The organism is Flavobacterium sp. PL11, assembly GCF_035985025.1.
GTDB lineage: Bacteria > Bacteroidota > Bacteroidia > Flavobacteriales > Flavobacteriaceae > Flavobacterium.
In genome coordinates this window covers 1-57,671 of record NZ_JAXCIA010000003.1, presented here as the reverse complement: position 1 = coordinate 57,671, position 57,671 = coordinate 1, and the positions used below count along the sequence as shown (strand labels likewise).

The window sequence follows — 57,671 nt, the reverse complement described above, 5'->3', positions numbered from 1 at the left end:
CACCAGCAGCACTGGACTGGCGTAACAACGGAGGAAATTTTGTAACTCCTGTCAAAAGTCAAGGTAGTTGTGGTTCTTGTGTAGCTTTTGGAGTAATCGCTTCAGTAGAAAGTCAAATAAAAATGCTGCGTGGCGCATCTTATGCGATTGATCTTTCAGAAGCACATTTTTTTTATTGTCATGCAAGATCAGAAGGACGTAATTGTGGTTATAATAATGACCCAAAAGGAGGATGGTGGCCCGAAAATGCAATGAAACTTTTTCAGTCACAAGGGGTTACAGAGGAAGCCTTTTATCCATATACTGCTGGAGATCAAAACTGCACTGGAAAACTAGCAGGTTGGGACAGTCGCCTTACTAAAATAGCAGGATATTCGAAAATTAATGGTATTGAAGCTATAAAAGAATATATAGCTACTAAAGGACCTGTAGAGGCTTGCTATAGCGTATATCAAGATTTTTATAACTATAGATCAGGGGTGTATAGATATACATCTGGAACACTTCTAGGAGGACACTGCGTATGTATAGTGGGGTATGATAGTGCAGGTGGATACTGGATATGTAAAAATAGTTGGGGAACAAATTTTGGTGAGTCGGGTTTCTTTAAAATTGCTTTTGGACAGTGTGGCATTGAAGGATCAGTGTATGGAGCTACTGGAATAGTAAATAACTACAATATTAGTGGCGTTAAAGTTCAAGGGTTATGGGCTACTAATGAAACTAGAAACGCTTGGGTATTTCTCAGTAATGGACAAGGCTGGAAGAAAATAGGGAATTTAAATGACACTTCCTTTATCAATATACTTACACAATTAACCTCTGCAAAAGCTACTAATTCTAATGTTAACGTAGTGATAAAAGACAGTTTGATTCAACAAGTATATGTACTCTAATTATAAATAATTTAAACAAAAAATCATGGCAAAGTCACCAGTAAAAAATCCACCAATAGCTCAAGATGAGTCCGGGGAAGCAAGTGTACCATCTTTACATTTAGAAAATTCAAGTAGTTCTGTATCAATGAATGATAGTGAAACTAAACCAACTTTAGATCCACCATTCACAAGTAGTGGTGATGCAGAAGATAGTTTTGGCGCAGGAGTTTGGAATAATGATAAGAGGATAAACGGATTGTTTTCAACTAATGAAACAAGAAACGCGTGGATAAGCGTAGTAGGCGTAGGTTGGTTGAAATTAGCTAACAGTATTGATTCAGCTAACGAGTCACTTAATATAGTGGCAAACGCCGCAAAAATCAAAAACTCACCGATCAACTATCTACTTGAAAACGGTCAAGTGACCCAAATTTACGTTTGGTAATCTTGTATCTTTGAAACATCTGAAAAGTGTTTAAGTGATTATCATTATGTAAATACTTTTCAGCTGTTTTTTATCTATTAATTTAAAAACATAAAACAATGGCTATCATAGATAAATCTTTTAGTGGAAAAAAAATAGTAGCTCATAAAGGAGATGTTATTCAAATAGACTTAGCAGAAAATGCAACAACAGGATATGTATGGAAAATAAAATCTATTGATGACAAACAGTTGCAAGTGAAAAAAAATGAAAATACGTTAGCGGGTTCTGGTATTGGTGGGGGCGGAATGCATACATTTTATATTGATGTCATTAGCGAGGGCACTAGTGAGTTGCATATTGCACTTGGAAATCCTTGGGAAAATGATACAGAGGAGACTTTTAGTATTACCATAGAAAGTTAAAATTATAAACAAAAATTTAATGGCGTTATAAAATGCTTAAAAGTAAAAAGTAAAAAGATCAATCCATACTATTTTATTTTTGGTTTTGTATTTTAGTGGTAACGCCTAATTCGTATTGTAATCATCAAAGTAATTGCAGAAATTAGAAAGTAAGTAATTAGAAGAAAATAATGCCTTTATTTTTTACCATATAAGCCGTGTAAGTTTTCAATATAATCTTTTATAAGTTTTGAATTTATAAGGCTAATGAATGGTTGATTAGCGTTAAATTAACAACATATAAGTAATTAAATTACAAAAGCTAAATACGAAAGTATTCTGTACCTATAACTTAGTTGAAAGCTTGCCAAAGATAAAACTTGAGTATTTTATTTTTTAAAATAGTTTCACTCTGACTACCAAAATTAAAATAATTATGTCTCGTGTTTAATCAAATTATGATAATTTATAACAATTGCAAGGTGTAAAAAATAAACATCAACTATTAAACAAGTAATTTCTTTATTTCTCCTTTTTACCAAACCAAATTTCATTCTATATACAGATTGTTGCTTTAGTAGATTGTATTAAAGACCTGACCGAAACATTTTAAAAATGTGCAAATAAAGTAGCAAATAGTATATTTAAATTATTTGAAATCTACTATTTAAATAGTTATTATAAAATTAAAAATCTGTACACTCTTTATAAGGCCTTAACAAAAAATAATCGTTTGTTGTCTTTAAATGTTGTTCTAAATACAATTATAAAATGTGACTTAAAAATCTTTATTTAAAACAGTTACTTATGCCAAATAAATATAAAACACCTGGCGTTTATAATGAAGAAGTTGTCAACTTTCCGCCTCTGATAATAAAGGTAGAAACAGCAATTCCGGCATTTATTGGGTATACTGAAAAAGCTAAAGAAAACATAGACAACGACCTAATTAATATCCCTAAACGAATTTCTTCACTACTAGAATTTGAGAGTAATTACGGAGCAGCTTATCCAGAAAATTCGATTTCAGTAAACATTGTAGATATGTTACTCTATGGAAGTTTGCAACGTGTCATACACGTAAATCCACCTAATAATCCTAACTCTTTTTTAATGCATTATGCATTACAAATGTATTTTGCCAATGGCGGTGGTCCGTGCTATATCATAGCAGTTGAAACTTATAAAGATGAGCACAAAAATGAAAATACAATAACTTTATTATCTTTAAATAATGGTCTTAATGTATTGAAAACCGGAGATGAACCAACATTGATTCTTTTTCCTGATGCAAAATCATTAAGTAAGGTTGATTTTTATTCGCTTTATAGCAATGCACTAATTCAATGCCATGAGATGCAAGATCGTTTTACAATCATTGATACTCGCGAATCAAAAAATAGTTTAGAAGACACAGCAACTTTAAGAAGCAACATAAATCTAGAAAAAAATTACTTACAGTATGGGGCTGTTTACTATCCACATTTAGAAACTATTTTAAATTATAAATACAACGAAAAGGATGTGATGATTAATCACCTTTCTTATACTGCTGATGTACTTATAAAATCACTCAATGATTTTAGGGCAGCTAAAGTAAGATTGCTGTCTATTATTTCAAGTCTCATAACTATTACTGATGATACAATTATGGGTTCGATAGCCGCTGTTATTACTTATATTGAAAGTCCATTCGGGTTTGACAACTTGGATATTGGCGTATTTACACTTGTTAAAAAAGCTGATTTTTCTATTTTAGTTAAAGCACTTAATAAAGATTTGAAGAATATAACAGCCCAAAAAAACTTAGTGAAAGATGCATGTACTTCTGCTATTGCATCTCTGGAAAAATCAACTATTAATAATGATAGAATTCGAGCCGCTACATCATCATTTATTACTGTATTTGAAGACACAAATAACATTGAAAGCATTAAAAAGAATATTAAGAATTTAAGCTTACAAATTAAAAATGCGCATAGTGATGCTGAAATTAAAAATCTCGTAAAAACAAATGCAGTAAATATAATAGACGAGATTCAAAAATTGTTAAACTATACTCCCATTTTAGGTTTACCTAAAGATACTTTAACAATAGCAAGAAATATTTTTGCTCCTATTCCAGCGCTTTTGGAAACTATAACAACTGAACTAGAACTTATAGATGCAATTGATGAAAGCAAAGGTATAATTAATCGAAAATCTTTAGCCGATATTGAATCCATTGACAATGCAACATATAATATCATTAAAGCGCAAATTTCAGATTTATCAGTAATTATGCCGCCTAGTAGCTCCATTGCAGGCGTATATGCTAAAATTGATAGCAATAGTGGTGTATGGAAAGCTCCTGCTAATGTGGCATTGAATTATGTAATTAAACCAACAATTACTATTACAAATATTGATCAAGAAGTTTTAAATATTGACACAATAGCAGACAAATCAATTAATGCTATCAGACATTTTGCTGGTAAAGGGATTCTTATTTGGGGAGCGCGGACTCTTGCAGGAAATGATAGTGAATGGAGATATATTTCCGTGCGAAGATTTTTTAATATGATCCAAGAATCTATTAAAAAATCACTAAAACAATTTGTTTTTGAACCAAATGATGCCAATACTTGGATTCGCGTGAGCGTTATGATAGAAGATTTCTTGGTCTTGCAATGGAGATCTGGAGCACTTACTGGTGCGAAGCCCGAACAGGCATTTTATGTAAAAGTCGGTTTGGGACAATCAATGTCAGATTTAGATGTTTTGAAAGGTAGATTGATTATAGAAATAGGAATGGCTCCACTACGACCTGCCGAATTCATTATTATAAAATTTTCTCAGAAAATGCAAGAGATTTAATAGCTAAAACAATGTTTGACAAAGCGATAGCACTAATAAGATAGTTTAAGTACGAGTTTAAAATAGAATTTAACCTTTGTCTTGATCTACCTTTTTTAAAATAAAAGTAAAAATCAAAATTAGCTATCGAGTTATATATTTTGAGCGAATTAAGAAATATAGCATAACACTATTGGTAAACCATAGCTTTAAAAAAAATTTACATTAAAACTATTAATTAATTTTTAAGTATTTTCCTTAAAATAAAATGATTTGCGCCTTAAAAACGAAGCAAATTATTTCTTGCTGGTTTTTTTCTTAACAATTCATAACTTAAAAAATTGTAATCATGCAAAAAACATTCTATCAAAAAGAGTTGCTTCTTAAAGCAACTCAACAAAGAAGAGGAGTAAATAATAATAAGAAAGAAATTGAAAAAATTCAATCTTGGCTTAGTTTATTCTCACTGCAAAACCCTAGTTCTGGGACTGCTACAGGAATTGATGGCGATTTTGGTCCAGCTACTGAAAAGGCTGTTATGAATTTTCAAAAAGCAAAATCACTGTCGCAAACCGGTGTTGTCAATCAAGCCCTATTTGATTTACTTGTTTCACCTATGAAAAAATCATTTACAGGAACAATAACTGGCAATAACCTTAGAGAATTAATTATTAATGTGGCAAAAAATCATTTGATAAATAACCCTTTTGAATTGGTCATTAATCAACAAACTAATTCAGGACCATGGGTTCGGGCCTATATGGACGGCCATGAAGGTAATACATGGTTATGGTGTATGGGTTTTGTACAAACAATTTTAGATCAAGCTGCTTCAATTCAAGGTAAAAACTTCAAAACTTTGATGCCGTTAACTTATAGTTGCGATACAGTAGGCACAACTGGACTTCAAAAAAACATCTTGACCCGATTTCAAGTAGCGCGTAGAAATCCTGCCTTGATAAAACCTGGAGATGTTTTTTTAATACAAAGAACTCTTCATGATTGGACACATACAGGCATAGTTATAAATGTTAGTGGAGATGTTATTGAAACCATAGAAGGAAATACAAACGGCTCGGGATCTGCTAATGGTAATGCGGTAGTGAACAGGATAAGAAATTACAAACAATCAAAAATTGATTTTTTCTCCATAAAGTCTCTTGTATAAAAATTAATAAATTAGGTGAAATAACAGGTTATTAGTAGTAAGAAATGTTTCATAGCTCTTACTATTTATTTAAGCAAGGTTAAAGCATATTTCCTTGAGAATTTAACTGCAATCAAGATCATGACAATGAAGTTTAAGTGTGTATTTTTCTTGGATAGTCTTCTTTACCTCAACAGAAAAAAATATGTAAAAGTGTAAAGATTTTTTATCGCTTAATTGCGTGGGATATAATTTTCAGTTATAAAATTTCTTTTTAGATTTTAGCCGTAATCTATTAGACGATAATTAAACATGGTTTTAATATTTGTTATTATTACTTATATAAATAATATATGTCCTTTTCTGCTAAAAAGTATAATGTAAGATTCACATATACACTATCACATTGCAGGTGCTTGTCAAAAACATCGTACCTAATACTTTATTATGTTAATTCTAACCAAAACTTTATCAACATTTAAAATTTTAATGGCTCTTTTATTATCTTTAAAATTAATTTTACATTTATAAAATTTATTCAGATGAAAAAAATAGCTATACTATCACTTTCTGTTTTTGCATTCCTTTCTTTCAGTTGTGATGCACAAGTCAAGCCTAATGATATTGCCATAAAAGATGATGTTAAAAATTACACTTTAGAAGTTGTAGCAGCAGATATTGCCATTCCGTGGGGAATGGACTGGTTGCCTGACGGTTCAATGCTTGTTACTGAAAAAAGTGGAGTGCTTTATCATATTAAAAATGGTGTAAAGACTGAAATTAAAAATGTACCAAAAGTTTACACTCGTGGCCAAGGTGGATTATTAGACATTGCTCTGCATCCTAATTATACTAAAAATGGATGGATTTATATCACCTACTCTTCTGAAGAAGGCGAAGGCAATGGCGGGAATACAAAACTTATTAGAGCTAAATTACAAGATGGTAGTTTAACTCAAATACAATCACTTTATAAAGCGACACCTAATACTAGTAAAGGGCAACATTTTGGATCCCGAATAGCATTTGACAATCATGGTTACTTGTATTTTTCTATAGGTGACCGTGGAGAAAATATGGTGAACCCACAAGATATAACCCGCGATGGCGGAAAAATCTACCGACTACATGATGACGGAAGCATTCCTAAAGACAATCCTTTTGTGGGGAAGGATGGCGCTAAAGAAGCTGCGTTTAGCTACGGAAATAGAAATCCTCAGGGAATGGCAAAAAATCCTGTAACAGGCGCTATTTGGGCACATGAACACGGACCAAAAGGTGGAGATGAAATTAATATTATAAAAAAAGGAACTAATTATGGATGGCCAGTAATAACCTATGGTATTGATTATGACGGATCGACAATTAGTTTAGAAACTGAAAAACCAGGAATGGAAAAACCTATATATTACTGGGTGCCATCGATTGCTCCTAGCGGAATGGCATTTGTATCCGGCGATAAATATCCTAACTGGACAGGTCATTTACTTGTAGGTTCTTTGAAGTTTCAATATCTTGAATTGGTTAAACTAAAAGGAAATGAAGTAGTGGGAAGACAAAAAATAGCAACAGACGTTGGCCGATTAAGAGACGTTAAGCAAGGACCAGATGGCTTTATTTATATGGGTGTCGAAGGAAAAGGAATCGTTAAAATTATACCAAACTAAATGCTATTGACAACAAGATTATTAATTGGTTTTACCGCAATTGCGATGACTGGGATTTCGCTTTGTAATCCATTTTCAAATGAAAAATATTTTGATTTGGAAACAAAAAATAAAACTTTAGTAAAAACACAATCACCGGGAAAGGAAATATATCTTGATTTTTGTATCCAATGCCACGGAGCTAATGGTAAAGGGGATTTAAAGAACTTCCCTTCGCTCGACGGTTCTGACTGGTTGAAAAATAAAAGAAAAGAAAGTATAGCAGCGGTCAAGTTTGGACAAAGTGGCGAAATAGTTGTTAATAATATTAAGTATAATAACGCTATGCCAGCAATGGGACTTTCAGACCAAGAAGTTGCTGATGTAATGAATTATATTATGACCTCTTGGAGTAATAAACAAACTAAAATTGTTACCGTAAGCGAAGTAGCAGCAATAAAAAAATAGATTTAATGGCGATTTAATTTATAAAACCATTAAGAACATTAAGAAATTTAATTTTGTCTTAATATTACTTAATTTTCTTAATGGTTAAAAAAGTAACCTAATGTGACAACAAAAATAGTTTGTTTTGATAATAATTACTTTTTAGAAAAGCGATTTTTTTTACTAAAAAAGATACCCCACTGATAAACCTCCATAATAATTCACAGGATTTCCAGGATAAAAATAACGCGGTGCAGCAGCTCCAAAACCAACAGCATTAGGTAAAATATTAGCCGCGTACTTAGTGTCTAAAACGTTATTAACCCCAGCATTTAGCTCTATTTTTATGTTTTTAATAACTGTAAAAACATAAGTGGTTTTTAAATCAAGTAAGGAATAGCGCTCGCTATATTTAGCGTTGGAATCATTTAATGGAATTTTGCCCATCGTTCTGAATGAGCTGTTGATACTAAAACCATTTTTTATATTCAAATCGAGTCCAAAATTAAATTGCTTTTGGGGAACACCCGTCAATTGATTTCCTGAATAATCAGCGTTGCCATCTATAAACTCCTGAAACTTAAAATTATTTACTGCTCCTGAAAAATAAGGTGTGATTGTTAGATTATTCCATAGTACACAATTATAGTTGACTAAAAATTCCAATCCGCTATGTGAACTACTGCCTGCATTGATACCAACAAATTGATCTTCGGCGGTGCGTCTTGCGACTAATAAGTTTGTTATTTGTGTGCTGTATAAAGTTATTTCTGTGTATAACTTATTTTTAAGCCAATTCCCTTTAAAACCCATTTCATAATTCCATCCTATTTCGGGTTTCAAATTAGTATTTATCTGTCCATCGGGAGTCAACGTCTCAGCAACCGAAGGTGTTGAAAATCCATTGCTCAACGATGCAAACAAGTTTTTGCCGTTGATAATTTTATAAGATAAACCCACTCTTGGAGACAAAACCGTACCAAAACTAAAAGGTTCTTTTACTCCAGTTGTTGTATTTTCAAATACATTTTTTAATGAATAATTAGTACTGTTGAGCGCTAAACCTGTTTCTAAATGCAATCTATCTGAAAGTAGAAGCACCATTTGCAAAAAGTAATTGCTGTAATTTCGATTTTGCTTCATAGCGCTAAATTTATCGCCTTGTATACTTCCTTGACTGGGTTGCGACTGATATAAATTTCTAAAAAGTGCATAGTTATAATTTTCATATTGCGTTTCAGTTCCCAAACTTAATTCCAATGGTAAATTCAGTAATCTATCCTTATAATTTACGTTTGCTCGATATCCAATTGCGATCGTTTTATCATCAATAATGTCGAAAGGTCGTGGCTCATAAGCATTTTTTAAATTAGAGAATAAACTAGTTTGTATAGACCATTTGTTGGAAAATCGATGTTCATATCCTAATCCAACCATTACTTTATCATAAGATTCAAATCCTTTAGCTGCTGCCCAATTGCTAGCAGCTCTGTCAGGATTGTTTTTTAAATCTGTTTCATTTATAGAACTTGGGATAAAAGCTTTCAATCGAGTAAAGACTCCTAAAAACGATAAATTGCCTTTAGTGCCTATTTTTTGTTTGCCATGCAAATTAAATGATTTTCTTTTGTAGGCACTATTCACTCTATATCCATCTACTTCTAGATCAGTATAACTAGTAAATAAATTCGTTTTCGCATCGCTATATCCTGCAGAAAGTCGTTGTTGTACTAATCCAAAACTTCCAAAAGTGGTTGTCAATTTTCCAAAGGATTTTAATGATGGCGTTTCTCTAGAAAATAACTGAATCACTCCTCCTAAACCAGAACCAAAACTAGTAGCATTTGGCCCTTTTATGATTTCTATCTTTTCTATAGAGGCTAAGTCAATATCGTCAAAAGTAGTTTCCCCTTCACTGGAAGTCAACGGAATCCCATCAAAATAAGCTTTAATTTTATTAGTACCGTATTGTGATCTTGCTCCTATACCACGAATGGTAATTCTATTGGTATTCAAAGCCCCTTGCTGCATAGTGACACCCGGAATTTTATTTAAAATTGGAGTAAGTATAATACCGTCACTTTTAGCAATATCAATACTGCTAATCACAGCAACAGAAGCCGCCGAGTTTTGCAATAGATTTTTAATAGGTGAACCTTGTAAAGTAATTCCAGAAAGAGCAATAGTGTCTTTCTTTATTTGACTAAAAGCTGAAGTAGAACTAATAAATAAACTGAGGCTACAAATAAAATATTTAAACAAAAGGGTAGTTTTTTTGATGAATAATTAAAAAGTTAAAATTAGTGCTTATTTATTATTTTTAATAATCAATCCGTTACTAATTAAATCTAATTGTCATGTGCTACGATACTTTTTTTATTTATAGAATTAATTGTATTAAATTTTCATACAATTGATAATCCTAATTACCCTTTTCTTTGGAAGTAAAAACCGTAAATTATATAATAAATTCATTTTAAGTAGCAAGATATATAAATCAACCACTCCTTTAAACGGTTATCTTTGTAAAACTTGTGAAAATAAAAAATGTCTACATTAACCTGTATAAACCACTTCGAAAAAAACCATTATGAATAAAATAGCATTATCAATAGCAACGATTACTATATTGTCACTAATTACCATTTCTTGTAATCGAAGCAAAGCCAATGGAATTGAAACAGAGGATAATATAATTTTAAAAGATAGTGTAAAAATAGATTCAGTTGAACAGAAAAAAACTTTAACTATTGACACTGTAGATTATAATAAAAGAATGATTGTTTTAAGCAATAACGACACAACAGGAAGATGGCCTGTAAAAACACCATATCCATTGCCTGGTGCGATCCTGCCTTATAACAGAATTATTGCTTTTTATGGAAACTTATATTCTACTAGAATGGGTGTTTTAGGAGAATATCCCCGTCAAGAAATGATTGCTAAGCTTAAAGGCGAAGTAGCTAATTGGCAAGCTGCTGACTCCACTGTTAAAGCAATTCCAGCATTACATTACATTGCGGTTACTGCTCAAGGCGCACCAGGAAAAAATAACATGCATCGCTTAAGAATGCCTTTTAAACAAATTGACACCGTGATCAGCTGGGCAAAACCTATTGATGCCTTAGTGTTTTTAGATATTCAGGTGGGACATAGTACGGTTAAAGAAGAAGTAGAGCAATTAAGATCCTATTTTGCTTTACCCAACGTGCACTTAGGAATTGATCCTGAATTTTCAATGAAAAATGGAGAGCGCCCAGGTTCAAAAATTGGATATTTTACCGCTAATGACATCAATGATGCAATTGATATTTTAGCTGATGAAGTGCGAAAAAACAATCTTCCACCAAAAGTATTAGTAGTACATCGATTTACTCAAGGAATGATTAAGAATTATAAAAACATTAAAATAGTACCAGAAGTTCAAATTGTGATACACATGGATGGTTTTGGTAGTAAAGTATTAAAAAGATCTACTTACCTAAGTTATATTTATAGAGAACCTGTCCAATTTACAGGTTTCAAATTATTTTATAAAAATGATAATTGGAACGATTGGAAAATATATCAGCCTGAAGAATTAGTAAAATTCACCCCAAAACCCTTATACATTCAATACCAGTAAATTAAATAGCGCAATATGAAATATAACCTCTTTTCAATGTATGTTGGCTTTTTATGTTTGGTAAGTTGTCAACCAGAAACTCGCAAGACTGTTCCTGAAGTTGCAGTTGAAACTATAGCTGTTCCAAAAAAGCAAATCATTGTTAAGAAAGTTATGGCCGATGCAGCAACCATTCTTGCAAAGAAAGAAGTACCCATCTTGTGCTATCATAATATAAAAGACTTCAATGCTGAATCGGGTGAAATGACAAAAGTTTATTCAGTGAAACCGCCTGAATTTGCTGCTCAAATGAAAGCATTGGCGCAAGCTGGTTATCAAACAATTTTGCCTGAACAATTATATGATTATTTAGCGTATGATATTGCATTACCTGAAAAACCCATCATGATAACTTTTGATGATACTAGAGATGAGCAATATGATATTGGCGCAGCCGAAATGAAAAAATATGGTTTTAAAGGTGTATTTTTTATAATGACAGTATCAATTAACCGACCTGGTTATATGAGTTTAGAGCAAATTAAAAATCTATCAGATCAGGGACATGTTGTTGCTGCACATACATGGGATCATCATAGAGTTACTAAATATACCGGTCAAGATTGGAATGTGCAATTAGTTAAACCAAAGGCAAAATTAGAAGACATAATTGAAAAACCATTAACTGATTTTGCCTATCCTTTCGGATTATGGAATACTGAAGCAATCGCTGAATTAAAAAAGAGTGGTCATAAAATGGCTTTTATCCTATCGACAAAAAGGGATTCAGTAGATCCGCTATATACCATTAGAAGAATTATAGTTTCTGGAACATGGTCAACGGAAAGAATGATGAACTCCATAGAAACTTCCTTTTAGCAACCATTGTACATGTAATACATAACTTTTTAATAACGTTAATTTAACATCTAAATAAATTTCTTAAAGGACTTTTGTACAAAATTAAATTCAAAATTCTATGGAGCAGATTTATGTGATAATGTTAATTGCACTAGGGATTTTAGCTATCATCGATTTAATGGTAGGTGTAAGTAACGATGCCGTTAACTTTTTAAATTCTGCTGTTGGTTCTAAGGCTGTGTCTTTCAAAACTACAATGATCGTAGCCAGTCTTGGAGTTCTTGTTGGGGCTATGTTTTCCAGTGGAATGATGGAAATTGCCCGAAGTGGTATATTTGTTCCTAGTATGTTCAGTTTTAATGATGTAATGATTATTTTCCTTGCGGTGATGATCACTGATATTTTGTTGTTGGACGTATTTAATTCTTTGGGATTACCTACTTCAACTACAGTTTCCATTATTTTTGAATTATTAGGAGCAGCTGTTTGCTTAGCGCTTTACAAAATATATAGTACTGATGATTCTTTTGATAATCTAGGAATGTATATAAATACTAAGAAAGCCTCTACAATTGTTTACAGTATTCTTCTTTCAGTGCTTTTATCCTTTTCCTTAGGTAGTTTAATTCAATATATTTCGCGATTAATATTTACTTTTCATTATGAAAAAAAGCTCAAATACTTTGGAGCCATTTTTGGAGGCGTTGCCATTTCAGCAATTACTTTTTTTATATTAATTAAAGGTTTAAAAGGAGTTTCTTTTATTTCAAAGGAACAATTTGCATGGATTGATCACCATCAATTTCTGATATTAGGAGTTAATTTTGTAATCTTTCTGATTCTTTCTCAAATATTAATCAGTTTTTTTAAAGTCAATATCTTACGTGTTATTATTCTAATTGGAACCTTTGCCTTAGCACTGGCTTTTGCTGGAAATGACTTGGTAAATTTTATTGGTGTTCCAATTGCTGCATTCAATTCGTACCAAATTTTTCAAGGAAGCGGAATCTCTGGCGATGATTTTATGATGGGTGCTCTAGCAAATGATGACATTGTAGCTCCCTTTTATTTTTTATTATTAGCTGGTGTTGTGATGGTGATTACATTATGGACTTCTAAAAAAGCTAAAAGTGTTATTGAAACGGGTGTTAATCTTTCTCGACAAGGAGATGGAGTAGAAAAATTTTCACCCAATACTGCTTCAAGATTTATTGTAAGATTAGGGGTAAACATTGGAGAAGGCATTAATTATTTTTTACCAAATAAATTACAGATAAAAATTGATGAACGTTTTAAAAGTGTTACCAAGCCAACAAAAAACACTAAAGACGAACCCGCTTTTGATATGGTTCGTGCCTCGGTAAATTTAATGGTAGCCAGTATTCTAATTTCTATTGGTACTTCTTTAAAATTACCTCTTTCAACAACTTATGTAACTTTTATGGTGGCAATGGGTAGTTCATTTGCGGATAGAGCTTGGGATAGAGAAAGTGCTGTCTATAGAATCGCAGGTGTTTTTAAAGTAATAGGTGGCTGGTTTTTCACCGCATTTGTTGCTTTTATATTAGCATTTATCATGGCCTATATTTTAAAAGTAGGTGAAGTTTTTGCCTTTGTTGGATTACTACTTTTATTGGGGATCATGCTATACAGAAGTTCTAGAAAACATAAAGTGAAAATTAAAGAAGAAGAGGAAGTTAAAAGCCTTCGCAGGGAAGACATAGGAACCGTTAATGAAATGATCACTGAGAGTTCGTCTCAAATTGCAAAAGTATTCCGTAAAACCAGTGCGTTATATTCTAATTTAATAGATAATTTAAGCTTACAAGATCTAGCAAAATTAAAACAGAACAAAAAAGACCAAAAGAAACTTGAAAAAGAGATCGATGAATTAAAAAGCAATGTTTTTTACTTTATCAAAAATTTAGATGATAATTCAGTTGAAGCCAGTAAATTCTATATTTTAATTTTAGGTTATTTACAAGATATGGTTCAGTCTATTGATTTTATTACGTCTAACAGTTATTCACACGTTAATAATAATCATAAGAAATTAAAATTCAATCAAATTAAAGGTTTGAAAACTATTGATCAACAGTTGCAACAATTGTTATATTCTTTGGAGGAAAGTTTCAAAAACGAGGATTTTTATAAAATTGATCTGGTTTTAAATGACAAACAAATTCTATTAGATACCGTTTCTAATTTAATTTCAAAACAAATTGAAACCATTAGAACTACAGAAACTAGTCCCAAAAACAGCAAACTTTATTTTGCATTGTTGTTAGAAGTAAATGATTTAGTAAAATCAATAACTAATTTATTGGAGTTATTTAAAGAGTTTAATAAATTGAATAAGAATTAATTTAAATACTTTGAATTGCATTTTAAGGACTATTGCCCACACTAGTAGCGTTTCACTACAGTTTATGTTGTCGTTTTTACATTCGATTTGTTAAGCTCAAGCGTGTCAATACTGTTACTCGAGTTTGCTAAGATGCTTCCAGCATAACAATTTGAGGAAATAAGGGTTGTGAAGAACTATACTATTCATTTTAAATTTCCCTCAATTACTATTTGTCACGCTGGAAGCGTCCCAATACCTTCGCTTTTGTTTGTTGAGATGCTTCCAGCATGACAATTGGAGGAAATAAGGGTTGTTGAAACCCAATACTGTTGTTCTCGTTTGCTAAGATGCTTCCAGAATGACAATTGGAGGAAATTATGGTTGTTGAAACCCAATACTCTTGCTCTCGTTTGTTGAGATGCTTCCAGCATGACAATTGGAGGAAATAAGGGTTGTTGAAACCCAATATTCTTGCTCTCGTTTGTTGAGATGCTTCCAGCATGACAATTGGAGGAAATTAGGGTTGTTGAAACCCAATACTCTTGCTCTCGTTTGTTGAGATGCTTCCAACATGACAATTGGAGGCAGTTGTGGTAAGGAGTTGAACGACTGTTGCTCTCGTTTGCTAAGATGCTTCCAGAATGACAATTGGAGGAAATAAGGGTTGTGAAGAACTGCACTATTCATTTTAAATTTCCCTCAATTACTATTTGTCACGCTGGAAGCGTCCCAATACCTTCGCTTTTGTTTGTTGAGATGCTTCCAGCATGACAATTGGAGGAAATTAGGGTTGTTGAAACCCAATACTGTTGTTCTCGTTTGTTGAGATGCTTCCAGCATGACAATTGGAGGCAGTTGTGGTAAGGAGTTGAACGACTGTTGCTCTCGTTTGCTAAGATGCTTCCAGCATGACAATTGGAGGAAATAAGGGTTGTGAAGAACTGCACTATTCATTTTAAATTTCCCTCAATTACTATTTGTCACGCTAGAAGCGTCCCGATACCTTCGCTTTTGTTTGTTGAGATGCTTCCAGCATGACAGTGGGAGGAAATAAGGGTTGTTGAAACCCAATACTGTTGTTCTCGTTTGTTGAGATGCTTCCAGCATGACAATTGGAGGAAATTATGGTTGTTGAAACCCAATACTGTTGTTCTCGTTTGTTGAGATGCTTCCAGCATGACAATTGGAGGAAATTAGGGTTGTTGAAACCCAATACTCTTGCTCTCGTTTGTTGAGATGCTTCCAGCATGACAATTGGAGGCAGTTGTGGTAAGGAGTTGAACGACTGTTGCTCTCGTTTGCTAAGATGCTTCCAGAATGACAATTGGAGGAAATTAGGGTTGTGAAGAACTACACTATTCATTTTAAATTTCCCTCAATTACTATTTGTCACGCTAGAAGCGTCCCAATACCTCCGCTTTTGTTTGTTGAAATGCTTCCAGCATGATAATTGGAGGCAGTTTTAATGAGCAGTTTCAATACTATTGTGTTCGTTTGTTGAGTTGCTTCCACAAAAAAAACACTATCAATTCCTAAAAATTAAAAAGTGCTTTTTTTACTAAATAACAATTATTTTATCTTCCTGATAACCATCCTTCAGGATTGTTGTAAGTTGTGTTTTGCAATATTAAAAATTTAATAATTGTTTTTCCTGTTTCACCATTGGTTCTTACCGTACCTATATTTTGTTTAATACCTACCTTATCACCTTTACTAACATTTACTGAACTTAGATTTTGATACACCGTAAAATAATCACCATGCTGTATCATTACAGCTCTATTTACGGGTGACAAAACAATAACGCTTGTTACTTCCCCACCAAATACAGCTCTTGCGCTTGCTCCTTTATCAGTTGTTATCTCAACACCACTATTGTGTACTGTAATAGTATTAAATAATGGATGTGTTTGATTTCCATAGCCCAAGGAAACATAGCCTTTTTCTACTGGATAAGGCAATCTTCCTTTATTAGATCTAAAATTATCAGCAATTATTTTTGCCTCTGGAGTTAATTCAATTTTAGAAGAGGAAACAGCAGCTTTAGAAACTGGAGCACTTGGATTCGCCTTAGCTTTTTCTAATGCCGCTTTTCTATTCGCGGCAGCAATAGCTTCCCTGATTAATTTATTAATTTGCCTGTCTACAATTCTATATTCTTGTTGTTTTTTACCAATTTCTTTTGAAATCTTAGTTTTATCTTTTTTAAGAACATTAACTAATTTCAACTGTTCTTGCTTTTCTTTTTCTAGTGATAAACGTTCCTTTTTATTTTCAGCGATCAATTTTTGCTTCGCCGTTTTTTGAATCGATAATTTATCATTAAAGTCTAATAATTTATCTGATTTAACTTTGATCTCTTCGCCTTGCATTTTTCTATAACCTGTATATTGTTTCATATACTGCGCTCTTTTATAGGCTTGTAAAAAACTTTCGGAAGATAAAATAAACATGGCTCTACTCTCAGTTGAACGGCTTTTATATGATTTTACAATCATTTTAGCATAATCTTCTTTTAGATCTACAAGTTCCTTTTTGAGTTTGTTGATTTGCATTTGATTAATATACATATCGTTACTAAGCAATTTAGTTTGCTTTTCAGTGGTGTTAATCAGTTTTTCTTTAAGTTTAATTTTAGTGCTTTGAATGATGACAACATTTACTGCTGATTTCTCTTTTTTCTTAACGCTTTGTAATAATTTTTCATTTTCTCTAATTTCTTTCTGAATTTGAGCTTTGCGTTCTTCTAACTTTTCTTGCTGTGATTCCTGACTCCATAATAAAGAAGTCATACAAATAAAAATTAGGCTTAGGAGAAATTTTGGCATCTTGAAAAAATATTTTTGCAAATTTACTTAATTATAATTCTTTTGTACCCACTTGGCACACTATAAGGAAAAGAAAGTTCTTCGTTGAAAGAAACAGAGTTATACTCTAAATTTATTTCCGTATTGCCTTTCTTTTGAAATGTATTTATAACCACGTTAGATGGTAATATAGCTTCATTATACACTTTGCTATCTGCGTAAGCAATCTTAATCATCCGCTCTTCAGCTGTCTGAGTGATTTCTTGCTTTTGAACTAAAAACTTATCAGAATCTAGAAAGAATGATTTTTTTGTGTTTTTATTCGATAGATCATCTAAACGATACGTTTGTTCAAAGATTGATTCTAAATATTTACCCTTACTTAAATCATCAATTGCCTGTCCTAGTAACATGTTTTGAATCTTATTATAATCTAAATCAGTTCCTAACCATTGACTCAAACTACTAAAATCTCCTTCAAAATACTTACTCCCTATTTTTTCATAATAATTCACAGACGTTGGCGTAATCAGCGCTTTAGCCATAGTTATTCCAAGAAAACGAATGCTAACTAAGATTTGTTCGTCTTTCTTGATTCGTATCTCAGCGGTAACATTTTGCGTTTGTTTGTCATCGGCATAACGTGCACTTGACTTAATATATAATGTCGAAAATTGATTTTTATTGTTATTATATTTCTCTATTATTTTTTTAGCTGTCATAAAACTGGCCGTTTCTACAGGCTCATTACTCGCTGCAATTGCAATAGCTTTTGTTTTACAAGAGACTACAAAAGCGGAAAGTACTACCAATAATACTATTTTTTTCATTACTTTTTTTCTTTTAATAATTGATTGGCTTTAGAGAAAAATAAGTCTTTTTTCTTAAAATCTCCAAGTCCGTTAAAGGCTTCTCCTAATTGAATGTTGAAATTAATTTCTAATTCCTTGTTCTCCACTACATAATCTATGCCCATTTCTAATATATCTTTTGCTTTTTTAAACTCCTGCAAATGATTTTTAGCTAAACCTGCGTAATAATAAAACTGAGGTTGTGTAGGATAGCTTTCCAGAAGTACAACTGCTTTTTTTGCTAAATTATCAAACTGTTTTGTTTCTGTAAGCGCTTGAAGTAAAAGTAAATTCGTTTCAACAGATTCATCTGATCTATTGTTAAGAGCGTTTTCAAAATATTTAATGGCATTCTCCCATTGTTTTTTATTATAATAAAACTTTCCTATTTCTTGAGCAACATTTACAGATTTATCATTTTCAAAATAACCAACTGCTTTCTCTAAATCAGCAGCGTATTGTGGGTTTTTATTCGAAAATATTAAAAATTCATTTAGAATACGGTGTTTGATTTTAGAATCAATTTTCGAACTTGCTAAAACCGTGTTCATAGCCTTAACGGCGTTTGCACCATCATTTTCTTCAACATAATTTTTGAATAAAGTAACTTGTGCCCACTCTGAATTTGGGATTGCTTTTTCTAATTTTTTTACAATCTCAAAAGCTTTACTCTCCTCATTATTTTTAGAATATAAAAAAATCAAGCTTATATAATTCGACTCTTTATCAGGGTATTTTTCAATTTGAGAAATTAAATTACTAATCTCAATATTTTGGAATTTCCCTTCTGATAATATTTGGTTTTTATACAATTCTCTACGATCCGTTTTTCCAATGGTTTCGTCCAGTTCTTGAATTAAGATTAGCGCTTTTTCAAATTGTTTAGATCCCATATAAAGCGACGCTAAATCTTCTTTATACTTAGGATCAAATTCTATTAATTTATTAATTATTGCAATTCCTTGCGTCAGATTTTTAGTTTGAAAAGTCACATCATACATTCCCATCCAAAACCACTTATTTTTAGGGTCTTTTTTGGCAGCTTTTTCAAATGAATTATAGGCATTACTATACTCTTTTAATGCAAAATAATTTTTACCCAATTCAAAATTTACGGTCGCATCATTAGCTTTAATTTTATCGGCTTTTTCAAGCGCGATTATAGCTTTATCATAATTCTCAATTCCTTTTTGAAGTAGCGATTCATAAAAAAGTTCTTGAAATTGATCTGTATCTAGTTTAATTTCCTCAGGCTCTATTTGTGCCCACAGCAAAGCTGAATTGCATTGCAAAACAAATATGAAACCTATATAAAACTTTCTTTTCATAATTCAGACTTCTAAGGGCCGGATGAGTATTATTCTAAAACCGAATAATCTCCTATACTAATACTTGTAAAATTGCCATCAAAACTAGCGTGATTCCCTATCATTCCATTATCTAACTGAGCATTTTTTATGTGCGAATGTGTTTGAATCAAGCTATTTTTAATAATGCTGTTTTCTACATGACATCCATCTCCTAAAGAAACATTTGGGCCAACAGTTGTATTAACTAAAGTTACATTTTTACCAATGTAACAAGGTGGCACGATAGTAGAATTTTCTAATTTCACATCATAATCTACTAAGTGTTCTCCGTCATTATGAAGGAAACCTAACATTCTAGAATTAGTTTCTACTGTTACATTTTTATTACCGCAATCCATCCATTCATCCACTTTGCCTGGAACGAATATCATTCCTTTAGCCATCATTTGCTTGATTCCATCATTGATTTGGTATTCACCGCCATGAATAATATTGTTATCTAAAACTAGTTGCAATTCATTTTTTAAAACGGCCACATCTTTAAAATAATAGATTCCAATTACAGCAAGATCAGAAACAAATTCAGCTGGTTTTTCTACCAATTCTACTATTTCATTATTGTCATTTAATTTCACCACACCAAAAGCTTCAGGATGATCAACTTGTTTAACCCAAATAACACTATCAGCATTTTTATCCAAATCAAAATCAGCACGTATTAGCGTATCAGCGTAAGCGATAACTGCTGGTCCGGATAATGAATCTTTTGCACACATAATGGCGTGACCAGTTCCCAGCGCTTCGTTTTGGTAATAAATGGTTCCTTTAGCGCCGAGTTTAGTTGCAATTGCAATTAATTCTTCTTCCACTTTTGTGCCAAAAGTTTCATGGATGATAAAGGCAACTTCCTCTATGTCTTGTTGCAAAACTCCTGCAATATCTTCGACCAAACGGTGCACGATTGGCTTACCAGCAATAGGAATTAACGGTTTAGGAATTGTTAAAGTATGTGGGCGAAGGCGTGATCCACGGCCAGCCATTGGTACAATTATTTTCATTGAATTTATTTTTAAACGCAAAGTTCACGAAGATTTTCGCAAAGTTCACAAAGATTTTTATTATTTTTTTTCAACCGTAGATTTAGCGGTTTATAACGATTTCGACAGTTATTGATTAATATAAATTTTTACCATTTAATACCGATCACGAATCACGATTCACGATTCACGATTCACGATTCACGATTCACGATTCACGATTCACGAATCACTATTTAACCCCAGTGCTTCCAAAACCACCTTCTCCTCTATCTGTTTTTGATAGTTCATGTACTTCAATCCACTCTGCGCGCTCGTGCTTACTAATAATCATTTGCGCAATGCGTTCTCCATTTCGTACTATAAAATCTTGATTGGATAAATTTACTAAAATCACAGCAATTTCCCCACGATAATCAGCGTCAATAGTTCCAGGTGAGTTGAGCACGGTAATTCCGTTCTTTGCTGCAAGGCCGCTTCGTGGTCGCACTTGTGCTTCGTAACCTATGGGCAAAGCAATAAAAAGGCCTGTTTTTATGATGGCTCTTTCTAGGGGTTTTAGTGTTATTGATTCAGTAATATTAGCTCTTAAGTCCATCCCTGCTGAAGCTATTGTTTCATAGTTAGGCAAGGCGTGAGCTGATTTGTTTATAATATTTATTGTCATTTTTTCTTGTTTTATAAATCGAAAAATACGTTTATGAATTGGTATTTATTTTTATTTCTAAGTCTTAGCCGTGATGGAAGTGAAAAGCCTTTTTTTATAAAACTGTATTTTTTCTTGTACAAAAAGAGCGACTGCAAGAAGCTCCTTTTTGTGCTTAGAAAAAAACAGTTTTAGGAAAAAGCTTGAAACGTACAGCGCGATTAGCTCCCATAAAATAGTATTTACTTTGATTTTCTTTTTAAAATAGTAGTTAATAATTCTTTTTCGTTGTAATATATGAAGTATAAAAAAATTGTTAATAGCGATATACCTACAAAATAATTTTCTCTAAAACCGTAAAAGGAAATCGATGAAAATCCAATAGAAATAAGCAAATACATTGCTATTTTATTGATGTCGTAAGGAATAGGATAATACTTATTTCCGAAATAATAAGAGATTCCCATCATGCTACCATAAGCAGCAATAGTTGCAATTGCCGATCCATAATAACTCATAGTGGGAATTAGCAAATAATTAAGCGCTAAGGTGATTACAGCTCCTATTATAGAAATGTACGCTCCGTAATGCGTTTTATCAATGAGTTTATACCACACGGAAAGGTTCGTATAAATTCCAAGAAAAAAATTAGCCAAGATGATCAAAGGCACCACTTTCATAGCTTCCCAATATGATGCGTCTTGGATCATAATCATTTTTAAGACATCAGCAAAAACAATCACTGATAGCAAAATAAAGGAACCAAAAATTACAAAATATTTAGTAATCGTAGCGTATGTTTGCGGCGCATCCTTATTATTTGCATGACTAAAAAAAAATGGTTCTATTCCTAATGTATAAGCAGTGCGGTATAATACCATAAATAAACCTAATTTATAACAAGCTGAATAAACGCCAACTTCAGCGGCAGCGATATTAGCTGGCAATAGTTTACCTAATAAAATTTTATCAAATTGTTCATTTATGGCAAATGCGATTCCAGCAATCATTATAGGCATTCCATATTTCATCATTTGCTTCCATAAATTGTAATCAAAATGCCATTTTAATTTTGCATAATTTGGTGATAGCAATATAAAAGTTAGCAAACTAGCCACAATATTAGATACAAAAATATAACCTATTTGGAAGTCAGCGATATACAAATTACTTAATAAATGATCTGGGTTTGATTGTGCTATTGCTGGTAAGGATATTAAAAAGAAGATGTTTAAAAACAAATTTACAGCTACGTTTCCAATTTTTATAATTGCGTATTGTATGGGTTGTTGATTGACCCTTAATTGAGAAAACGGCACAATTACCAATGCATCTAAAACAAGAATCCAAATAGTGTAGGTTATATATTGCTCATCTATTCCTGACCAAATGGATAATGATTTTCTAAAGAGCAATGATATAAATAAAAACCCGAGCGAAGTCCAAAATATAGAAACAGAACTCGTTTCTATCACTGATTTTTTATTGGTTTCCTTATTATAAAATCTAAAAAATGCCGTTTCCATTCCGTACGCTAGAATGACATTAAAAAAAATCATATAAGCAAATATTATAGAAACCTTTCCATATTCTGCTTTTGGGAGTAAATCTGTATATAAGGGTACCAATAAAAAGCTGAACATTCGCGGTATTACTGTTGCTAATCCGTAAATCGCAGTTTGTTTAAAAAGATTTTTATATAATCCCAAAATGGTTTTTTATTAAAATTCAAGCGACAAAAATAACCAATTCTTTCTTTTAATGGGTCAAAGAGCCTAATTGTTTTGAGATACTAAAAAAGAAGTACTATTTAATTAGTGTTTGATTTTTTTCTATAAGGTCTGTGATTTTGAAATAGTGGATTTTGTCATTTTCTCTATATTCTAAAATCGCTTCATCCGACTTTAAATCAAAATCAGTTTTTTTAATAACGGGCGCTTTATTGCCGTATTCTTTTTCAGCATCAGCATCTAAAATGAGGTCACTGATTATATTATTGTTCTTGAAATGCGCTACGAACTTGCTAGAGTTAATTTCTTCTATTTGTACTGATTGCTTATCAAAATGAACTTTGTCTAATAGTATAGTCTTAGATAGCGGTGAATTAAATTCGATATAGAGATTTGTTTTACTATTTGCAGGCTTTTCATTATCTTTTTGATAATAAACTGACTTGATTTCCTGCGGAAATTGAATTTGTAATTCATGTTTCATAGCACAGAATGTTAGGCTAAGTGTAAGCAGCGAAATTGCGATTATTGTGGAATATCTTTTCATAATAGTAACTTAGCTTAATCCTTCTTTATTTAATATTTTGACAAAATGAAATCCTTTAGGTGCGTACCCTTGATTATAATAAAATCGATGTGCTGCAAAATTTCCAGTAAATGCATCTAAAACAATCATGGTGCAGTTTAGCTCTTTGGCTTTAGCGTCAATGTAATCAGTCATCATCTTGCCAATGCCTTTCATACGAAACTTGGGATGTACAATAAAATTATCAATTTCTAAATACTTGCCTGACCATAATTTTGTCCCTGACCATAGGCCTGTAAGCCCTACACAAATCTCATTATGAAAAACCGCAACTTGCTGATATTTGTGAGGTATCATATCTGAAAGATATTGATCGTACTTATCTAAACTTAGATTAGTGTATAAATATTCCATAATATGAAATTGTGTAAGCATCTCTTGTTTTGTGGTGAGTTCTTTAATATGTAGTTGCATTTTTTAGGCTAATTGTTACGCTATAAAGGAAATAAAAAATGCCGACAAATAATAGTTAAAATACTTTTACAAAAAAATATTTTTGCTTGCAGCTTTTCATTGCTTTGGTAAGTAGTCGTAAAATTTAAATATAATGAGATACTTCATTTTGCAATTCGATTTATCGATTTATTGCAAATAATTCCTTTGCTATTAATCCACAGGAATATGCGAATATTACTGGTATAATTGGACTAAATAATCAAACAAGAACTTCACCTTTAGAATTTATACAAGACTAAAAAATAATATACTGAAAGCTAATTACTTACTTACTTACTTACACTTTATAAAAAACATCTTCTATGACAATATCTAAATCTGGAAACAAAGGACTTGTAATTTTTTCTCCCTCAACCTGAGGTTTTAAACCAATAAATATTCCGTTCACTAATGTATAAACTAAAATCAGTTTATCATTCGGTTCAACAATCCAATATTCTTTGACACCAGCTTCTTGATAGAGATTAAATTTAGTGTGTACATCATGTTTACTATTGTTTGGCGACAGAATCTCAACCATCAAATCTGGAGACCCATTGCATCCCCTTGCATCTAATTTGCTTTCGTCACAAATGATACATAAGTCAGGCTGAACGACTGTAGAGTCTTTTCTGGATGATGGAATAGGCAATCGAACATCAAAAGGTGCCTGAAAAACTCTGCAAGGTTTATTTTTATAATTAATATAAAAAATTCCTGTAAGATTATTAACAATCGTTTGATGTACCATACTGGGAGCTGGACTCATTTTCCAAATAAATCCTCTAATCAGTTCTAATCGTTCATGAAAATGCCAACGCAAATAATCTGAATACGTGTATTGTTTAGTTAAATCTAAATCAGAAAAATTTGTAATTATCGACATTATATGCGCTTTTAAAATCAAATTTAAGTAAATAACATTACTTTACTAAATAATAATAATTAAAAATGAATCAAATTTAGGAATTGTTTACAATTTATAATTAAATCATCATTTTGCAATCTCGGATTTCTTGGTTATTATCAGTGACACTGTATCTTAAAAATTATGACCAATAGTTAATTGACAATTACGGAAATAAATTACAAATTAAAAATGAAAAGAAAAAATTGTACATTTATGTGATAAAAATCAAAAATGACTCCTACAGAAATAAAACTATACTATTTTTTCAGGAAGGACTTAAAGCTAGACGATAGTCGCGCTAAAGTTTTTGCGGAGGTCTTATGTGAAAGTATAGAAAATCAAACCAACAAAACTGCAACCGAATACAAAAGCCTTCTCAAAGAAGAAATGTTAAAACTTGATATAAAAATAGCAGAAACAATAAGCGAAATGATTAAATGGTATTTTGCGTTTTTTGTAACCCTGATGTTAATGATTCTAGGCCTATACGCAACTATTTTACTAAAGTAAAAAACTATTTAAATATTTAATAAAACCAAAAAAAGACGATTGAAACAAATTTCAATCGCCTTTTTTATAAAATTTAAAAATTCTTCCTATCCTTTCAATGCCTCAGCACCACCAACGATCTCTAAGATCTCATTAGTAATAGCTGCTTGACGCGCTTTATTATATGTTAATTTCAATTGATTCCTCAATTCTGTTGCGTTATCTGTTGCTTTGTGCATAGCAGTCATACGCGCTCCGTGCTCCGAGGCAAATGAATCGCGAATACCTTTGTATAATTGTGTCTTCAATGATTTTGGAATCAATGTTAATACAATCTCTTCTTTTGATGGTTCAAAAAGATAATCTCCAGGTGTTACAGCAGCATCTGATTGAATTGGCGCAAGCGGTAAAAACTGTTCCGTTTGTACTATTTGTGTCGCAGCATTTTTAAATTGGTTGTAAATCAACTCAATTTTGTCATACTCACCTGAAACAAACTTCTGAGTTAATTCATCAGCTATTTTTGCTACGTTATCAAAAGTCAAGTCATCAAAAACCGAACTTTGATTGGCAACAACATCAAGTGTTTTACCTAAAACATCATTTCCTTTTTTACCAATAGCAAAAATATCAACTTGTTTTCCAGCATAATATATGGCACGACTTTTAGCTTCTTTAATGGCGTTAGTATTAAAAGCACCTGCTAAACCTCTGTTAGAAGTGATTACTACAAGTAGTACTTTCTTGATTTCGCGTTGTGTCGTATATTCTCCACCTGCATCACCTTCCAGCGTAGCAGAAAGATTTTGTAGCAATTCAGTCAATTTTTCGGCATAAGGACGCATTGCAGTGATTGCATCTTGTGCTTTCTTTAGCTTTGCTGCAGAAACCATTTTCATCGCTGATGTAATTTGCATCGTTGATGAAACGGAAGTAATTCTATTACGGATTTCCTTTAAATTTGCCATTATTTTTTAAGTATTAAGATTTAAGTATTAAGTATTAAGTCAAGGAAAAATCTTGATACTTGATACCTAATACTTAATACTTATTTTAGTTATATTTTGCTGATAATTCTTTTGCTACTGACTCGATTACATCTGTAATCTGCTCTGTTAGTTTTCCTGCTTTCAAAGCATCAAGAGTATCTCTATGTTTATTGTTCAAGTATTCTAAAAAGTCTTTCTCAAATTCTCTTACTTTATTCACAGGAACTTTTCTTAATAAGTTTTTTGAACCTGCATAGATAATAGCAACTTGATCTTCAACAGTATATGGATCGTTCAAACCTTGTTTCAAGATTTCAACGTTTCTTTTTCCTTTTTCAATTACGTTTAATGTAACCGCATCAAGATCAGAACCAAACTTAGCAAACGCTTCCAATTCACGAAACTGTGCTTGATCTAATTTCAATGTTCCTGCTACTTTTTTCATTGATTTAATTTGAGCATTTCCTCCAACACGAGATACCGAAATACCTACGTTGATCGCTGGACGAACTCCCGAGTTAAACAAATCTCCATCTAAGAAAATTTGACCATCCGTAATCGAAATTACGTTTGTTGGAATATAAGCGGATACGTCACCAGCTTGAGTTTCAATAATAGGTAAAGCTGTTAACGAACCACCACCTTTTACAATTGATTTCAATGAATCCGGTAAATCATTCATGTTTCTTGCAATTCCATCATCAGCAATTACTTTACAGGCACGCTCTAATAAACGGCTGTGTAAGTAAAAAACGTCTCCAGGATATGCCTCACGTCCCGGTGGTCTTCTTAATAATAAAGATACTTCGCGGTAGGCAACAGCTTGTTTAGATAAATCATCATAAACAATTAAAGCTGGACGACCTGAATCTCTAAAATATTCTCCAATGGCAGCACCTGCAAAAGGAGCATAAACTTGCATAGGAGCTGGATCAGAAGCATTAGCAGCAACAATAATGGTATATGCCATTGCGCCTTTTTCTTCTAACATTTTTGCAATTCCTGCTACCGTTGACGCTTTTTGTCCAATAGCAACATAAATACAAAATACTGGTTTCCCTGCATCGTAAAATTCTTTTTGATTTAAGATGGTATCAATACAAACAGTTGATTTACCTGTTTGACGGTCACCAATAACTAGCTCACGCTGTCCTCTTCCTACCGGAATCATTGCATCTACTGCTTTGATACCTGTTTGTAAAGGCTCAGTTACTGGCTGACGGAAGATAACTCCTGGAGCTTTTCTTTCTAATGGCATTTCGTATAAGTCTCCACCTATTGGTCCTTTTCCATCAATAGGAAAACCAAGGGTGTTTACTACACGACCTACCATTTGCTCTCCTACTTTAAGAGAAGCAATACGTTGTGTTCTTTTAGCAGTAGAACCTTCTTTGATTCCTGTTGATGGTCCTAAAAGTACCACACCCACATTGTCTTCTTCAAGATTCAAAACAATTGCCTCAAGACCATTGTCAAATTCTACTAACTCACCGTATTGAACATTTGAAAGCCCGTAAACACGAGCAATACCATCTCCAACTTGAAGTACCGTTCCTACTTCCTCTAGCGTAGCGCCAGATTCAAAACCTTCTACTTGCTTTCTTAATATTGCTGATATTTCAGCAGGTTTAATTTCCGCCATCTTAATTTTTAAATTAGACACTTTAACGTGCAATATAACTAGTTACTTAACTCTCTTTTTAATACTTGTAATCTATTGGCAACTGAAGCATTATACTCTTTATCGCCTATTCTTAAAATAAATCCTCCTATAATAGCAGGATCTATTGTATTTACTATTGTGATTTTCTTATCTGAAAATTCTTTTATCTTCGCAGAAACTTTAGCTTCAAGCGCAGCGTCCATAGCAATTGCTGTAGTTACCGTCACGATTTGAAAACCATTGTTTTCATCTGATATAAGAACGTATTGTGAAACAATATCTGCTAAAATTTCAAATCTCTTGTTTTCAAATAATAAACGGAAAAGACTTTTAGTCAATGCTGTTGTATTTGCAAAAACTTCTGTCAAGGCACTTTGTTTTACACTAACAGAAATTGTTGGATTTTGAATAAAACTACTCAACTCCTCATTACTATTTATTGTTGACGAAATTAAAGCCATATCTTTATAGACATCTGGCTCGTTTCCCGCAGAAATAGCTAAATCTAAAAATGCTTTTGCATACCGAATTGCTGCTCTAGTTCCTGACATAACTTTAGTTTAATTTTACGTCACCTAACATATTCTCAATCAATTTAGTTTGAGCTTCATTATTAGATAATTGGTCTTTCAATAATTTTTCTGCAATATTCAATGACAATATTGAAACCTGTGATTTCAATTCAGCCATTGCTGCATTTTTTTCTGCTTCAATCGCAATTTTTGCTTGCGCAATCATTCTTTCGCCTTGAATTTGTGCTTCTTTTTTAGAATCAGCAATCATTTTATCTTTCATTTCACGAGCTTCTTTAAGCATATTATCTCGCTCTAATCTCGCTTCTTGTAAAATACGCTCGTTATCAGCAGTTAAATTCTGCATCTCTCTACGCGCTGATTCGGCTGATGCCAAAGCATTGTTAATCGATTCTTCACGACCTTTTACGGCTCCCAAAATTGGTTTCCAAGCAAATTTTCTCAAAAGTAGAAAGAAAACAATGAAAATAATCGTTGTCCAAAAAATTAAACTCTCCGGTGCTGTAAGATTCATATAGGTATATTTAAAATATTTTTTTTATTTTATAAATAAAAACTTCCTGCAGCCAACCGCTACAGGAAATTTTAATTTGTAATTACTTTGCGATTAACGCAACAACTACTGCGAAAAGTGCAACACCTTCAATAAGTGCAGCAGCGATAATCATAGCAGTTTGGATTTTTCCAGCAGCTTCTGGCTGACGAGCAATGGCATCCATAGCAGATCCACCAATTTTTCCAATTCCAAGACCTGCACCAATTACTGCTAATCCAGCTCCGATTCCAGCTAATACCATAATAATAAATTTATATAGTTAATAATTAATAAAACTCAAATTAATGATGATCATGCTCTGCTACTGCTTGACCAATAAATAATGCTGATAACAACGTAAAAATATAAGCTTGCAATGCAGCAACTAACATTTCTAATACCAACATAAATAATACAAATGCTCCCGAAATAGGAGAAACCGCCAAAGTTTCAAATATAAAAATCAATGAAATTAAACTCAAGATGATGATGTGACCTGCTGTAATATTAGCAAACAAACGTATCATCAATGCAAACGGCTTTGTTAACATGCCAATAATTTCTACAGGAATCATAATTGGATACAATGCTTTTGGTACAGGCGGTGTTAAAATATGTCCCCAATATTGTTTGTTTCCACTGAAAGATGTCACAATAAAAGTGATAAAAGCCAAAACAAAAGTAAAATAGATGTTTCCAGTCAAGTTTGAGCTAAAAGGAAAAAACGGAATTAAACCAATCAAGTTGTTAATCCAAATAAAGAAAAAGATAGTTAAAAGATAGGGCATGTATTGCGCATATTTTTTCTCTCCAATATTTGGTCTCGCAATATCATCTCTTACAAATGTTACTAATGGTTCAAGAAAACCAGCAATACCCTTAGGTGCTAATTGGTTTTTCTTGTACGATCTTGCTACTACTAAAAATATCAAAAACATAACAATAGCCGACATAAACATAGAAAAGACATTCTTTGTAATCGAAAAGTTCAAAGGTCTTGCACCAAATTCAAATGCGCCATTGTCTTTTTGATCCTGTGTTAAAGTTTCAAATTTATCAGCGTAAAAAATAATTTCATTGTAGCGAACTAGCTTTTGACCATTTTGATCCACAAAATGTTCGGCTTTGTTGTCATGGTGGAATTTTTCAGAAGAGAAAATTTCTAATCCGTTGTTTGTCCACAAAATTACAGGAAGATAAAAAGTAATGGGATGTCCATTCCAATCAGCAATATGAAATTCATGAGAATCACCAATATGCGAATTAATCAATTTAGTAGCACTAAATTCTTCTGTCTCTTGAGTTGCTGCTGTCGAATTTTCGGCAACCACTTCATTTGCAGCAGAAACATTCACGGCCTCTGGATTTGCAAATCCAAAATAAGGAATACTGGCTATTACGGCAACTAATATGAACTGAGCAAGTTTATTTGAAAATACCATTCTTAAATTGTGTGTCTAATTCTACGTTTCAAAATTTTTTGCAAAGGTACATAAAATATTCACAATTGAAAACATATCATTTTGTTTTTCAGCATAAAATTATATTTTAATTCCGCTAATTATAAATAAGATTTACTGTTTATTTATTAATCGAATAGCATAAAAAGTTTCAAAAAATAGGAATAAAAAATAGGGAATAAAAAAGGCGCCAACATCAGGAATTTTGCTTAAAATTTCTGACTGAATCAAGGGAATCAAAAAAACGATAGCGCCCAACATTTTTAAAAGACTAAATCCCATAAAAGCAAATCCAGTTTTATCAGCAAAAGTTCTACTTACAAATAGTAGAAAACCATAACTTAATAATGTCAATGTAAGGTGAAAAACGTAAATACTCCATGTAGAATAAAAAAACGAAATATTTATAAAAAATAATTTAGTTATATAGTATTGTAAAAAAAATAATACAATAGAAATTGGTAAAATAGTAATTAAAAATCTGTAGAATGGTTGCATTAATTGTCTTTATTTAAATTTTTAACTTGCCTTATCACATTATATAAGGCAATAAAAACGGCAAAAAGTGATAATATAATAGTGAATATTGACGAGTCAGTGTATTTTTTATCAAGCCATATTCCTAAGTAAGTAAAACAAAAGATGATTATTCCCATTTGAAAGGGAATATTTAGCATCACAAGCCATTTATTAGTTTGTTTTAAATTGTTTTTATCTTTGTTCATTAACTGAAATTGCTTGTTTTGCACTTAAATTCATTACACAGTTTGCAGTAAAATCAGCTCCTGGCTCTATTGATAATTTACCTACGGTTACTTCACCTTTTATTATTGCCGTTGCTTTTATATTCAATAATTCTGTAACTTGAATATTACCACTAAATTTTCCTTCTATATCTGCATTATTACAAATTATATCTCCTGTTACGCTTCCTGCTGGACCTATAACTAGTTTTCCACTTGTCTTAAAATTGCCAGTCAATTCTCCATCCAGTCTAAAATCGGCTTTTGAAATAATATCGCCTTTAATACTTGTTCCTTCTACAATTCGATTGGTTTTTCCTAAAAGCTCGGTGTATGGTTTCTTTTTTTTATCAAACATATTTATAAATTTAACGCTAAGTACTCATCAAGATTTTTCTTGATTTGGATCACTTTATAATTTTCACTTGAGAGTACAATTGGGGTTTCAACTATTTTAAACTTTTTATTGTCTTTTAGAATTAATGCAATATCATTTGCATACAGTTTTGATTTGATTCCATGAATAGTTATAAAGCTTACATTAGTTGTATAGATGTCATAAGAAATATAAATTTTTTGCACATTTTCGCTATCTATAAAACTTTTAATTTTATTTTCTAATTCTTGTGTAGCCTTGTCATCACGACCACCTACTTTATATAAAATTTTCCAATTATTAGAATCAGTCATTGCAAAATCCATTTGCTCTAACTGTCCTATTTGTTCGTCAAGTATCAATTGTGCACCCTTGCCTTCGTCCGTATTAGGATAATTAGTAGCTACATCCTGTAAAGCGTTCTTGTATGCAGCCAAGCCTTTTAATTTAGCTATAGTATATGCTTTAAGCAATTCAAATTTGGATACAATGACCTCACCTGAAAATTCTAAAATCAATTGATCTATATTTGATAAAACGAGTGAAAATTGTTCCTCTTCATACAATTTAAACCATTTTGTATACACAGCCTCTGGTGAGTTTTCTTGAGACGTTGGTTTTGAATTAGTTATAATTTGCGTGTATCGTGAGTCAGGATATTGAGCAATTATCTTGTTTTTAACAGCAGTTGCTTTATTTAAATCAGTATTTTCATATAACTTATATAAATTATAAAGAGATGGAAGAATCAGTTTTTCTTCTGGATTTCTGTTTAAAACATTTTCCAGTTTGGCTATAGCCAAAAGATTTTCTTTTAATTTTTCTTTGTAAATGATACCTAGTTGATAATTAACTGAATTTCTCTCGGTGTAAATACTATCTATCGCTTTAGCACTACTGGGAAGTTGTTTTAAATAAAAGTCAATAGTATATTTTTCTAACACAGCTTCTTTTTCCTCTATATTATCTGAAATATCAGTACTAGAATTTAAAGCATTCTCAATTGTGTTCACTGTATTATTTGATGAAATTCTCCAATTGCCATCGGATGATCTATTCCCCCATATTTTTTTAAATTGCAATTTCCCAAACGCAATGGTCGTAGGATTATAAAAATAAAATAAAGTACTATTATTAGTAGCTGATGATTTAATTGGTTTATCATCAGTGGCTGATGATTTAATTGGCATTGCAGGAGGATTTGCATTAGATCCTGCGAGCGGATTTGCAAAGTTTGGATCAGAAAAATCATCAAATGTTGAAGCTGCATTATTGCGATCGATATTTTTTTGTTTAATAGCATTTTTCTCGGCTAAAACTTGTTTTGCCTCATCTTCATTTTTCAATTTTTCAATATAGTTTTCAAAGTATAGTACTCTATCAGCTGGATTTAGCTTAACTACATTCAAGATACTATCATTTTGTTTGGCTATTGCTTCATATAAAATTACCTCATCCAAATCTTTTCTTATTTTTTGGATTTTAAAAAACTCTCTAGACTTGTTATTAAGTTTTACTAAGGTGCTATCATAGTATTTAGCAGCAGCAGGATAAGCCGCTTCTTTAAAATACATGTTTCCTAGATTTCTATAGTTTGACGCTACTAAATAAGCATCTTTGGAATTGGATTTTAATGATGCATTATACAAGTCACGAGCCTCTTTATGGTTATTCTGTGTGTCAAAATAAAGGGCATAATTATAATAAATCAAGTCTTTGTAAGGACGATTTTCTCTGTCTTTAATTAATTTTTCAAAATTCTCTTCAAACAAATCAAAATCTCCATTCTGATAATCAAACAGCTCTGCTTTTTTAGCATGTGCTTGAATTACAAATTGTCGATCGGCTTTTCTATTCATATCAATAACTGATTGATAAGAAGCAATTGCGCTGTCTTTATAACCCAATTGTTGATACAGTTGTGCTAGAATAAAACGATATCTGGCTTTGTCCTGATTCACTTTAGTAAATTCTATTGCTAATTTAATTTTAGCAACAGCGCTATCTTTCTCTTCTAGATTTAAAAAAGAGGCAGTCAAAAGCGCATTTGCATCTGCAAAAACTTGATTTTTAACTTTGCGATCTTCTAATAGTTTACTAATGTTTTTGATCACCAAAGCGTCATTGCCTAAACGCATATTCGTTTTTTCGCGCCATATTTTAGCCTCATAAATCTTACTACTATTGGGATATTTGTATAAAATATAGTTAAAAGCATCGAGTGCTGGCACAAAACGCTGGTCAAAGTACCGTGCTTTTCCAAGCATTAAATAGGCTTCATCAATTTGACTATTTCTTTCTCTTCCACCAATGTTCATTGAATGTTTTTGAATAGCTTTTGTAGCTTTGGTCTCCGCCAATTCAAAATCAGCGTTACTGGGTTTAGAACTAGACAGAATTTCATCTTTTAACTGCATTTTTTCTGGCGGTAAAAGTTGCCAAAAATCATCATCATTATTGGATTTAATAGTTTGAACGCCTTTGTCAAAGCCTACTCCACCGTTATACAAAATATTGTACTTCGTGCTTAAAGCATGTGAATTCCTAGACAAAAAAGTATTCTTTTTAGTAGAGCATGCAGCGACAAATACTAAAAATAAAAGCAGGAGAAATTGTTTAATTATATTGATTTTCAATGGAAAACGTTTTTATCAATTAACTATCAAATACACTTTTTAGTATATTGACTGGTAAAAATACATTTCTTTTTGATAGCGTGAAAATTATGTGCATTTAATCCAGCAAAACAAATGTCTTTTAAACCGCAAATTCGCAGATTTTCTTAAAATAAGCAGTGTGTCATTATTAAATACTTCTTATAAAACTGTATAAGCACATTAATGATTTTACCTTACTAATTTTGTTGACTAGTTTTTGTTGCTTTGCGTAAGGGATACAGCGGAAATCCTTTTTTATTTTTGACAAAGAATAAAAAAAATTGGGAGCGAAAGCCCGACCCGAAGTTGCCAGAAGGAACGACGAAGCAACTTCGGGTCACGCCCAAATAAAAGTTGCTTTATGAAGATTAGGTTTAAACCGCAGATTCGCATATTTTTTTACAAAAACTTTTAAAAATCTGCGAATCTGTGGTCTATTAAACATTCCTCTAAACAGCAAAAAACAATTCCAATTCTTTCAGTGTTTCCTCAGAGGTTTGAATGTCCTTGACTACTTCCCCTTTGTGCATCGCGACAATTCGATCGCTTACCTCAACGGTGTGTTGCAAATCATGACTGGAAACTAGTACGGTAACTTCTGGATTGTTAGCTAGATCCTTGATGATTTTTTTTAATCGGAATTGGGTTGTTGGGTCTAGATTTGCAAAGGGTTCATCGAGAATGATCACATCAGGATTTCCTATCAGCGTGGCAATAATTCCCACTTTCTTTTGGTTTCCTTTAGATAAATCACGTAAATATTTTTTGTTTTTCAGTATCTCACCATTAAAAAATTCTTCGTGTGTTGCTAGTAAAGCATCGACATCAGCTTTGTTTTGTCCGCGTAAATCACCTATGAAATAAAAATATTCTTCGGGAGTCAAGTAGCCTATTAAGAAACTTTCGTCTAAAAAAGAAGCGGTAAAAGGTTTCCACGCTTCGCTAGTATTCACTTGGATATTGTTGTTGATAATATTTCCTGTAGATGGCTGGATTAAATCCAACAAAAGACTGAAAAAAGTCGTTTTTCCGGCTCCGTTGTTTCCAACGAGTCTAAAGCTTTCGCCTTTTTTTATTTCTAAAGAATCTATTTTTAATACGGTCGTTCCGTTATACGTTTTTGAAAGGTTGTTTACTTTGATCATTCTTTATAGCTTAGTAGTTTAAATGGTTAGTGGTAATGTGTCTTTTAATTATCCTTTTTGTTTGTAAGCGGCAATAGTGGCATATTTCTCTGTTTTGTAAACTTTTTCAATTAGTGAGAATGCTTTGTTTTTCAGCGCAAATCCTAAGATTCCTAATGTTGCTACTAAAACTAAGCCGACATCAGGACTGAAAAATTTAGAACCTAACCAATACAACAAAACAGGTAAACCTAACTGCGGAATCGAAATTAACATCGTTTTTACATTGAATGCTTTTTTGTCGCCAAAAGCCCCTTTGCCAGAACTCAAATCTATGGGTGTCTTAGTGTAAGCACCGCCAAGCAAAACTAAATGGGAATTCACGCCTATGTTATAAATAGCCCCTACAATAATTGTCAAATAAATTTGCCAACCAAAATAAAGATAAAATGACGCAATAGTTGTTGACACAATTGTAGCAATAACCATCAACCACCATTTAGAACTTAAATAGCCCTTGTAAGGAATATTTTGCGTCATCATTAACTGGTAATAAGCGCTATCCCAGCTAGGAACAAATTGTCCAAAAGTGATTAGAAATCCGCCTGAAACAAATATTCCCGCAAAAATATGCATCATTGGATTGTTATAAGCCTCAATTCCGTTTGTAAAGAAAAGAAGTCCATAAAATAGAAACATTACACTTAATCCAACGGTGGTTTTTGAACGTTTGTTTCTTTTAATTAATTTAATATCATTTTTCAAGAATGTTCCGATGGTTCCAAATTGGTTTAACCAACTTAAATTCTCCGTTCTCGCCACATCGTGTTTAGTAGAAAGCCCTGCATCGAGGTATAAATTCTTTTTGAAAAACAAAAAAGTGAAATAATATAACACTACTAAAAGTAAAGCTGGAACTGCAAATGCCCAATATGTGTTGAAAATAGCATCAAAAAATGGTGCTGAATAATCAGTGATATTAAAATAACCATAATACTGCAATCCTGCTAAAATTGCTACTAATGCTAAGAAAATGGCAAATAAATTGTCCTTATTACTTAGTATAATATTGATAAAATTATTAATATAAATTAAGGAAGTTATAGCCGTAAACCAGAGCAACACCGAAACAACATCATATCCTTCTATGATTAATACAACACTAAAAGGAATTATAAAAAACCCATGAATTAAGTTGAAAAATGATAAAACTGTTTTCCCAAGGGAGAAATGAACAATTGTACTTTTTTTGATGGGGAAAATCAACATCGGACGAATATTCAATACAGGGATTTTTTGCACCAATAACCGTATCACTAAATCCATTAAAATGTAGTAAATCATGAATTTATTTACGGTGGCAATTGGGTCTAAATTCTCCTTTTTTAGAATGTAAAAAGTCATTACTCCCAGTGCTAAGAAAATCAAGATAAAATAGGCGGCTACAAAGCCCATCAGGATTTTCAAAGCTAAGTTAGTGGCAAAAGAAGCCGATCTAGAAAATGCTTTCCATTCGAGATAAAGAAATTTTTGAATCATGGTTTGGTTATTTTGGTTGTATAGTATGTAGTTAAATTAGAGAAATGTTACAGTTTTCGAATTTATATTCAGGATATGTCGCTTCTAAATAGATACCAACTTTAGACGGAATAATTTTGAATACAATAAAAAGTATCAAACTAAATAGTACAAAAAGAAAACTAATTACTAATATCCAATAATCGTTAGTTAGGAAGCTATCACCATGATTTATTAATTGAAGTAAAAAATTAAGAGGCAGTATTATTGTTGCAGAAAAAGTGCCGTATTGATTGATAATGCTTTCAAAAAGCCATTTTTTATCATTTGATTTCTTTCTTTCCTTTCTCGTTTTTCGGTTTCTAAACATTTCATAAAATGTAAAACCTACTAACAGGATATAAAAACCAACTATAATCCACTCTTTATATAAACTTAATTTTATAAAAGTAAAAAGCAATAAAGTCATAGCTACCGTTAAGAAAATCTTTGGAACACCAAAAAAATCTTTAGAATGTTGCCAAACCAAACCGTTATATTTCTTACTAAGTGCTATTCGTCTTTTTTCCACAACATCCATAAATCCAAAAACACCAAACTTGTTGAATTCGATGTTCAGAGCTTCGTCAAAAAAGCATTTTGGATTTACTTGCCATTGCATTTCTATTGCATTGGCTAAATGATCCACTAGTTCTGATTGCAAGTCATAATACTCCACATAATGCTGCTGGGTAAAAGTAAAAAGTTGGTCTATTTGTGAGGAGGTTAGTTTCATCTATAATTATATTTTTTTTAATTTTCCTTTTTTATCCCGTTTTCTATTTAATGTAAATTTTATTAGTAAAATAACTCACCTTTTTGTCATGCTGAGGAACGAAGCATCTCCGCAATATTATTCAAACAAATAATTAAGGAAATTCAAGTCAGGATTAATTGTTTTTATAAGTGTAATTTTCTTGTCTTTTTTCCATCCTTTAATTTCTTTTGCCTTAACAATTGCTATTTGTATCCATGTAAATTTTTCGAAATACAGTAAATTTAACAACTCTGATTGTCATGCTGAGGAACGAAGCATCTCTACAATATTATGCAAACAAATAATTAAGAAAATTCAAGTCAGGATTAATTGTTTTTATAAGTGTGACTTTCTTGCCTTTTTTCCATCCTTTAATTTCTTTTTCTTTAGCAATTGCTATTTGTATCCATGTAACTTTTTCGAAATACGATGAATTTAACAACTCTATTTGTCATGCTGAGGAACGAAGCATCTCTTCCCTATTATTCAAACAACTCATTAAGAAAATTCAGGTCAGGATTAATTGTTTTTATTAGTGTGATTTTCTTGTCTTTCTTCCATCCCTTAATTTCTTTTTCTTTAGCGATTGCTATTTGTATCCATGTGAATTTTTCGAAATACGATGAATTTAACAACTCTATTTGTCATGCTGAGGAACGAAGCATCTCTTTCCTACTATTCAAACAAATGATTAAGAAAATTCAAGTCAGGATTAATTGTTTTTATAAGTGTGGTTTTCTTATCTTTTTTCCATCCTTTAATTTCTTTTTCTTTAGCGATTGCTATTTGTATCCATGTGAATTTTTCGAAATACAATAAGTAATGAACATTATATCTAGCTGTAAAAGAATTCGGATTCAGCAATTCTTTGTGCTGCTGTAATCGAATTTTTAAATTATTAGTAACGCCGGTATACAAAACTGTTTTTGCCTTATTCGTTAAAATATAAACATAATAAGTATATTACCCTTCTTGAAATTCTATCATGATTTTTGTTTTAAAGATGATTTCATAGTTTGTAGTGATGCTTCGTTCCTCAGCATGACAAAGAATATGGTTTGACTATTAAAATTCTATCATGTTTTTTGCTTTAAAGATGATTTTATAGTTTGTGGCGATGCTTCGTTCCTCAGCATGACAAAGCAATCTTTTGATAATCTTTTGATAATCTTTGTTGCTACATTATTAAAATTAATCATATAAAGTGTTTAAATATGATTTGCCACTTTTGTAAAAATGCTTCGTTCCTCAGCATGACAAAGCAATATTTTGATAATCTTTTGATAATCTTTGTTGCTACATTATTAAAATTAATCATATAAAGTGTTTAAATGTGATTTGCCAATTTTGTAGAGATGCTTCGTTCCTCAGCATGACAAAGTAGTATTAATAAGTTGTATAATTTTACTACTGTCATTCTTCGAAAAAATAGTTAAAATTCTAATTTTGGACTTGGGTTAACTAAACTCTGCATGTTTCTAATAAAATCTTCCAGTTCTGAAAGTCGGTTTACGGTTTCAGCAGTTCCTTTTTCAGTCAGTTTGTAATATTTGCGCATCCGGTTATCTACTTTTTCTATCTCTACATCTAAAATTCCTTCGGCTTCTAGTTTGTGTAGTGCAGGATATAAAGCGCCTTCGGTAATATTGAGTTCGCCTAGTGTAATCACTTTTACTTTTTGAGTGATTTCATAACCATACATCTTACCGTTTTCCTCCAGCAACTTCATGATAATGGTATTTAAACTTCCCTTATATAATTGCGAGTTTTTCATTTTTTTTAAGATTTATTAAAACAAATATACATAAGATTCTTATACATCTTAATGTTAGGTATATAAATTTTAAACAAAACAATTCATTTTGACTAAAAATAAACCACAAATTTCACAAATTAACACAAATTTTATTTTTTATTAGTTTTAACGAACACTTTAAAATAAAAATTAGTACTGTTTTTTAAATATCCTATTCGTGAATTTTCGTACAATTTGTGGCTAAAAATAACTTTAATATAATGCGTTAAAATTTTCAAAAAGTTTAATTTAAGAAAACTAATCTGTTTATTATCTTTGTCAAAAAATAATCACATGTCATCTTTTTTAAAACTAATTATAAAAGAAGTAAAACGCGAAACTAAAGACGCCGTTTCTATACTTTTTAATGTTCCTGAAGAATTAAAAGCTAATTATAAATTTCTAGCAGGTCAATACCTAAATTTGAAATTAACTCTTGATGGCGAGGAAATTCGCCGCGCTTACTCGATATGTTCATCATCTGACAGCGGCGAACTTCGCATTGCCGTTAAAGCGGTTAATGGTGGAGCATTTTCGCAGTTTGCCAATACAAAACTCAAAGCTGGAGATGCGATTGAAATAGGAACTCCTGAGGGAAAATTTACTTTTGAGCCACAAGCTGACCGACAAAAAAATTATGCCGCTTTTGCAGCTGGTAGCGGAATTACTCCTATTATGTCAATATTAAAATCAGTGTTAAAAAATGAGCCTAAAAGTTCTTTTATATTGGTTTACGGTAATAAAACTCCTGAAGACACGATCTTTCATCAAGAATTACACGATCTACAATTGCAATATATGGGTCGGTTTTTTGTACATTATGTTTTTAGTCAAGCAAAAGCAGCAGATACTTTGTTTGGAAGAATAGAGAAATCCACAGTGAATTTTGTTCTAAAAAATAAACATAAGGAATTAACATTTGACAAGTTCTACTTATGTGGTCCTGAAGAAATGATTAATCGTGTTACGGAAGTTTTAATTGAGGAAAACGTAAAGGAATCGTCAATAAAATTTGAACTTTTCTCCTCGTCAAGTACAGAAAATGCAATTGGAAAGTCGTTAAGTGGACAAACAAAAATCACTATAATGGTGGATGATGAGGAAACCACTTTTGAAATGTCGCAGAAACAAACCGTTCTTGACGCGGCACTAAAACAAGGCATAGACGCTCCATATTCTTGTCAAGGAGGAATATGCAGTAGCTGTCTCGCTCGAGTGACATCAGGAACTGCCGAAATGACTAAAAACTCTATCCTTACTGATAACGAAATAGCCAGCGGCTTGATTTTGACTTGTCAAGCGCATCCTACATCTGAGAGTATTTATATTGATTATGATGATGTTTAGAAAGTAAATATCTAATATTTAAAATTCCAAACTCCAACTTAAAAATTTGGGCTTTGGAATTTTTAATTTTATGACTAGATGAAAAAACCACGCGAAATTTTTAAAAATAGACCACATCTTCTCCTCGAAACTGAAGTAGAAGAACTCTTGAATTATTGCGAGAAATTACAAGATGAACTGGTTGATTTAAAATTTGAGCAAAACGAAAATAAGCAATTAATTATGCTTGACATGCTGAGAGAAATTGTAAAAGCGTGTGATGAAACTGAAAAACAACAAAAAGAATTTCTACGTTTTGGCTTGGAACCACCTAATTATGAAGAGTCAATTTCTAATCTTAAGCGTTTTTTGGTAGTAAGATGTAGAGAAAATGGGATTTGGTTTTAAGCCAAAAATAAAATTGTACCATTCTACAATAGTGATTCAATTTTCGAAACCACTTCTTCTGGTTTAATCGTCCTCATTACATCATCGTAACCCTCCACTTTTTTATTTCCATAAACAGATGTAGGTAATAATGGAAACTTTACACGATCAGAAACTAAAGTATGTTCTAACGGCTGATTAAAAGGAGAAAATCCTGCAAATGGATGCGTTGCTCCCCAAAGCGTGATGACTTTTACACCAAGCATAGCAGCAATATGTGCATTTCCTGAATCCATAGAGAGCATAATATCAAGATTGCTAATCAATTGTAATTCCTGCTGAAACTTGATCTTGCCTGCCATATTGATCACATTCATTTTGTTTTTTAAAAGTGATTCTAAAACTTCTATTTCCTTTTTTCCACCTCCAAAAAGCAAAATGGTATTTGTGCTATTTTTAGCTAATTTGTCAATAACTTGTTGCATTAAATCTAATGGATACACTTTAGAATCATACTGCGCAAAAGGAGCAATTCCTATTAATTTTAGATGATTATTTCCAATAATTTGAACAATTTCTTGTTCTAATATAGCTTTTTGAGGAAATAGTGTCCCGAAACTTTGGCAGGATAAATCTAAAGGAAAGTCCAACTCACCAAATACTTTACTATGTCTTTCAAACATAGTTGGTAATTGTTTGAGCACTTTATTTTCACTGCGCGTCAATTCTTTTTTTTCAATCCTGCCTTTATCCACAGCTGCGACTTTCACTCCGGTTAAAGCAAAAAGAGTACGAATAATTTGCGACCGTAATACATTATGTAAATCAGCAAAAGTGTCTATTTCAAGTTTTTTTAAATCTTTAAATAAACGCAACAATCCTAGAAAACCTTTGTGACTCTCTTTTTCATCGAAAGCAAAAAAGTTCACACTAGGAATTCCGTCAAAAAAAGGTTTAAAAAAAGGACGAGAAATTATAGTGATTTTAACTTGCGGATATTGATTCACCAAAGCTCTTAAAACAGGAACCGTCATGGCGACATCTCCCATTGCGGAAAGTCTCATGATAGCTATATGTCTGATGTTATTTGGCAATTGAAATAGTGATCGTGGGTTTTAGCCCAGATTAAAATGAAAATCCTGGAACAAAAAAAGTAAAGTTTCTGGTTTTAAAAAAGCGACCAACGGAAGCTCTTTTTAGGACCATAGAAACTATACTTTTTTTGTGAGGAATTGTAATGGAAAGCTGGAATAGCTTCAAAAACTATTTCTTATTTTGATACAAAACAGGATTTAATTCATCATCATTATACATTTTCATTTGCTTGTACACTTTCATAAATTTATCGCCATGCTCAATATCACTCAATAAATCATCGATAGCAGTAGACAAATCAGTTCTTTGTTCTAACAAAATATTCAATTTTACCTGACATTTATCTCTATGGTCTTGTGAAGCTTCAACACGTGTAGCTTCTTCTTGCATGTGAAAAATTTTCAAAGCTAAAATTGATAACCTATCAAATGCCCAAGCCGGACTTTCAGAATTGATTTTTGCATTATCTTTTACTTTAACAGTACTGTATTTTTGAAGAAAATAACTATCAATGTATTCCACCATATCGGTACGCTCTTGATTAGAAGCATCAATTCTACGTTTTAAAGTCAAAGCGGCACCTGGATCAATATTTGGATCTCTAATGATATCTTCAAAATGCCATTGAACAGTATCAATCCAATTTTTATGATACAATAAATGTTCAAACTTATCTTTTGGATAGGGATTGTTGATCAGTTGGTCTACATTATCAAATTGATGATAATCCTTGATACTCTCTTCGAAAACGGAATAAGCTAATTTTGAAAACATAATTTTATATTTTATAATTACAAAGATACTTTTTATACTTTTATGGTTTCATAATATTTTTAGAAGTTCACTATCAAAATACCCATCATGCAAATTCATAATTTATCAGATAATAACAGTATTCTCAATCACTTTTTAGCACAAATCAGAGATGTCAAAATTCATCATGACAGCATGCGTTTTAGAAGAAATATTGAACGAATAGGTGAGATAATGGCGTATGAATTGAGCAAAACATTGCGTTATAAAAATGTTGAAATACAAACGCCATTAGGAATAAAAGAAACTACAGTAATTAATGAACAATTGGTTTTATGTTCTATTTTGCGAGCCGGATTAACTTTGCATCAGGGATTTTTAAACTATTTTGACAATGCTGAGAATGGTTTTATTTCTGCTTTTAGACACCATCCTAACAACGATGATAATTTCGAAATAAAAGTTGAATATCAAGCTGTTGCAGATATTAATAATAAAAATTTATTACTACTTGATCCTATGCTCGCTACAGGCCAATCTATAGTTGCCGTTTTTAATGAATTAGTACACAGAGGAACTCCAAAAGAGATTCATATTGTCGTAGTGATAGCCACTCCTGAAGGTGTTGCACATCTTGAAAAACATTTACCTGAAAATTGTCATCTTTGGATTGCAGCTTTAGATGCTGGCCTAGATTCTAAAAATTATATTGTACCAGGACTTGGTGATGCAGGTGATTTAGCATACGGTAAAAAATTATAATTGGCTAAAAAAAGCAAACATACTACAAACAGTTAAAGCATAAATAACAATTTCTTGATTCAGTTTTAATTGTTTCATTTCAATATGACTACAAGTCATAATTGCTAAAGGTGCAAATGTAAATAGGAGTAAATCATTACTTTTATTAGGTGAAACCACATAAATTAAAACGGCTATAAAAAAAGAAGCAATAATTTTTTTGAAAGATGCTTGTAAAATTTGTGGTTTAGTAGATAAAGTTGTAAAACTCGAAACAATGAAAAATAGCGCTATTGTAGCATATACTGCGAATGCACCATTTTGATAATTAGTGGTGAAATAATCTATTTCAAAACTAGTTTTAAAATTTTTACTAAAAAAAGCCAAGCTGTCTATGTGAAAAATAGAAGCATAAATTAGAAATAGTATCATAGCACTAGCTAATGCTATAAACGGTAAAAACCAGTTTCTATAATCTCTAGCAACATGAAATATGATCGAAATAAAAACTAATAAAATAAATAAGATACTCCAAAAATGAAATAAGGTTGCTACAAAAATCCAAAATGAGGCATCAAATATTTTCTCTTTAGCCGCTTTAAGTGATTGTAAAGAAATCAATCTTCGAATTGCTAAAAGAATAAAAAAATTCGCAATTATTAAATTAGCGTTGTTTAGCACTGATGGGAAAAATAGTAGAAATAAAAAGAAAAAAAATATGGTGAAAGCACTGTCTTTGCTCAATCCATTTCGTCTTGCTATAAAACTGGTGATAAAGATCGAAAATGATAATAAACAAAATAATCCAATAGTAGTTAACACTGATAGATTAGATTTTGTCCACGATAAATCTTGAAATTGGAATATTAAAAAGAAAACCAGCATCAAAATTACAACCATTGAAAAATTTAACGGTGTAGATTTTCTAAAAACACTTGTTATCATAAGGATATTTTATACTTTTGTGACTGTAAATATAATACTTGTTTAAAAAAGGAAACTCTACAACATCAAAACATTATTTAAATTGATAGATTTGATTGTTTAGATTCCAAAATATAGCTACTAAAATTAATTTTTATATATTATGAAATCATTTTTTGAAGGAATACAATACTTATTTGTCGACATTTTATTTGCTCCATGGGATCTTTTACGTTCGTTAGAGCTTTCTTCTTGGTTTGCTGCAAATGCCATTAACTGGATTTTTGTAATTATTTGTGCCTCTGCATTAGGGTACTGGATCAAACAATTGAAAATTTTTGAAGACGCTGGAACTGAAAAACAAGATACAACCGCTCACTCTTTCTTAAAATAAAAAAGAGTAAACGGATTTAGAATCTATTTTAAATCGTTTCCAATATCTTTTCTAAAATACATCTTATCAAAATTTAGTTTATCTATGTTTTGGTAAGATTTTTTTATGGCTTCTTCAAAATTGTTTCCAAACGATGTCACCGCTAAAACACGGCCACCATTAGAAACTACATTTCCATTTTCTAGTTTAGTTCCAGCGTGAAATACAATTGAATCTTCTATACTTTCAAGTCCTGAAATAATCTTTCCTTTTTCAAAATCTTCGGGATAACCTCCAGAAACTAACATAACAGTTGCTGCACTTCGTTGATCAATCTCGAGTGTGATTTCATCTAGTTTTTCATTGGCTACAGCCAAAAACAACTCCACTAAATCTGTTTTTAATCTTGGAATAACAACTTCTGTTTCAGGATCACCCATTCGCACATTGTATTCAATAACAATTGGTTCATTGTTTACATTAATCAGCCCAATAAATACAAATCCTTTATACGGTATTCCATCCTTTTGTAAACCGTCAATTGTTGGTTTTACAATTCGTGTTTCAATTTTTTCCATCAAAACATCGTCAACGTAAGGAACTGGGGAAACGGCTCCCATTCCGCCTGTATTTAGTCCTGAATCCCCTTCGCCGATGCGTTTGTAATCTTTGGCAGTAGGTAAGATTTTATAATTTTTTCCATCAGTCAAAACAAAGCAACTTAATTCTATTCCGTCCAAAAATTCTTCAATCACCACTTTTGAACTTGCTGCGCCAAATTTTTGATGAACGAGCATGTTTCTCAATTCTTCCTTAGCTTCCGCCAAATCTTGAATGATAAGAACGCCTTTTCCAGCAGCAAGTCCGTCTGCTTTTAACACATAAGGCGCTTTTAAGGTTTCTAGAAATTGACATCCATTTTCAACAGTATCAACTGTAAAACTATCGTAAGCTGCCGTTGGAATACTATGTTTAATTAAAAATTCTTTGGCAAATTCTTTACTTCCCTCAAGTTGTGCTCCTAACTGAGACGGACCAATAACGGGTATGTATTTTAAGTCAATATTGTTTAAGAAGAAGTCATAAATTCCTTTTACTAATGGATCTTCAGGACCTACAATAACCATTGAAACTTTTTCTTGAATGACAAATGTCTTAATTGCTTCAAAATCAGTTATATTCATTGCAACATTCGTAGCAATTGTAGCAGTTCCAGCATTTCCAGGTGCAGCAAAAAGGGTTTTACAAAGCGGACTTTGAACCATTTTCCATGCAAATGCATGTTCTCTTCCGCCAGAACCTAATAGTAAAATTGTCATGTGTAGTGTATTTAGTTGTGTTCACTTTTTCAAGTGGTTGCAAAAATAATTAGATTTAAACGTAAAAAATAATTAATTCTTAAAAAACTGATACTTACTAGTCATTACTACTAACTAAATATTAATTTTGATAAAATATCAGTTTCAATGATTCCACTTTTTGACATTGCACTTCAAGTAAATGGTTTCCCGATAAACGACGCTAAAATTGAACTACAAAGAATTTTAGCGCTCAATGATCAGGATTATAAACTGTTTTTAGAAAGCAAAAAACAAGAAATTGTTGCGTTTCACTTAGAAAACAATACATTCTACCAAGACTTTATTGGTTTAAAAACGATTTCTACCTGGAATGATTTACCTGTTTTAACCAAACTGAATTTACAAATACCGTTATCAGAAAGACTTTCGAAAGGGTATTCTTTAAAAAATGTTTATAGCAATAAAACCTCTGGCTCGAGTGGCACACCTTTTATTTTTGCAAAGGAAAAATATTGTCACGCCTTGACTTGGGCATCAATAATGTATCGCTTTGATTGGTATGGAATTGACTTAAACAGCTCATATCAAGCGCGCTTTTATGGGATTCCGATGGATTTTTTTGGAAATAAAAAAGAAAGAATTAAAGATTTTTTCAGCCATCGCTTTCGGTTCTCTATTTTCGATTTATCAGATTTAGTTTTAGAAAAGATGTTACTAAAATTTCAGAAATCGAATTTCGACTATATTAATGGATATACAAGTTCGATTGTTTTATTTGCCAAATTTCTAAAAGATAAGGGAATTATATTAAAAGATATTTGCCCTACATTGAAGGTGTGCATGGTAACATCAGAAATGCTTTTTGAAGATGATAAACTATTGTTAGAAAAGCAGTTTGGAATTCCTATTGTTAATGAATATGGTGCTTCAGAGCTTGATTTAATTGCGTTTCAAAATCCAAATTTAGAATGGCAAGTGAATGCGGAAACTTTATTTGTAGAGATTCTTGATGATAATGATCAAGTGGTTCCTAGTGGTTCTTCAGGCCGAATTGTGATTACTTCTTTATTTAACAAAGCGCATCCTTTTATACGATATGACATTGGTGATATTGGAATTCTAGACGAAAAAAGTACTTTACAAAAACCTATTCTAAAAAAATTAGTTGGAAGAACTAATGATATTGCCATTTTACCAAGCGGCAAAAAATCACCCGGTTTAACCTTCTATTACGTTACAAAAAGCATTATTGAAGATGAGGGAAACATTAAAGAATTTATCATAACGCAAACTAAAATTGATTCTTTTGAGATTGAATATGTCAGTGATATCGATCTTACATTGGAACAAATAAAAAAAATTGAATTGGCATTTGAATTATATCTTGAACCTAATTTACATTGTGCGTTTATTCGGAAAAATAAACTACAGCGGAACAGTAGTGGTAAGCTAAAGCAGTTTAACTCGATGCTTTAATTACAATATTTAATTAAACCTCTAATTATCCAATGTAGCATATAATAAGAGGATTCAAAAAAATTTAGCTTTTCTATTTCTCGATAAAACTGCCATTGGTATCGCAATAAATTGGTTTTATTTCTTGACAGCGAGTTTTTTCTAATTCGATAAATAGCCTTTGCATCTTGAATTCCGTACGCGAATGGAATTTCTTTTAAATATTGAAGCCATAAACCCATATCCTGTCTCTTAGTAATCTCAGGCATGGTTTTTTTTCCTAATGTTTTTATATCAATAAAAGCGGTTAAACAACTTATAGAATTAGATTTTAAAATACTAGAATAACTTACATTTTGTGGTACGATAAAGTCAGAATAGACAAATTCTAATTTTTCATTTGCTCTTTTATAAGATGAAAAAACAAAATGAATTCCTACTTCATCAATGGTTTTAATACTGTTTTCTATAAAATCTGGAAACCAAATATCATCAGCATCTAAAAAGGTCATATAATGACCACTAGCTTGATTAATTCCAAGATTTCTTGCCTTAGCAGCTCCACTATTTTTATCTAATGGAAACAGCTGAATTCTTAAATCAATCTTTATAAAGTCAGTAATTATTTCCTTCGTTCTATCAGTAGATCCATCATCAATAATAATCATTTCCCAGTTCTGAAAAGTTTGATTTAGTACCGATTGAATGGTTTCGGCAATATATTTTTCAGAATTAAAACAAGGTGTAATTATAGAGACAATAGCATTTTTCATATTTAATAAGCTTTATCATCCCCTCTTAAAGTATTGTATATGGTAACAATTATAATTTTTACATCTAATAATAATGACCAATTTTCAATATAAAAAATATCGTATTTTACCCTATTGATGATATCTTCATCTGTTTCAACTTCACCTCTAAATCCTTTTGTTTGCGCTAATCCTGTAATTCCAGGTTTTACAAAATGACGAACCATAAACTTATCTACTTTGGCAGCATAAATAGTAGTGACACTCACCATGTGTGGTCTTGGACCTACTACTGACATTTCGCCAAAAAAAACATTGAAAAACTGTGGTAATTCATCAATACTCGTTTTACGAATAAACTTTCCTATTTTAGTTATTCGTGTATCGTTTTTAAAAGTCAATTCCATATCAGCAGTGTCATTTAATTTCATAGATCGAAACTTATAACAATTAAAATCTTTAAAGTTTAAACCATTGCGTTTTTGGATAAAAAACAAAGGTCCGTTTGAGTCTAATTTAATTATTATTGCCATAATTGGCACAAGCCAAGATAAAATACTGATAATGATAATTGACGAAAAGACAAGATCAAAAACACGTTTTATAACTTTATTAAAACTTTCTTCCTGTAATATATTCCGTAGAGAAATTATAGGAATATAATCATAAAACTCAAATTTTATAGTACTAGAAAGTACTTGTTTACCATCTGGTATGAATTTAACAGTTTTTAGATTATTATCCGCAAAATCAATAATATCAACTAATAAACTGTCTGATAAATCAGCCATAGCGCAATAAATTTCATCAATTTTCTTGTCAGCAACAAAAGATAGACATTCCTTTATACTTACTTTTTTATCATCTTTTACATCAAATACTTTAATTAGCTTATATCCATAATCTGGATTATCAGTAAAAAAGTGTTTTAAAGGTTCTATATTATTGTCATTTCCCAACAAAACAACTGTTCTAGAATTTCCACCGTATAAAACTCTGAATCTTCTTAGAAAATAGTAGATAAATAGTTTGAATAGTAGCACTAGTGAAGTTGCTACTAGAACGTATAAAACGATTTTTTGTTGATAAACATATTCAGAAAAATAAAGTTCTAATGCCAAGCATACAATCCCAAAAAGAACAGTTTGTTTCAAAGTGTTGTTTAGAATTGTTATTACTCGCGTATATCTATACACTTCATAAAAACCAAAATAAACAGCGATAATAAACCAAGATATACTAATAAAAATGGCATAAAGAATCTGGCTTTGATGAAAACCAACTATAAAGATAGAAAGAGCATTGATAATTATTAAATCAATTATGTAAGAAAACGGGCGAATATAGGCCGAATACCTTCCTGCTCTTATTTTCACTATCTTATATAATTAGTAAAATCTTTATGCTCTTCTTTAGAAAGTTCATCGGCTGATAACGATTTAAAATAATCGTAAGTGATTTTCATTCCTTCAGCACGTCCTATTTTAGCTTCCCATCCTAATAATTCTTTGGCCTTAGTAATATCTGGTTGACGCTGTAAAGGATCATTTATTGGTAAAGGATGATACACCACTTTTTGATTTGTAGCTGTCAATTTTATAATCTCATCAGCAAAGTCTTTGATCGTTATCTCATTTGGATTACCAATGTTTACTGGATAGACATAATCAGAATGTAATAATCTAAAGATGCCTTCTACTTGATCATCAACATAACAAAAAGAACGCGTTTGCATTCCATCGCCAAAAATCGTTAAATCTTCGCCACGAATGGCTTGTCCAATAAATGCTGGAATTACACGACCATCATTGAGTCTCATTCTAGGACCATACGTATTAAAAATTCGTACAATTCTAGTTTCTACGCCGTGAAAAGTATGATACGCCATAGTGATTGATTCTTGAAAACGTTTGGCCTCATCATATACGCCTCTTGGACCTATTGTATTTACATTACCATAATACTCTTCTGTTTGTGGGTGTACCAAAGGATCACCATACACTTCTGAGGTTGAAGCAATAAGAATTCTAGCTTTTTTTACACGAGCTAACCCAAGAAGATTATGAGTTCCTAACGAACCTACTTTAAGTGTTTGAATGGGTATTTTTAAATAATCAATTGGACTTGCTGGAGAAGCAAAATGCAGAATATAATCTAAATCACCAGGAATATGAACAAACTTGGTAATATCATGATGATAAAACTCAAATTGCTCTAGCTTAAAAAGATGTTCAATGTTTTTTAGATCTCCAGTTATAAGATTGTCCATACCAATAACAAAGTAACCTTCTTTTATAAAGCGATCGCAAAGATGAGACCCTAAAAACCCTGCAGCGCCAGTGATTAAAATTCTTTTCATAATGTTTCTAATTTGCTGGAAAAACAATTTTCTCCATTTTTGATTTATTTAATGTTGAAAATTTGTTCTAATATTTTGATCGTTATCAAATAAGTTGGCTTAACACCTGAAGTTCCTAAACCTCCTGAAGCTAGCGTACTTCCCGTTTCTAATGGATTATCTGATGCGTAATAAGCATATCTCACCTTTACATTATGTGGAACACTTTTCCTAATTTTTGAAGCTGATTGAATGGCTTTTTGATAATAAGATCCTTCCATTTCTAATCCTATTACTCCCCAAGTTGATTCATGAAAAAACTTGAGTAAATCTCTATTTTGAAGTGAAGTTCCAAGTACTGTAACCATGGGACCTGCGAAAACTGCAATATCATTTCCTTCAAACATATCAGCTGATAACTCATTTTCAAAATAATAATTATCGGCCGTTCCTTCGTTAATATGTGCATTTGGAATCATTATATCTCCTTTTCCACCTGCAAGAATTCCCGCTTTCCCCATAATAGAAACTGATTCTACATTCAGTAAAATATCTTTCTTAAATGGTTTTAATAATTCATCGATGGTTTCATACGCTTGTTCCCCAAAGGCATAGTCCATAACAATTAAAACTGGTTTTTTATCAGCGGTATCTGCATTGCTAAAAGATGTTTTTTTCCAATCAATTTTAGCTGTATCAAAGATTTGCACATCTATGTTTGTTCCTGAACTATCTGGCAATGCAATCATTCCTTGCTTTAAAGCCACTTCCGAAACTTGATTTCTAACCTCATCAGCACCTGATTTACTTAGTTCTTCATAGATAAAGAAATCTGATTTATCTTTAAATTTAGTTTTTAAAACCTCAGTAGCGAAAATAGAATTCATAACCGAGTGCATATTGGCACTTATAACATGGATTGGACGGTCTAAAAGCTGATTGGCTTGTAAAACTTCCTTGATGTTCGTTGCCCAAATTTCACCATGAATATGGTGCCCTAAGCGTTCTCTCAAAATTGGGCTGAAAGTAATTGTTCGTTTATTATCTTCTACAATTTCTTCCATGGCCAATTTTCCCAACCAAAAAATAACATGTAAGAAACGATCTGGCGCAGCAGCTGAACCAAAAGCATCATAAATATCTAAAACTTCCTCAAAAGTTCTACCTAAGATATTAGCCGAATGGGAAATGGCTTTCTCTTTTTCTATAAGCGTTAATTTTTTCTTTTGAGAAACTGCTTGCTCTAGTTTAAACCAATCACGAGAAACCTCGCCAGCATCATCAAGTAAAACTCGATTTCTAATTTTATGTGATTCGATAAAAATAAATGTTAAGTGGGTTAGGATATCGTAGATATCTGATCGGCCTCTAGTAATCTCAACGTTCATTTGCTCTTCATCAATACGGTAACAATTCCTGCGTCTTTTAGGCGGAACAATCGCTTGAAAATGTGATTTAGAATACCCTTCCTCTGATGTCAAATTGATAAATCGACATTCTTCTATTCCCACTGGAAGTCGCTCAATAACATATAACAGTCCGTTTAACTCTACTTTATCTTCAGCAATATTTCCATAAATTTCAGGACGCAATGCTAGTAATGCTTCTCGTAAGGTATCTCCCGAAATTCCCATTGGTTTGTAAAAACCTCTGTTAAATAAATGACGCATTGTAATGTACATTTTTTCAATAGCTGCTGATGATTCTTGAGCTCTAGAACGAGATATATTTTTTGTTTGTTTCATTTTGTAATTATTTTATAACCTTCAAAGGTAAGACATTTATTCCCTTTTTAATAAATCAACAATATTCCTATTATCCGAAAGTCTTGGTATTTTATTTTGGCCTCCTAATTTACCTATCGATCTCATATAGTCCTGAAATCCATTTTTGGCTACTTTGGTAACAATTACTTTCTGCAATACTTTACCCACGATTAAATCATCATAGTACATATTTTGTTTGCGCATTGCGTTGTCTATCGCTTGCGCAAAAGTTGCGCTATCTTGCGGTTGGTTTTCAAATTCTATAAACCATTCGTGATAAGGTAAACCAGCTTCTGGCGTGATTTGGGGAGCAACTGTAAATTCATTGATGCGAATATCTGTTCCAATAATCGCTTCTTGCAAAGCATTTTCTACTTCCTTGCCAATTACATGTTCGCCAAAAGCAGAAATAAAATGCTTAATTCTTCCTGAAACAATGATGCGATATGGTTTTAAGGAAATAAATTGAACCGTATCACCAATATTATATCCCCAAAGTCCTGCATTAGTGGAAATTATCAAAACATAATTTACATTCAATTCTACTTCTCCAATGGTATAGCGTCTTGCATTTTCATTTTGGAATTCATCACTTTTAATAAATTCATAAAAAATTCCAGCATTCAATAGCAGTAACATTCCTTTTTCTTTTTGAGAATCTTGATAAGCAAAAAATCCTTCTGAAGCTGGAAATAACTCAATACTATCTACTTTTCGACCAATAAGGTTTTCAAATTTAGCGCGATACGGTTCGTAATTGACACCGCCATAAATAAATAAATTGAAGTTTTTGAAAATTTCACCTACAGGCTTCCCGCCTTTTTGCTGCAATTTTTCGAAGTACATTTGTACCCAAGATGGAATTCCTGAAATAACCGACATGTTTTGATTAAACGTCTCTTCCACAATAGCGTTTACCTTAGTTTCCCAATCATCTATACAATTTGTTGTTAAAGAGGGCATTCGATTTTTTTGAAGGTATTTTGGAACAAAATGAGCCACAATTCCAGATAAGCGACCTAATTTTATTCCGTTTTTTTCTTCTAAAATTGGACTTCCTTGCAAGAAAATCATTTTTCCATTTACAAAATCAGCGTTTCCAGTTTCGTTTATATAATGCAAAATTGCATTTCTAGCCGCGTCAATATGATACGGTATAGATTCCTTTGTAAGAGGAATATATTTAGCTCCAGAAGTTGTTCCAGAGGTTTTAGCAAAATAAAGTGGTTTCCCTTTCCAAAGTATGTTTTCGGCACCTTCTACCACTTTATCTATATATGTTTTCAATCCTTCATAATCTCGAATAGGAACCTGTTTCGCAAAATCTGCAGTTGTTTTTATTTGTGCAAAATTATGATCGAACCCAAATTTTGTGTTTTTAGCCTCTTCAATCAATTGTTCAAAAACTTTCTTTTGAGTTTCCACTGGATTCACAACCCAAGCTTGGGTTTTTTTATATATTTTTTTAGCAAATATTTTTGCTGCAATTGATTTTATTGACATAGCTAATTTTGTTTTGCCACGAACGCACAAAGGCACAACGTTTTACTGTTTTGATTTTTTAGTAGTTCCTTTTTTAGAGGAAGAAGCTTTATTGAGTTGAACATCGTTTTCCTGCTGATAAATCTCATCTCTTAATTCTAATTCTTCATCAGATGCTTTAAGTTTTTCAGGTTCCACTACAAATTCTGCTGCAGCAAGTATGGAATCTTTATTAAATTTTGCATACTCTAATTCACCTGTAAGGACTTTTTTAATTGATAAAATATAAGCCTCATTTTTCTTTAATGCTACAGTTAGTGAGTCCGACTTTAAAGCAAGTTCTGTAGCCTCTTTTTTAAGTTTAGATGACGAATATCCTGGAATAAATTCTCGCAATGGTGTAAATGCAATTATAAATGTAGTTACAAATGTAATAATTATCGCTCCTAGAGTGGCGAATATAAATACATTCATCAATGTCAGTTTTAGTGAAAATGTTTCTTCAAAAGTATCTTCATTTAAAATAATTAAACGCCTTTTATTGAATAAATTCTCTCTTATTTTAAGTTGTTTCAACTTTTTATTTATCATATAATTTCTATATCTAACAAATATAACAATTATTGCAAGAAATTAAATTCATTGATGTGGATTCAAAAATTTTACTGTATTTAACTTTAATAAATTTTTAACTTTATTTAGGTTAAATAAATGAACTAAATTGATTTTCCTTGCACTAATTCTCTCTACCTTTGTCGATAGTTTTTAACTAATTTGCTTCGGCAATAAATTTATAGATCATGGGAAGTTTAGGTGTAACAGAAATCTTGGTTATCTTAGCTGTTGTTTTATTACTTTTTGGAGGTAAAAAAATTCCAGAACTAATGAAGGGTTTAGGAAGCGGAATTAAAGAATTTAAAAATGCATCCAAAGAAGATCAACCATTACAGAAAAAAGAGGAAGAAATAAAAGGATAATTTTATTTACTTTTTATATTAAAAAATTCTAGATTGCATTAATAATTTTATGCAATCTAGAATTTTTTTGCTTTAAATAATCATCGTAAGCTGAATCCTTTTTCTCTCCTCATCCACTTCAGTTACTTTTACTTGAACATGTTGGTGTAATTTCACTACTTCGTTTACATCACTTACAAATCCTGTTTTAAGTTGTGAAATATGAACTAATCCACTTTCTTTAACACCAATATCAACAAAGCAACCAAAATTGGTAATGTTATTAACAATGCCAGGCAATATCATTCCTGATTTTACGTCTTTTATTGATTTTACATTAGGGTCAAATTCAAATACTTTTGCTGCTTTTCTTGGATCTAATCCTGGTTTTTCAAGCTCTTTTACAATATCTTTTAGTGTTAATAAACCTATCTTTGAAGTGACATAATTTTCTGTTTTGATTAATGCTGTTTTCTCTCTATTAGCAATTAAATCATTAACTGTCAACTTCAAATCTTTTGCCATTTTTTCAACAATTCCATAAGCTTCTGGATGTACTGCTGAATTATCTAACGGATTTTTAGCATTTGAAATTCTGATAAAAGCAACTCCTTGCTGATATGCTTTTTCGCCTAATCGTGGCACTTTTTTGAGTTGTTTTCGATCTGTAAATGGTCCGTTTTCAGAACGATAATTGACGATATTCTCCGCCAACTTCTCTCCTATTCCACTCACATAACTCAATAAATGCTTACTTGCTGTGTTAATGTTAATTCCCACCGAATTCACGCAACGTATTACCGTTGTGTCCAATTCCTCTTTCAATTTATTTTGATCCACATCATGTTGGTATTGGCCTACGCCAATAGCTTTTGGATCAATTTTCACTAATTCTGCTAAGGGATCTGAAAGTCTTCTACCTATAGAAACCGAACCACGAACCGTCACATCATAATTAGGAAACTCTTCTCTGGCGATTTTAGATGCCGAATATACCGATGCTCCGGCTTCACTTACTATAAAAACTTGAACCGGCTTATCGAAAGCGATTTTCTTAATAAAGAATTCTGTCTCGCGTGAAGCGGTACCGTTTCCTATAGAAATTGCATCAATTTTATAAGAATTTACCATTGAACGAATTTTTTTCATCGCCATAGCTTCCTCTCCCGAATTAATTCGGGATTGAGGAGCATGCGGATAAATAGTTTCGTTGTATAATAAATCCCCTTTTTCATCTAAACAAACGATTTTGCAACCACTTCTAAATCCTGGATCAATAGCTAGAATTCGCTTTTCTCCCAGTGGCGGCGCTAACAATAGCTGACTCAAATTATTAGCAAAAACCTGAATTGAATTGGCATCAGCCTTAACTTTGGCTTCATGCAAACTTTCGTTAGAAATGGCAGGATTTAAAAGTCGTTTAAAACTATCTTCAATAGCCAGTTGCACATGCGAAGTAGAATTGCTTTGCCTTTTTATTATTATTTCATCAATTAAATCATAAGCTTCATCTGTTTTTACTTCAATTTTCATTTTTACAAAACCTTCATTTTCGGCCCGAAGCATGGCTAGCAATCTATGCGAAGGTGTTTTGTGTAACGGCTCTGACCAATCAAAATACTGAGTGAATTTTTGAGCGTTTTCATCGTCTTTCTTAGTTTTCACCACCTTTGTGGTTATGCTCGCTTTCCTTTGATACAATCTTCGTAATTGTTTTCGAACATAAATATTTTCGTTAATCCATTCGGCAATTATATCTCGTGCTCCTTGCAATGCAGCTTCTTGATTACTAACTTTATTATTTAAAAAATTTGCAGCAATTAAATCAACATCGTCATTTCCTTGAGCCATTATGAGATTTGCTAAAGGTTCCAGTCCGTTTTCGCGAGCTACATCAGCTCTTGTTTTTTTCTTCTTTTTGTACGGCAAATAAAAATCTTCTAGTTCTTGTAAATCAAAACTGTTTTCAATTTTAGATTTTAATTCTGTGGTTAAAGCATTTTGGTCTAAAATTGATTTTAAAATTGCTTCTTTTCTTTTAACAATTGTTTCAAATTCTTTTTGAAACTTAGCTATATTTTCAATTTGAACTTCGTCTAGGTTTCCAGTCGTATCTTTTCGATAACGTGAAATAAAAGGAATTGTACAATCCTCATTTAATAATTGAACTGTATTTTTAATGTTAATATCAGCCGTTTTTACTGATTTAGCGATGAATTGTATATTAGTCATTATTGTAAACTGTTGAAGATATTATAAATTAGATTTCAAAAAAATAAGATGCTAAAATAATATCTTTGCTAGAGAAATTGAGTTAAATGAATGTTTTATTCTACGTATTCCTTGTTTTGACCCCTATAAAACAAGAGTATTATTCTAAATTTCGATTATTAATTATGCGGTTAATTTTTTCATCATTATTAAGTGTTTATCAGAGTT

General features: G+C 31.8%; 54 protein-coding genes (1 of these 54 running past the window's edge). 17 read left to right on the top strand and 37 right to left on the bottom strand.

Going from position 1 to position 57,671, the window contains the following annotated elements:
* The 7 genes from RCH18_RS02720 to RCH18_RS02690 form a co-directional block, all read left to right on the top strand.
* Window positions 1-896, top strand: the 3' portion of a protein-coding gene (locus tag RCH18_RS02720) for a C1 family peptidase (protein WP_326935229.1). The gene continues 238 nt to the left of window position 1, outside the view; only the last 896 of its 1,134 coding nucleotides appear in the window; its start codon lies beyond the left edge, outside the window; its stop codon occupies window positions 894-896.
* Window positions 897-921: 25 nt separating this feature from the next.
* The gene (locus RCH18_RS02715) at window positions 922-1,323 is read left to right on the top strand and encodes a hypothetical protein (RefSeq protein WP_326935228.1); all 402 of its coding nucleotides are present in this window, start codon (window positions 922-924) and stop codon (window positions 1,321-1,323) included.
* Between the two features lie 98 nt (window positions 1,324-1,421).
* Window positions 1,422-1,727 (top strand): protease inhibitor I42 family protein, encoded by a 306-nt coding sequence (locus RCH18_RS02710; protein ID WP_326935227.1) that lies wholly within the window; start codon window positions 1,422-1,424, stop codon window positions 1,725-1,727.
* Between the two features lie 786 nt (window positions 1,728-2,513).
* Entirely contained in the window at window positions 2,514-4,562 is a 2,049-nt protein-coding gene (locus RCH18_RS02705; RefSeq protein ID WP_326935226.1) for a phage tail sheath C-terminal domain-containing protein, read from the top strand.
* Window positions 4,563-4,890: 328 nt separating this feature from the next.
* Window positions 4,891-5,709 (top strand): peptidoglycan-binding protein, encoded by an 819-nt coding sequence (locus RCH18_RS02700; protein ID WP_326935225.1) that lies wholly within the window; start codon window positions 4,891-4,893, stop codon window positions 5,707-5,709.
* Window positions 5,710-6,230: 521 nt separating this feature from the next.
* A complete protein-coding gene (locus tag RCH18_RS02695; RefSeq protein WP_326935224.1) occupies window positions 6,231-7,355 on the top strand; it encodes a PQQ-dependent sugar dehydrogenase in 1,125 nt (374 codons plus the stop codon).
* Window positions 7,356-7,802, top strand: coding sequence for a c-type cytochrome (locus RCH18_RS02690; RefSeq protein ID WP_442788139.1), 447 nt, complete (start codon window positions 7,356-7,358; stop codon window positions 7,800-7,802).
* Between the two features lie 162 nt (window positions 7,803-7,964).
* On the opposite strand, the gene RCH18_RS02685 is transcribed toward RCH18_RS02690, so the two are convergent.
* On the bottom strand, window positions 7,965-10,043 hold the full coding sequence (locus tag RCH18_RS02685; RefSeq protein ID WP_326935222.1) for a TonB-dependent receptor: 2,079 nt from the start codon (window positions 10,041-10,043) through the stop codon (window positions 7,965-7,967).
* 328 nt (window positions 10,044-10,371) lie between these two features.
* On the opposite strand from RCH18_RS02685, the gene RCH18_RS02680 reads away from it, so the two are divergent.
* The 3 genes from RCH18_RS02680 (at window position 10,372) to RCH18_RS02670 (ending at window position 14,611) form a co-directional block, all read left to right on the top strand.
* Window positions 10,372-11,406, top strand: coding sequence for a hypothetical protein (locus RCH18_RS02680; protein WP_326935221.1), 1,035 nt, complete (start codon window positions 10,372-10,374; stop codon window positions 11,404-11,406).
* Between the two features lie 15 nt (window positions 11,407-11,421).
* On the top strand, window positions 11,422-12,264 hold the full coding sequence (locus RCH18_RS02675) for a polysaccharide deacetylase family protein (RefSeq protein ID WP_326935220.1): 843 nt from the start codon (window positions 11,422-11,424) through the stop codon (window positions 12,262-12,264).
* Window positions 12,265-12,364: 100 nt separating this feature from the next.
* Complete coding sequence (locus tag RCH18_RS02670) at window positions 12,365-14,611, top strand: inorganic phosphate transporter (RefSeq protein ID WP_326935219.1); 2,247 nt, start codon at window positions 12,365-12,367, stop codon at window positions 14,609-14,611.
* A gap of 215 nt (window positions 14,612-14,826) precedes the next feature.
* On the opposite strand, the gene RCH18_RS02665 is transcribed toward RCH18_RS02670, so the two are convergent.
* The 10 genes from RCH18_RS02665 to RCH18_RS02620 form a co-directional block, all read right to left on the bottom strand.
* A complete protein-coding gene (locus RCH18_RS02665) occupies window positions 14,827-15,171 on the bottom strand; it encodes a hypothetical protein (protein ID WP_326935218.1) in 345 nt (114 codons plus the stop codon).
* 996 nt (window positions 15,172-16,167) lie between these two features.
* Complete coding sequence (locus RCH18_RS02660; protein WP_442788138.1) at window positions 16,168-17,421, bottom strand: murein hydrolase activator EnvC family protein; 1,254 nt, start codon at window positions 17,419-17,421, stop codon at window positions 16,168-16,170.
* A gap of 23 nt (window positions 17,422-17,444) precedes the next feature.
* Window positions 17,445-18,230: a DUF4292 domain-containing protein gene (locus RCH18_RS02655; protein ID WP_326935216.1), complete on the bottom strand. Its 786-nt coding sequence runs from the start codon at window positions 18,228-18,230 to the stop codon at window positions 17,445-17,447.
* Window positions 18,230-19,579 carry a tetratricopeptide repeat protein gene (locus RCH18_RS02650; protein WP_326935215.1) on the bottom strand — a complete coding sequence of 450 codons (1,350 nt, stop codon included), beginning with the start codon at window positions 19,577-19,579 and terminating at the stop codon, window positions 18,230-18,232. The genes RCH18_RS02655 and RCH18_RS02650 overlap by 1 nt, the downstream gene beginning before the upstream one ends.
* A gap of 29 nt (window positions 19,580-19,608) precedes the next feature.
* Window positions 19,609-20,619, bottom strand: a complete 1,011-nt coding sequence (locus RCH18_RS02645; RefSeq protein WP_326935214.1) for a sugar phosphate nucleotidyltransferase — start codon at window positions 20,617-20,619, stop codon at window positions 19,609-19,611.
* Window positions 20,620-20,830: 211 nt separating this feature from the next.
* Window positions 20,831-21,265, bottom strand: a complete 435-nt coding sequence (gene dut / locus RCH18_RS02640; RefSeq protein WP_326935213.1) for a dUTP diphosphatase — start codon at window positions 21,263-21,265, stop codon at window positions 20,831-20,833.
* A 221-nt stretch (window positions 21,266-21,486) separates the two neighbouring features.
* Window positions 21,487-22,953 (bottom strand): lipopolysaccharide biosynthesis protein, encoded by a 1,467-nt coding sequence (locus tag RCH18_RS02635; protein ID WP_326935212.1) that lies wholly within the window; start codon window positions 22,951-22,953, stop codon window positions 21,487-21,489.
* 97 nt (window positions 22,954-23,050) lie between these two features.
* Complete coding sequence (locus tag RCH18_RS02630) at window positions 23,051-23,458, bottom strand: hypothetical protein (protein ID WP_326935211.1); 408 nt, start codon at window positions 23,456-23,458, stop codon at window positions 23,051-23,053.
* Between the two features lie 72 nt (window positions 23,459-23,530).
* A complete protein-coding gene (locus RCH18_RS02625; RefSeq protein ID WP_326935210.1) occupies window positions 23,531-23,974 on the bottom strand; it encodes a GNAT family N-acetyltransferase in 444 nt (147 codons plus the stop codon).
* A gap of 319 nt (window positions 23,975-24,293) precedes the next feature.
* Window positions 24,294-24,881: a Uma2 family endonuclease gene (locus RCH18_RS02620; RefSeq protein WP_326935209.1), complete on the bottom strand. Its 588-nt coding sequence runs from the start codon at window positions 24,879-24,881 to the stop codon at window positions 24,294-24,296.
* A gap of 255 nt (window positions 24,882-25,136) precedes the next feature.
* On the opposite strand from RCH18_RS02620, the gene RCH18_RS02615 reads away from it, so the two are divergent.
* On the top strand, window positions 25,137-25,415 hold the full coding sequence (locus RCH18_RS02615) for a hypothetical protein (RefSeq protein WP_326935208.1): 279 nt from the start codon (window positions 25,137-25,139) through the stop codon (window positions 25,413-25,415).
* Between the two features lie 86 nt (window positions 25,416-25,501).
* On the opposite strand, the gene atpG is transcribed toward RCH18_RS02615, so the two are convergent.
* The 15 genes from atpG to RCH18_RS02535 form a co-directional block, all read right to left on the bottom strand.
* Complete coding sequence (gene atpG / locus RCH18_RS02610) at window positions 25,502-26,362, bottom strand: ATP synthase F1 subunit gamma (protein ID WP_326935207.1); 861 nt, start codon at window positions 26,360-26,362, stop codon at window positions 25,502-25,504.
* A gap of 85 nt (window positions 26,363-26,447) precedes the next feature.
* Window positions 26,448-28,025: a F0F1 ATP synthase subunit alpha gene (gene atpA / locus RCH18_RS02605; RefSeq protein WP_326935206.1), complete on the bottom strand. Its 1,578-nt coding sequence runs from the start codon at window positions 28,023-28,025 to the stop codon at window positions 26,448-26,450.
* A gap of 38 nt (window positions 28,026-28,063) precedes the next feature.
* Window positions 28,064-28,597, bottom strand: coding sequence for an ATP synthase F1 subunit delta (gene atpH / locus RCH18_RS02600; RefSeq protein WP_326935205.1), 534 nt, complete (start codon window positions 28,595-28,597; stop codon window positions 28,064-28,066).
* A gap of 4 nt (window positions 28,598-28,601) precedes the next feature.
* Complete coding sequence (locus RCH18_RS02595) at window positions 28,602-29,093, bottom strand: F0F1 ATP synthase subunit B (protein WP_326935204.1); 492 nt, start codon at window positions 29,091-29,093, stop codon at window positions 28,602-28,604.
* Window positions 29,094-29,175: 82 nt separating this feature from the next.
* Window positions 29,176-29,376, bottom strand: coding sequence for an ATP synthase F0 subunit C (gene atpE / locus RCH18_RS02590; protein WP_031453874.1), 201 nt, complete (start codon window positions 29,374-29,376; stop codon window positions 29,176-29,178).
* A gap of 40 nt (window positions 29,377-29,416) precedes the next feature.
* Window positions 29,417-30,556: a F0F1 ATP synthase subunit A gene (atpB, locus tag RCH18_RS02585; protein ID WP_326935203.1), complete on the bottom strand. Its 1,140-nt coding sequence runs from the start codon at window positions 30,554-30,556 to the stop codon at window positions 29,417-29,419.
* A 132-nt stretch (window positions 30,557-30,688) separates the two neighbouring features.
* On the bottom strand, window positions 30,689-31,072 hold the full coding sequence (locus RCH18_RS02580; protein ID WP_326935202.1) for a hypothetical protein: 384 nt from the start codon (window positions 31,070-31,072) through the stop codon (window positions 30,689-30,691).
* Window positions 31,072-31,251: an AtpZ/AtpI family protein gene (locus RCH18_RS02575; protein WP_326935313.1), complete on the bottom strand. Its 180-nt coding sequence runs from the start codon at window positions 31,249-31,251 to the stop codon at window positions 31,072-31,074. The genes RCH18_RS02580 and RCH18_RS02575 overlap by 1 nt, the downstream gene beginning before the upstream one ends.
* A gap of 34 nt (window positions 31,252-31,285) precedes the next feature.
* Window positions 31,286-31,675 (bottom strand): bactofilin family protein, encoded by a 390-nt coding sequence (locus RCH18_RS02570; protein ID WP_326935201.1) that lies wholly within the window; start codon window positions 31,673-31,675, stop codon window positions 31,286-31,288.
* Between the two features lie 2 nt (window positions 31,676-31,677).
* Window positions 31,678-34,329 carry a type IX secretion system periplasmic lipoprotein PorW/SprE gene (gene porW / locus RCH18_RS02565; protein WP_442788137.1) on the bottom strand — a complete coding sequence of 884 codons (2,652 nt, stop codon included), beginning with the start codon at window positions 34,327-34,329 and terminating at the stop codon, window positions 31,678-31,680.
* Window positions 34,330-34,799: 470 nt separating this feature from the next.
* Window positions 34,800-35,495, bottom strand: coding sequence for an ABC transporter ATP-binding protein (locus tag RCH18_RS02560; RefSeq protein WP_326935199.1), 696 nt, complete (start codon window positions 35,493-35,495; stop codon window positions 34,800-34,802).
* A 48-nt stretch (window positions 35,496-35,543) separates the two neighbouring features.
* On the bottom strand, window positions 35,544-37,013 hold the full coding sequence (locus RCH18_RS02555; protein WP_326935198.1) for a DUF5687 family protein: 1,470 nt from the start codon (window positions 37,011-37,013) through the stop codon (window positions 35,544-35,546).
* A 31-nt stretch (window positions 37,014-37,044) separates the two neighbouring features.
* Entirely contained in the window at window positions 37,045-37,767 is a 723-nt protein-coding gene (locus RCH18_RS02550) for a hypothetical protein (protein WP_326935197.1), read from the bottom strand.
* A 696-nt stretch (window positions 37,768-38,463) separates the two neighbouring features.
* A complete protein-coding gene (locus RCH18_RS02540) occupies window positions 38,464-38,733 on the bottom strand; it encodes a GIY-YIG nuclease family protein (protein WP_326935312.1) in 270 nt (89 codons plus the stop codon).
* A gap of 487 nt (window positions 38,734-39,220) precedes the next feature.
* Window positions 39,221-39,562, bottom strand: a complete 342-nt coding sequence (locus RCH18_RS02535; RefSeq protein WP_326935196.1) for a PadR family transcriptional regulator — start codon at window positions 39,560-39,562, stop codon at window positions 39,221-39,223.
* 315 nt (window positions 39,563-39,877) lie between these two features.
* Between RCH18_RS02535 and RCH18_RS02530 the strand changes: the two genes are divergently transcribed.
* Entirely contained in the window at window positions 39,878-40,930 is a 1,053-nt protein-coding gene (locus RCH18_RS02530; RefSeq protein ID WP_326935195.1) for a ferredoxin--NADP reductase, read from the top strand.
* 78 nt (window positions 40,931-41,008) lie between these two features.
* The gene (locus RCH18_RS02525) at window positions 41,009-41,317 is read left to right on the top strand and encodes a hypothetical protein (protein WP_326935194.1); all 309 of its coding nucleotides are present in this window, start codon (window positions 41,009-41,011) and stop codon (window positions 41,315-41,317) included.
* 23 nt (window positions 41,318-41,340) lie between these two features.
* Here RCH18_RS02525 and RCH18_RS02520 read toward each other — a convergent pair whose 3' ends face one another.
* Entirely contained in the window at window positions 41,341-42,360 is a 1,020-nt protein-coding gene (locus tag RCH18_RS02520; RefSeq protein ID WP_326935193.1) for a glycosyltransferase family 9 protein, read from the bottom strand.
* 199 nt (window positions 42,361-42,559) lie between these two features.
* Entirely contained in the window at window positions 42,560-43,165 is a 606-nt protein-coding gene (locus RCH18_RS02515; protein ID WP_326935192.1) for a DUF4254 domain-containing protein, read from the bottom strand.
* An 87-nt stretch (window positions 43,166-43,252) separates the two neighbouring features.
* Here RCH18_RS02515 and upp point away from each other — a divergent pair, with 87 nt between their 5' ends.
* Window positions 43,253-43,906, top strand: coding sequence for a uracil phosphoribosyltransferase (gene upp / locus RCH18_RS02510; protein WP_326935191.1), 654 nt, complete (start codon window positions 43,253-43,255; stop codon window positions 43,904-43,906).
* Here upp and RCH18_RS02505 read toward each other — a convergent pair.
* A complete protein-coding gene (locus tag RCH18_RS02505; RefSeq protein ID WP_326935190.1) occupies window positions 43,901-44,830 on the bottom strand; it encodes a DUF6427 family protein in 930 nt (309 codons plus the stop codon). The two genes, upp and RCH18_RS02505, sit on opposite strands and share 6 nt — an antisense overlap.
* Before the next feature lie 142 nt (window positions 44,831-44,972).
* Here RCH18_RS02505 and RCH18_RS02500 point away from each other — a divergent pair, with 142 nt between their 5' ends.
* On the top strand, window positions 44,973-45,203 hold the full coding sequence (locus RCH18_RS02500) for a DUF6341 family protein (protein ID WP_326935189.1): 231 nt from the start codon (window positions 44,973-44,975) through the stop codon (window positions 45,201-45,203).
* Between the two features lie 23 nt (window positions 45,204-45,226).
* Here the strand turns inward: RCH18_RS02500 and purD are convergent, their stop codons facing one another.
* Window positions 45,227-46,501: a phosphoribosylamine--glycine ligase gene (purD, locus tag RCH18_RS02495; protein WP_326935188.1), complete on the bottom strand. Its 1,275-nt coding sequence runs from the start codon at window positions 46,499-46,501 to the stop codon at window positions 45,227-45,229.
* A 147-nt stretch (window positions 46,502-46,648) separates the two neighbouring features.
* On the opposite strand from purD, the gene RCH18_RS02490 reads away from it, so the two are divergent.
* Window positions 46,649-47,959, top strand: a complete 1,311-nt coding sequence (locus RCH18_RS02490) for a phenylacetate--CoA ligase family protein (protein ID WP_326935187.1) — start codon at window positions 46,649-46,651, stop codon at window positions 47,957-47,959.
* On the opposite strand, the gene RCH18_RS02485 is transcribed toward RCH18_RS02490, so the two are convergent.
* Genes RCH18_RS02485 through RCH18_RS02460 form a run of 6 tightly spaced genes read right to left on the bottom strand, consistent with a single transcriptional unit; the run spans window position 47,956 to window position 54,867 of the window.
* Window positions 47,956-48,711 (bottom strand): glycosyltransferase family 2 protein, encoded by a 756-nt coding sequence (locus RCH18_RS02485; RefSeq protein WP_326935186.1) that lies wholly within the window; start codon window positions 48,709-48,711, stop codon window positions 47,956-47,958. The genes RCH18_RS02490 and RCH18_RS02485 overlap by 4 nt on opposite strands.
* A gap of 2 nt (window positions 48,712-48,713) precedes the next feature.
* On the bottom strand, window positions 48,714-50,066 hold the full coding sequence (locus RCH18_RS02480; protein ID WP_326935185.1) for an exopolysaccharide biosynthesis polyprenyl glycosylphosphotransferase: 1,353 nt from the start codon (window positions 50,064-50,066) through the stop codon (window positions 48,714-48,716).
* A complete protein-coding gene (locus RCH18_RS02475) occupies window positions 50,066-51,049 on the bottom strand; it encodes a UDP-glucuronic acid decarboxylase family protein (RefSeq protein WP_326935183.1) in 984 nt (327 codons plus the stop codon). The genes RCH18_RS02480 and RCH18_RS02475 overlap by 1 nt, the downstream gene beginning before the upstream one ends.
* Window positions 51,050-51,093: 44 nt before the next feature.
* Window positions 51,094-52,773: a DUF6909 family protein gene (locus RCH18_RS02470; RefSeq protein WP_326935182.1), complete on the bottom strand. Its 1,680-nt coding sequence runs from the start codon at window positions 52,771-52,773 to the stop codon at window positions 51,094-51,096.
* Window positions 52,774-52,809: 36 nt separating this feature from the next.
* Complete coding sequence (locus tag RCH18_RS02465) at window positions 52,810-54,297, bottom strand: GH3 family domain-containing protein (protein ID WP_326935181.1); 1,488 nt, start codon at window positions 54,295-54,297, stop codon at window positions 52,810-52,812.
* Between the two features lie 42 nt (window positions 54,298-54,339).
* A complete protein-coding gene (locus RCH18_RS02460; RefSeq protein ID WP_326935180.1) occupies window positions 54,340-54,867 on the bottom strand; it encodes a peptidase in 528 nt (175 codons plus the stop codon).
* A gap of 209 nt (window positions 54,868-55,076) precedes the next feature.
* On the opposite strand from RCH18_RS02460, the gene tatA reads away from it, so the two are divergent.
* Window positions 55,077-55,253 carry a twin-arginine translocase TatA/TatE family subunit gene (gene tatA / locus RCH18_RS02455; protein WP_326935179.1) on the top strand — a complete coding sequence of 59 codons (177 nt, stop codon included), beginning with the start codon at window positions 55,077-55,079 and terminating at the stop codon, window positions 55,251-55,253.
* Between the two features lie 72 nt (window positions 55,254-55,325).
* Here the strand turns inward: tatA and RCH18_RS02450 are convergent, their stop codons facing one another.
* Entirely contained in the window at window positions 55,326-57,464 is a 2,139-nt protein-coding gene (locus RCH18_RS02450; protein WP_326935178.1) for a Tex family protein, read from the bottom strand.
* Window positions 57,465-57,671: the final 207 nt, after the last annotated feature.

Bases quoted from the DNA above. Each gene is read 5' to 3' on its own strand.
- RCH18_RS02715 (WP_326935228.1), top strand. From the start codon at position 922: ATGGCAAAGTCACCAGTAAAAAATCCACCAATAGCTCAAGATGAGTCC.
- RCH18_RS02660 (WP_442788138.1), bottom strand. From the start codon at position 17,421: ATGCCAAAATTTCTCCTAAGCCTAATTTTTATTTGTATGACTTCTTTA.
- RCH18_RS02620 (WP_326935209.1), bottom strand. From the start codon at position 24,881: ATGTCGATAATTACAAATTTTTCTGATTTAGATTTAACTAAACAATAC.
- RCH18_RS02625 (WP_326935210.1), bottom strand. From the start codon at position 23,974: ATGCAACTACATATTAAAGAACTCACCACAAAACAAGAGATGCTTACA.
- RCH18_RS02490 (WP_326935187.1), top strand. From the start codon at position 46,649: ATGATTCCACTTTTTGACATTGCACTTCAAGTAAATGGTTTCCCGATA.
- RCH18_RS02615 (WP_326935208.1), top strand. From the start codon at position 25,137: ATGACTCCTACAGAAATAAAACTATACTATTTTTTCAGGAAGGACTTA.
- atpG (WP_326935207.1), bottom strand. From the start codon at position 26,362: ATGGCAAATTTAAAGGAAATCCGTAATAGAATTACTTCCGTTTCATCA.
- RCH18_RS02705 (WP_326935226.1), top strand. From the start codon at position 2,514: ATGCCAAATAAATATAAAACACCTGGCGTTTATAATGAAGAAGTTGTC.
- RCH18_RS02655 (WP_326935216.1), bottom strand. From the start codon at position 18,230: ATGAAAAAAATAGTATTATTGGTAGTACTTTCCGCTTTTGTAGTCTCT.
- RCH18_RS02670 (WP_326935219.1), top strand. From the start codon at position 12,365: ATGGAGCAGATTTATGTGATAATGTTAATTGCACTAGGGATTTTAGCT.
- purD (WP_326935188.1), bottom strand. From the start codon at position 46,501: ATGACAATTTTACTATTAGGTTCTGGCGGAAGAGAACATGCATTTGCA.
- RCH18_RS02650 (WP_326935215.1), bottom strand. From the start codon at position 19,579: ATGAAAAGAAAGTTTTATATAGGTTTCATATTTGTTTTGCAATGCAAT.
- RCH18_RS02465 (WP_326935181.1), bottom strand. From the start codon at position 54,297: ATGTCAATAAAATCAATTGCAGCAAAAATATTTGCTAAAAAAATATAT.
- atpA (WP_326935206.1), bottom strand. From the start codon at position 28,025: ATGGCGGAAATTAAACCTGCTGAAATATCAGCAATATTAAGAAAGCAA.
- RCH18_RS02535 (WP_326935196.1), bottom strand. From the start codon at position 39,562: ATGAAAAACTCGCAATTATATAAGGGAAGTTTAAATACCATTATCATG.
- RCH18_RS02555 (WP_326935198.1), bottom strand. From the start codon at position 37,013: ATGATTCAAAAATTTCTTTATCTCGAATGGAAAGCATTTTCTAGATCG.
- RCH18_RS02680 (WP_326935221.1), top strand. From the start codon at position 10,372: ATGAATAAAATAGCATTATCAATAGCAACGATTACTATATTGTCACTA.
- RCH18_RS02505 (WP_326935190.1), bottom strand. From the start codon at position 44,830: ATGATAACAAGTGTTTTTAGAAAATCTACACCGTTAAATTTTTCAATG.
- atpH (WP_326935205.1), bottom strand. From the start codon at position 28,597: ATGTCAGGAACTAGAGCAGCAATTCGGTATGCAAAAGCATTTTTAGAT.
- RCH18_RS02575 (WP_326935313.1), bottom strand. From the start codon at position 31,251: ATGCTAAATATTCCCTTTCAAATGGGAATAATCATCTTTTGTTTTACT.
- RCH18_RS02645 (WP_326935214.1), bottom strand. From the start codon at position 20,619: ATGAAAATAATTGTACCAATGGCTGGCCGTGGATCACGCCTTCGCCCA.
- RCH18_RS02580 (WP_326935202.1), bottom strand. From the start codon at position 31,072: ATGCAACCATTCTACAGATTTTTAATTACTATTTTACCAATTTCTATT.
- dut (WP_326935213.1), bottom strand. From the start codon at position 21,265: ATGACAATAAATATTATAAACAAATCAGCTCACGCCTTGCCTAACTAT.
- upp (WP_326935191.1), top strand. From the start codon at position 43,253: ATGCAAATTCATAATTTATCAGATAATAACAGTATTCTCAATCACTTT.
- RCH18_RS02485 (WP_326935186.1), bottom strand. From the start codon at position 48,711: ATGAAAAATGCTATTGTCTCTATAATTACACCTTGTTTTAATTCTGAA.
- RCH18_RS02630 (WP_326935211.1), bottom strand. From the start codon at position 23,458: ATGAAACATGAATTACAAATTCAATTTCCGCAGGAAATCAAGTCAGTT.
- RCH18_RS02700 (WP_326935225.1), top strand. From the start codon at position 4,891: ATGCAAAAAACATTCTATCAAAAAGAGTTGCTTCTTAAAGCAACTCAA.
- RCH18_RS02515 (WP_326935192.1), bottom strand. From the start codon at position 43,165: ATGTTTTCAAAATTAGCTTATTCCGTTTTCGAAGAGAGTATCAAGGAT.
- RCH18_RS02570 (WP_326935201.1), bottom strand. From the start codon at position 31,675: ATGTTTGATAAAAAAAAGAAACCATACACCGAGCTTTTAGGAAAAACC.
- RCH18_RS02460 (WP_326935180.1), bottom strand. From the start codon at position 54,867: ATGATAAATAAAAAGTTGAAACAACTTAAAATAAGAGAGAATTTATTC.
- RCH18_RS02500 (WP_326935189.1), top strand. From the start codon at position 44,973: ATGAAATCATTTTTTGAAGGAATACAATACTTATTTGTCGACATTTTA.
- RCH18_RS02690 (WP_442788139.1), top strand. From the start codon at position 7,356: ATGCTATTGACAACAAGATTATTAATTGGTTTTACCGCAATTGCGATG.
- RCH18_RS02470 (WP_326935182.1), bottom strand. From the start codon at position 52,773: ATGAAACAAACAAAAAATATATCTCGTTCTAGAGCTCAAGAATCATCA.
- RCH18_RS02530 (WP_326935195.1), top strand. From the start codon at position 39,878: ATGTCATCTTTTTTAAAACTAATTATAAAAGAAGTAAAACGCGAAACT.
- RCH18_RS02450 (WP_326935178.1), bottom strand. From the start codon at position 57,464: ATGACTAATATACAATTCATCGCTAAATCAGTAAAAACGGCTGATATT.
- tatA (WP_326935179.1), top strand. From the start codon at position 55,077: ATGGGAAGTTTAGGTGTAACAGAAATCTTGGTTATCTTAGCTGTTGTT.
- RCH18_RS02675 (WP_326935220.1), top strand. From the start codon at position 11,422: ATGAAATATAACCTCTTTTCAATGTATGTTGGCTTTTTATGTTTGGTA.
- RCH18_RS02710 (WP_326935227.1), top strand. From the start codon at position 1,422: ATGGCTATCATAGATAAATCTTTTAGTGGAAAAAAAATAGTAGCTCAT.
- RCH18_RS02595 (WP_326935204.1), bottom strand. From the start codon at position 29,093: ATGAATCTTACAGCACCGGAGAGTTTAATTTTTTGGACAACGATTATT.
- RCH18_RS02695 (WP_326935224.1), top strand. From the start codon at position 6,231: ATGAAAAAAATAGCTATACTATCACTTTCTGTTTTTGCATTCCTTTCT.
- atpB (WP_326935203.1), bottom strand. From the start codon at position 30,556: ATGGTATTTTCAAATAAACTTGCTCAGTTCATATTAGTTGCCGTAATA.
- atpE (WP_031453874.1), bottom strand. From the start codon at position 29,376: ATGGTATTAGCTGGAATCGGAGCTGGATTAGCAGTAATTGGTGCAGGT.
- RCH18_RS02520 (WP_326935193.1), bottom strand. From the start codon at position 42,360: ATGAGACTTTCCGCAATGGGAGATGTCGCCATGACGGTTCCTGTTTTA.
- RCH18_RS02525 (WP_326935194.1), top strand. From the start codon at position 41,009: ATGAAAAAACCACGCGAAATTTTTAAAAATAGACCACATCTTCTCCTC.
- RCH18_RS02475 (WP_326935183.1), bottom strand. From the start codon at position 51,049: ATGAAAAGAATTTTAATCACTGGCGCTGCAGGGTTTTTAGGGTCTCAT.
- RCH18_RS02550 (WP_326935197.1), bottom strand. From the start codon at position 37,767: ATGAAACTAACCTCCTCACAAATAGACCAACTTTTTACTTTTACCCAG.
- RCH18_RS02560 (WP_326935199.1), bottom strand. From the start codon at position 35,495: ATGATCAAAGTAAACAACCTTTCAAAAACGTATAACGGAACGACCGTA.